Annotated in this window: 53 protein-coding genes (2 of these 53 cut by a window edge); 18 read left to right on the forward strand and 35 right to left on the reverse strand. The window is 53.6% G+C overall.

The annotated features are described in order from the left end of the window. Positions 1–1,249: the 5' portion of a 15-cis-phytoene desaturase gene (gene pds / locus L5470_RS03395; RefSeq protein WP_499498156.1), read on the reverse strand. It extends 161 nt beyond the left edge of the window; the window shows 1,249 of its 1,410 coding nt (coding positions 1–1,249); its start codon is at positions 1,247–1,249; the stop codon falls past the left edge of the window. A 191-nt stretch (positions 1,250–1,440) separates the two neighbouring features. On the opposite strand from pds, the gene L5470_RS03400 reads away from it, so the two are divergent. After that, on the forward strand, positions 1,441–2,685 hold the full coding sequence (locus tag L5470_RS03400) for an FAD-dependent hydroxylase (protein ID WP_499498336.1): 1,245 nt from the start codon (positions 1,441–1,443) through the stop codon (positions 2,683–2,685). Here L5470_RS03400 and L5470_RS03405 read toward each other — a convergent pair. The 3 genes from L5470_RS03405 to L5470_RS03415 all read right to left on the reverse strand — a co-directional run bounded on the left by L5470_RS03405 (position 2,682) and on the right by L5470_RS03415 (position 6,337). Next, a complete protein-coding gene (locus L5470_RS03405; RefSeq protein WP_499498158.1) occupies positions 2,682–3,791 on the reverse strand; it encodes a zinc metalloprotease in 1,110 nt (369 codons plus the stop codon). The genes L5470_RS03400 and L5470_RS03405 overlap by 4 nt on opposite strands. Before the next feature lie 3 nt (positions 3,792–3,794). Next, a complete protein-coding gene (locus L5470_RS03410; protein WP_499498160.1) occupies positions 3,795–5,099 on the reverse strand; it encodes a hypothetical protein in 1,305 nt (434 codons plus the stop codon). An 80-nt stretch (positions 5,100–5,179) separates the two neighbouring features. Further along, complete coding sequence (locus L5470_RS03415) at positions 5,180–6,337, reverse strand: RNA-guided endonuclease InsQ/TnpB family protein (protein ID WP_499498162.1); 1,158 nt, start codon at positions 6,335–6,337, stop codon at positions 5,180–5,182. Between the two features lie 134 nt (positions 6,338–6,471). Here L5470_RS03415 and L5470_RS03420 point away from each other — a divergent pair, with 134 nt between their 5' ends. Both L5470_RS03420 and dnaN read left to right on the forward strand, forming a co-directional pair. Next, the gene (locus L5470_RS03420) at positions 6,472–7,443 is read left to right on the forward strand and encodes a sodium:calcium antiporter (protein ID WP_099798752.1); all 972 of its coding nucleotides are present in this window, start codon (positions 6,472–6,474) and stop codon (positions 7,441–7,443) included. A 141-nt stretch (positions 7,444–7,584) separates the two neighbouring features. Further along, complete coding sequence (gene dnaN / locus L5470_RS03425; RefSeq protein ID WP_099798751.1) at positions 7,585–8,694, forward strand: DNA polymerase III subunit beta; 1,110 nt, start codon at positions 7,585–7,587, stop codon at positions 8,692–8,694. Here dnaN and L5470_RS03430 read toward each other — a convergent pair. After that, positions 8,691–9,302, reverse strand: a complete 612-nt coding sequence (locus L5470_RS03430; protein ID WP_499498165.1) for a CPP1-like family protein — start codon at positions 9,300–9,302, stop codon at positions 8,691–8,693. The two genes, dnaN and L5470_RS03430, sit on opposite strands and share 4 nt — an antisense overlap. Before the next feature lie 613 nt (positions 9,303–9,915). Here L5470_RS03430 and bchL point away from each other — a divergent pair. The 3 genes from bchL to L5470_RS03445 are packed head-to-tail and all read left to right on the forward strand — an operon-like array spanning position 9,916 to position 12,599. Then, a complete protein-coding gene (bchL, locus tag L5470_RS03435; protein ID WP_499498167.1) occupies positions 9,916–10,773 on the forward strand; it encodes a ferredoxin:protochlorophyllide reductase (ATP-dependent) iron-sulfur ATP-binding protein in 858 nt (285 codons plus the stop codon). A 45-nt stretch (positions 10,774–10,818) separates the two neighbouring features. Then, positions 10,819–11,199, forward strand: a complete 381-nt coding sequence (locus tag L5470_RS03440) for a DUF5331 domain-containing protein (protein WP_099798748.1) — start codon at positions 10,819–10,821, stop codon at positions 11,197–11,199. A gap of 23 nt (positions 11,200–11,222) precedes the next feature. Next, positions 11,223–12,599, forward strand: coding sequence for a ferredoxin:protochlorophyllide reductase (ATP-dependent) subunit N (locus L5470_RS03445; protein ID WP_499498169.1), 1,377 nt, complete (start codon positions 11,223–11,225; stop codon positions 12,597–12,599). Positions 12,600–12,711: 112 nt separating this feature from the next. On the opposite strand, the gene L5470_RS03450 is transcribed toward L5470_RS03445, so the two are convergent. Beyond that, a complete protein-coding gene (locus L5470_RS03450; protein ID WP_499498171.1) occupies positions 12,712–14,013 on the reverse strand; it encodes a PrsW family glutamic-type intramembrane protease in 1,302 nt (433 codons plus the stop codon). Positions 14,014–14,167: 154 nt separating this feature from the next. Here L5470_RS03450 and L5470_RS03455 point away from each other — a divergent pair, with 154 nt between their 5' ends. The 3 genes from L5470_RS03455 to L5470_RS03465 all read left to right on the forward strand — a co-directional run bounded on the left by L5470_RS03455 (position 14,168) and on the right by L5470_RS03465 (position 17,010). Beyond that, complete coding sequence (locus L5470_RS03455) at positions 14,168–14,950, forward strand: hypothetical protein (RefSeq protein ID WP_099798745.1); 783 nt, start codon at positions 14,168–14,170, stop codon at positions 14,948–14,950. A 338-nt stretch (positions 14,951–15,288) separates the two neighbouring features. Then, entirely contained in the window at positions 15,289–16,122 is an 834-nt protein-coding gene (locus L5470_RS03460; protein ID WP_198406232.1) for an acyl-CoA desaturase, read from the forward strand. Positions 16,123–16,128: 6 nt separating this feature from the next. Next, positions 16,129–17,010 carry an SDR family oxidoreductase gene (locus tag L5470_RS03465; RefSeq protein WP_499498174.1) on the forward strand — a complete coding sequence of 294 codons (882 nt, stop codon included), beginning with the start codon at positions 16,129–16,131 and terminating at the stop codon, positions 17,008–17,010. Here the strand turns inward: L5470_RS03465 and L5470_RS03470 are convergent. From L5470_RS03470 to L5470_RS03485, 4 genes are all read right to left on the reverse strand, one after another. Continuing rightward, positions 16,963–18,051, reverse strand: coding sequence for a hypothetical protein (locus L5470_RS03470; RefSeq protein WP_499498176.1), 1,089 nt, complete (start codon positions 18,049–18,051; stop codon positions 16,963–16,965). The two genes, L5470_RS03465 and L5470_RS03470, sit on opposite strands and share 48 nt — an antisense overlap. 66 nt (positions 18,052–18,117) lie before the next feature. After that, positions 18,118–21,282: an efflux RND transporter permease subunit gene (locus tag L5470_RS03475; RefSeq protein ID WP_499498178.1), complete on the reverse strand. Its 3,165-nt coding sequence runs from the start codon at positions 21,280–21,282 to the stop codon at positions 18,118–18,120. Between the two features lie 56 nt (positions 21,283–21,338). Then, complete coding sequence (locus tag L5470_RS03480) at positions 21,339–21,785, reverse strand: cysteine hydrolase family protein (protein ID WP_499498180.1); 447 nt, start codon at positions 21,783–21,785, stop codon at positions 21,339–21,341. Positions 21,786–21,922: 137 nt separating this feature from the next. Then, positions 21,923–23,227 carry an RNA-guided endonuclease InsQ/TnpB family protein gene (locus L5470_RS03485; protein WP_499498182.1) on the reverse strand — a complete coding sequence of 435 codons (1,305 nt, stop codon included), beginning with the start codon at positions 23,225–23,227 and terminating at the stop codon, positions 21,923–21,925. Between the two features lie 316 nt (positions 23,228–23,543). Between L5470_RS03485 and L5470_RS03490 the strand changes: the two genes are divergently transcribed. After that, positions 23,544–24,737, forward strand: coding sequence for a GNAT family N-acetyltransferase (locus tag L5470_RS03490; protein ID WP_099798149.1), 1,194 nt, complete (start codon positions 23,544–23,546; stop codon positions 24,735–24,737). Between the two features lie 225 nt (positions 24,738–24,962). On the opposite strand, the gene dnaJ is transcribed toward L5470_RS03490, so the two are convergent. The 6 genes from dnaJ to L5470_RS03520 all read right to left on the reverse strand — a co-directional run bounded on the left by dnaJ (position 24,963) and on the right by L5470_RS03520 (position 31,080). Beyond that, on the reverse strand, positions 24,963–26,090 hold the full coding sequence (gene dnaJ / locus L5470_RS03495; RefSeq protein ID WP_198406121.1) for a molecular chaperone DnaJ: 1,128 nt from the start codon (positions 26,088–26,090) through the stop codon (positions 24,963–24,965). Between the two features lie 17 nt (positions 26,091–26,107). After that, a complete protein-coding gene (gene dnaK, locus L5470_RS03500; RefSeq protein ID WP_499498185.1) occupies positions 26,108–28,066 on the reverse strand; it encodes a molecular chaperone DnaK in 1,959 nt (652 codons plus the stop codon). Positions 28,067–28,204: 138 nt separating this feature from the next. Further along, entirely contained in the window at positions 28,205–28,780 is a 576-nt protein-coding gene (locus tag L5470_RS03505) for a DUF2854 domain-containing protein (protein WP_499498187.1), read from the reverse strand. A 17-nt stretch (positions 28,781–28,797) separates the two neighbouring features. Further along, positions 28,798–29,289, reverse strand: a complete 492-nt coding sequence (locus L5470_RS03510; protein ID WP_448514812.1) for a YajQ family cyclic di-GMP-binding protein — start codon at positions 29,287–29,289, stop codon at positions 28,798–28,800. A 2-nt stretch (positions 29,290–29,291) separates the two neighbouring features. After that, the gene (locus L5470_RS03515; protein WP_499498190.1) at positions 29,292–30,569 is read right to left on the reverse strand and encodes an ABC transporter substrate-binding protein; all 1,278 of its coding nucleotides are present in this window, start codon (positions 30,567–30,569) and stop codon (positions 29,292–29,294) included. A 157-nt stretch (positions 30,570–30,726) separates the two neighbouring features. Further along, complete coding sequence (locus tag L5470_RS03520) at positions 30,727–31,080, reverse strand: hypothetical protein (protein ID WP_499498192.1); 354 nt, start codon at positions 31,078–31,080, stop codon at positions 30,727–30,729. 246 nt (positions 31,081–31,326) lie between these two features. On the opposite strand from L5470_RS03520, the gene petB reads away from it, so the two are divergent. Both petB and petD read left to right on the forward strand, forming a co-directional pair. Next, complete coding sequence (gene petB, locus L5470_RS03525) at positions 31,327–31,974, forward strand: cytochrome b6 (protein ID WP_099798143.1); 648 nt, start codon at positions 31,327–31,329, stop codon at positions 31,972–31,974. A gap of 120 nt (positions 31,975–32,094) precedes the next feature. Further along, a complete protein-coding gene (petD, locus tag L5470_RS03530) occupies positions 32,095–32,580 on the forward strand; it encodes a cytochrome b6-f complex subunit IV (protein WP_499498195.1) in 486 nt (161 codons plus the stop codon). Between the two features lie 500 nt (positions 32,581–33,080). On the opposite strand, the gene L5470_RS03535 is transcribed toward petD, so the two are convergent. Together L5470_RS03535 and L5470_RS03540 are read right to left on the reverse strand one after the other, a co-directional pair. Further along, a complete protein-coding gene (locus L5470_RS03535; RefSeq protein ID WP_499498197.1) occupies positions 33,081–33,278 on the reverse strand; it encodes a DUF3146 family protein in 198 nt (65 codons plus the stop codon). 3 nt (positions 33,279–33,281) lie between these two features. After that, the gene (locus L5470_RS03540) at positions 33,282–34,871 is read right to left on the reverse strand and encodes an Hsp70 family protein (protein ID WP_499498198.1); all 1,590 of its coding nucleotides are present in this window, start codon (positions 34,869–34,871) and stop codon (positions 33,282–33,284) included. 125 nt (positions 34,872–34,996) lie between these two features. Here L5470_RS03540 and hemH point away from each other — a divergent pair, with 125 nt between their 5' ends. Next, positions 34,997–36,160, forward strand: coding sequence for a ferrochelatase (gene hemH / locus L5470_RS03545; protein ID WP_099799419.1), 1,164 nt, complete (start codon positions 34,997–34,999; stop codon positions 36,158–36,160). Positions 36,161–36,175: 15 nt separating this feature from the next. Here the strand turns inward: hemH and L5470_RS03550 are convergent, their stop codons facing one another. Next, positions 36,176–36,784 (reverse strand): biotin transporter BioY, encoded by a 609-nt coding sequence (locus L5470_RS03550; protein ID WP_499498200.1) that lies wholly within the window; start codon positions 36,782–36,784, stop codon positions 36,176–36,178. Between the two features lie 9 nt (positions 36,785–36,793). Beyond that, positions 36,794–37,168, reverse strand: coding sequence for an FHA domain-containing protein (locus L5470_RS03555; protein ID WP_499498202.1), 375 nt, complete (start codon positions 37,166–37,168; stop codon positions 36,794–36,796). A 238-nt stretch (positions 37,169–37,406) separates the two neighbouring features. Here L5470_RS03555 and L5470_RS03560 point away from each other — a divergent pair, with 238 nt between their 5' ends. Next, positions 37,407–38,714 carry an HlyD family secretion protein gene (locus L5470_RS03560; protein WP_499498204.1) on the forward strand — a complete coding sequence of 436 codons (1,308 nt, stop codon included), beginning with the start codon at positions 37,407–37,409 and terminating at the stop codon, positions 38,712–38,714. Here L5470_RS03560 and atpC read toward each other — a convergent pair. The 3 genes from atpC to petP all read right to left on the reverse strand — a co-directional run bounded on the left by atpC (position 38,711) and on the right by petP (position 41,029). Next, positions 38,711–39,127 (reverse strand): ATP synthase F1 subunit epsilon, encoded by a 417-nt coding sequence (gene atpC / locus L5470_RS03565; RefSeq protein ID WP_499498206.1) that lies wholly within the window; start codon positions 39,125–39,127, stop codon positions 38,711–38,713. The genes L5470_RS03560 and atpC overlap by 4 nt on opposite strands. Positions 39,128–39,209: 82 nt before the next feature. Continuing rightward, the gene (atpD, locus tag L5470_RS03570; protein WP_499498207.1) at positions 39,210–40,658 is read right to left on the reverse strand and encodes a F0F1 ATP synthase subunit beta; all 1,449 of its coding nucleotides are present in this window, start codon (positions 40,656–40,658) and stop codon (positions 39,210–39,212) included. A 176-nt stretch (positions 40,659–40,834) separates the two neighbouring features. After that, entirely contained in the window at positions 40,835–41,029 is a 195-nt protein-coding gene (gene petP / locus L5470_RS03575; RefSeq protein ID WP_099799415.1) for a cytochrome b6f subunit PetP, read from the reverse strand. 72 nt (positions 41,030–41,101) lie between these two features. On the opposite strand from petP, the gene L5470_RS03580 reads away from it, so the two are divergent. Next, on the forward strand, positions 41,102–42,160 hold the full coding sequence (locus L5470_RS03580; protein WP_499498209.1) for a D-alanine--D-alanine ligase family protein: 1,059 nt from the start codon (positions 41,102–41,104) through the stop codon (positions 42,158–42,160). Here L5470_RS03580 and L5470_RS03585 read toward each other — a convergent pair. The 3 genes from L5470_RS03585 to L5470_RS03595 are packed head-to-tail and all read right to left on the reverse strand — an operon-like array spanning position 42,144 to position 46,464. After that, positions 42,144–44,351 carry a glycosyltransferase gene (locus tag L5470_RS03585; protein ID WP_499498211.1) on the reverse strand — a complete coding sequence of 736 codons (2,208 nt, stop codon included), beginning with the start codon at positions 44,349–44,351 and terminating at the stop codon, positions 42,144–42,146. The genes L5470_RS03580 and L5470_RS03585 overlap by 17 nt on opposite strands. Positions 44,352–44,366: 15 nt before the next feature. Next, positions 44,367–45,446 carry a PIN/TRAM domain-containing protein gene (locus tag L5470_RS03590; protein ID WP_099799412.1) on the reverse strand — a complete coding sequence of 360 codons (1,080 nt, stop codon included), beginning with the start codon at positions 45,444–45,446 and terminating at the stop codon, positions 44,367–44,369. 49 nt (positions 45,447–45,495) lie between these two features. Beyond that, positions 45,496–46,464, reverse strand: coding sequence for an HMA2 domain-containing protein (locus L5470_RS03595; protein ID WP_499498214.1), 969 nt, complete (start codon positions 46,462–46,464; stop codon positions 45,496–45,498). A 104-nt stretch (positions 46,465–46,568) separates the two neighbouring features. On the opposite strand from L5470_RS03595, the gene L5470_RS03600 reads away from it, so the two are divergent. Further along, positions 46,569–47,591 (forward strand): ABC transporter ATP-binding protein, encoded by a 1,023-nt coding sequence (locus L5470_RS03600; RefSeq protein WP_099799410.1) that lies wholly within the window; start codon positions 46,569–46,571, stop codon positions 47,589–47,591. A gap of 7 nt (positions 47,592–47,598) precedes the next feature. Here the strand turns inward: L5470_RS03600 and L5470_RS03605 are convergent, their stop codons facing one another. The 7 genes from L5470_RS03605 to sufR form a co-directional block, all read right to left on the reverse strand. Then, positions 47,599–47,913, reverse strand: a complete 315-nt coding sequence (locus L5470_RS03605) for a hypothetical protein (protein WP_448514057.1) — start codon at positions 47,911–47,913, stop codon at positions 47,599–47,601. Positions 47,914–48,000: 87 nt separating this feature from the next. Further along, positions 48,001–48,621 carry a Holliday junction branch migration protein RuvA gene (gene ruvA / locus L5470_RS03610; protein ID WP_099799408.1) on the reverse strand — a complete coding sequence of 207 codons (621 nt, stop codon included), beginning with the start codon at positions 48,619–48,621 and terminating at the stop codon, positions 48,001–48,003. Between the two features lie 319 nt (positions 48,622–48,940). Continuing rightward, positions 48,941–49,708: an imidazole glycerol phosphate synthase subunit HisF gene (gene hisF, locus L5470_RS03615; RefSeq protein WP_099799407.1), complete on the reverse strand. Its 768-nt coding sequence runs from the start codon at positions 49,706–49,708 to the stop codon at positions 48,941–48,943. Positions 49,709–49,791: 83 nt separating this feature from the next. Further along, complete coding sequence (locus L5470_RS03620) at positions 49,792–50,451, reverse strand: hypothetical protein (RefSeq protein ID WP_499498217.1); 660 nt, start codon at positions 50,449–50,451, stop codon at positions 49,792–49,794. Beyond that, positions 50,448–51,038, reverse strand: coding sequence for a DUF3177 family protein (locus L5470_RS03625; protein WP_499498219.1), 591 nt, complete (start codon positions 51,036–51,038; stop codon positions 50,448–50,450). The genes L5470_RS03620 and L5470_RS03625 overlap by 4 nt, the downstream gene beginning before the upstream one ends. 472 nt (positions 51,039–51,510) lie before the next feature. Further along, positions 51,511–52,302 carry a precorrin-4 C(11)-methyltransferase gene (gene cobM, locus L5470_RS03630; protein WP_099799858.1) on the reverse strand — a complete coding sequence of 264 codons (792 nt, stop codon included), beginning with the start codon at positions 52,300–52,302 and terminating at the stop codon, positions 51,511–51,513. A gap of 109 nt (positions 52,303–52,411) precedes the next feature. After that, on the reverse strand, positions 52,412–53,077 hold the full coding sequence (sufR, locus tag L5470_RS03635) for an iron-sulfur cluster biosynthesis transcriptional regulator SufR (RefSeq protein WP_448514351.1): 666 nt from the start codon (positions 53,075–53,077) through the stop codon (positions 52,412–52,414). Positions 53,078–53,260: 183 nt separating this feature from the next. On the opposite strand from sufR, the gene sufB reads away from it, so the two are divergent. Beyond that, positions 53,261–54,697 carry a Fe-S cluster assembly protein SufB gene (gene sufB / locus L5470_RS03640; protein ID WP_099798659.1) on the forward strand — a complete coding sequence of 479 codons (1,437 nt, stop codon included), beginning with the start codon at positions 53,261–53,263 and terminating at the stop codon, positions 54,695–54,697. On the opposite strand, the gene L5470_RS03645 is transcribed toward sufB, so the two are convergent. Continuing rightward, positions 54,694–55,725, reverse strand: coding sequence for a WD40 repeat domain-containing protein (locus L5470_RS03645; protein ID WP_499498222.1), 1,032 nt, complete (start codon positions 55,723–55,725; stop codon positions 54,694–54,696). The genes sufB and L5470_RS03645 overlap by 4 nt on opposite strands. Then, positions 55,703–56,641 carry an alpha/beta fold hydrolase gene (locus tag L5470_RS03650; protein ID WP_499498224.1) on the reverse strand — a complete coding sequence of 313 codons (939 nt, stop codon included), beginning with the start codon at positions 56,639–56,641 and terminating at the stop codon, positions 55,703–55,705. The genes L5470_RS03645 and L5470_RS03650 overlap by 23 nt, the downstream gene beginning before the upstream one ends. 67 nt (positions 56,642–56,708) lie before the next feature. On the opposite strand from L5470_RS03650, the gene sat reads away from it, so the two are divergent. Beyond that, positions 56,709–57,671, forward strand: partial view of a sulfate adenylyltransferase gene (gene sat, locus L5470_RS03655; RefSeq protein WP_099798662.1) — the 5' portion only. The gene runs 234 nt beyond the window's last position; the window shows 963 of its 1,197 coding nt (coding positions 1–963); the start codon lies at positions 56,709–56,711; its stop codon lies off the right edge, out of view.

The raw sequence follows: 57,671 nt of genomic DNA on the forward strand, positions 1-57,671 counted from the left end.
TGACCTGATCGGGACGGAAGGCTTGGCGACCGGGGGTTGCTTTGTAAACCGAGSGGGGGGTTTTCACAACCGCCGCTTTCAGCACTTTAGCAGGTTCCGGCAGGTGATTTGGAAATAATTTTGCCAGTTCAGCAAGTGTCGCTTCAATAATCTCTGCATCGGGGCGACCAATCCACTCGGCGGCGGGGGCTAGCACTAACTCCAGCATGGATTTATCGGGGTCGGCATAGCCTTTGCAGGTTTCACTCATGTCGGCATACACACTCAGCAGGGGCGATCGCGAAAAGAGGAGGTGATCGACCGTCGGCAGCTTGCGGTCAAACCAAATTTGTACGTTGATCACGGGTACCCCTTCCAAGCCGTTCAGTTTTTGGAAAAAGGGTAGCTCTTGCCAAGGTTTCGGCAGCAGTAGCTTGATGGCATCCACCGAGAGGGCTGAAACGTAGGCATCGGCAGTTACCTMAAAGCGGCGTTGACTTTCGGAATCCGCCATGACAAAGCACTGAACGGAGAGATCCTCTTTGAGCACAATCTCCCGCAGGGCAACATTGGTGTGCACTTCGCCACCCCGTGCCGTGATGTACTCCACAATAGGCTGACACAGCCGCTCAGGGGGTGCGCCATCCAAAAAGGCGATTTTCGAGCCATAGCGTTCCCGCAAAAAGCGGTTCATGGCCGTGAGGGGAATGGTGGCAGAGACCTCATCGGGGTTAATAAAGGTCAGGGCTTTTGAGGCGGCAATGAAAATATCCGAGTTCACCCGCTCATCAATGCCTTGGCGCTCTAGCCACTCGAGGAGGGTGTATTTATCCATAGCTTCAACATATTTTTGCCCCCGCACAATGGCTGGCCACAGACCCAAGGCAAAGCGCAGTTTTTGCTCCCACGTCAGCATATCGTTATTGCGCAGGATTGAAAGCAGCACGTTGATGGGGGAAGGCAGATCGGGAACATCAAACCACGAGAGCACTTCGGGATTTTCCGGCTGATTGAAAATCAAGGCGTGCCGCTTCCATTGCAGGCGATCACTAATGCCTAATTCTTCAAGCAGTTGCAACATGTTGGGATACGCCCCAAAGAAGGCGTGTAGCCCTGTTTCTACCCAGTCGCCATCGGCATCTTGCCATGCTGCCACCAACCCCCCCAGCACAGCGGCACGTTCAAAAATAATGGGGGTGTGCCCCGCATCAACTAAGTACTTGGCGCAGGCTAATCCTGCTAGACCCCCACCAGCAATTGCAACTCGCATGAATGACGCTATCCTTGTTTGACCCTACTGTTTGTTAACCCAGCTTTGGGGCGATCGTGAAAAGCTTTTTATTATTATATTTACAAAACGTTACGCAGGAATGGCCGACCCCGAAATTCCTGTGGCTCAGGAGAGCGCGTTAAAATCCAAATGGAACTGCTCAGTTGCCTTATTGCACCCAAACTCCTGTGATGACCTCTTCGTTTCTGCCGTTCGACCCCTGTGCTCCAGCCGTTCCCTGCCAATTACCGCCGGTGGATGTGGCGATTGTTGGGGGGGGAGTGGTTGGCCTTAGTTTAGCCTGTGCCCTGCGCCAGAGCGCTCTTAAGGTCGCCGTAATTGAAGCGGTGCCCACCGCCGGGGCGATCGCCAAGGGGCAAGCCTACGCGCTGCATCAGGTGTCGCGACAGTTTTTTCGTGAGATTGGGGTCTGGGAGGCTTTAGCCCCTCGGATTCAGCCCTTTGAGCAGGTACAACTTTCGGATGGTACCTTTTCCCAGACAGTGCGTTTTGACCCGCAGGATTTAGGCACGGAGGTCATTGGTTATGTGGCCGAGCATGCTGTGCTGGTGGACACGCTACAGGCGACGCTCAAGGCGGCCAGCAATGTGGTGGTCTATTGTCCATGGCGAGTGATAGAAACTCAAGGGGGGGGCGATCGCGCTCAGTTAACCCTAGTGAGTGCTGACTTGGCTCAGCCACAGGTGGCTCACCTCAGCGCCCGGTTGATTGTGGCGGCGGATGGAGGTAAATCTGCTGTGCGGGAGCAAATGGGTCTGAAACCGTGGGGCTGGCATTACCCTCAATCCTGCGTTGTGGCCACCCTCAACGTTGTCCATCCCCAACCCGTCCTGGCCTACGAGCGCTTTTGGCCCACCGGCCCGCTGGGGGTGTTGCCTTTGCCGGGCGATCGCTACCGTGTGGTCTGGACGCTGCCCCATGAGATGGCGGCGGCGGTTCTGGCGCTGGAGGATGCTGCCTTTTTAGAGCGGTTGCGGCCTTACCTTGACCTCGCTATGGCAGAGATCACTGGCGTGAGTGAGCGATTTATCTTTCCCACCCAACTGATGCAGGTGAATTCCTACGTGGGCGATCGCTGCGTGGTCATTGGCGATGCGGCGCACCGCTGTCATCCGGTGGGAGGGCAGGGCTTAAACTTAGGCTTGCGAGATGTCTGGGCATTGGCAGCACAACTACAGGCGATCGCCCCCCAAGACATTGGCAGCTACCCTCAACTGCGGCAGTTTCAGCGGCAGCGGTTTTGGCAAAACAGCCTGACCTTGGCCTTCACCGACCTTCTGAATCGTCTCTTTTCCAATGATTGGCTCCCCCTGGTCCTGCTCCGTCGCGGTGGTTTGCTGGCTCTGCGATCAATCCCAATCCTGAGGCAGGCCGTGTTGCGATTCATGGCAGGTCTCACCTTCTCGGTGTCTTAAGGAAAGCGCTGCGATCGATAGTGGTAGAGCACAAAGGGAACAACAGGGGTGAGAATGACCAAGAAGCCATACAGGCCAACCACAGTGGCTAAATCCGTATGGAAAAAATCCCGCGCTAGGCGCACCAAGTCGTGATCAATTCCCCCTTTGCCCATGAGGTAGAGTTCCCGAAACACATCGTTGAACTGCAACTGCCACGCAAAGCGCATATTAAATAGCACAATAAAAAAGCCCAGCATGGCATAAAGGGGGCGCTCAATGGCGTAGCGACACCCCCAGCCGCTCAGCGCACGGTAGAGAAAAATCATCGCAAATAGGAGTTCAAAGCCGTGCCCCATCGCTACAAAGAGCATCTCGTGAATGGGACTCAGGGCAAAAAGAGTGTAGATTGCGGTCAATACGCCAAGGGCGATCAATAGCGGCCGATGGTGGCGACAGTAGTAGGCCAAGCCTGCTAACCCAGCGTAAAGCAGCACCACTAAAAAACCGACGCGATCGCCATGCAGCGTCACGCCACCGCCGTAGCGAAAATCAAAGGCAGGAATAGCCGGATAGCCAAACAGCCATGCGGTGAATGCGTGCCCCAGTTCATGCACCAGCGTGATTAATGGACTCAACAAAAAGGTGACCCGCTCGGAACTGAGCACCAGTAGCGCCAGACCGAYCCCTGCCACAATCACCTGCCAGTCGTTGCTAGTGAGGTCTTGCCCAGGCAGACTCACCTTGCTCACGGCTAGGGGAGGGGCTGGAGACGGTTGTGGTGAGGCAGTGCGCAGGAGGTCGCCCTGAGCCACCTTCTGTAGGCGACTGCAGCTAGTGAGGTCAAGGGACGTTTCCCACAGCAGAGCGTCCTGATGGTAGGCGCTAACAATGGCACTAAAGGTTGGGTAGGTGGGCCACTGCACCAGTTCGCGGCTCAACAGCGTCAGGGCGATCGCCGCGGGCACCGGTGCTGGACACAGTAACCCCAAGTATAAACACTGGCTTTTGTGCTGCACCTCAACCTGAATCCCCTTCGGAGCCAACGCTTGGGTGAGTAGGGTCTGCACTGCCCCCAGATCCCCCATGGCGGCTGCTTGCCGCAGCGAGTGCTGTGCTGTGCCCATGGCTTACTCCGATTTGAGCCGCCGCTGCCAGTCGCGATCAATTCTCTCTGATTGTGCGAGTTCCTGCTCAAGAAGATCTTGATCAGAGCGGTAGGCAAGGTTGTCCTCATCAACCTGTCTCTCTTGGGCGTAGGCTTGAGCCGCTCTCAGTTTGGCTTGCACCTCGGTGCTGGGGTTCGCCAAAATTGCTGCATAGCGATAGCGGCGGGSATTGCGATCGCGAATGCGCTGATTTTGCCACAGTAACCAGTAATACCGTCCTAGGGGAATTCCCAGAAAGCCAAGGCCATACCCCAGTAACACCCAAAAAATAGAGGCAACAAAGGCCACTAGCCCCCCTAACTCTTGGGCAATCTCGCCATCCCCCAGCAGGTACCAGAGCATAAGGGCACCAATGAGGTTGACACAGCCAAGGCCAATCGCCACCATAATTTGCCACGCCGGTGCACGACTAAACCGCCAGAGGTGTTCCTCTAGGATGGGGGGTAAGGAGGGCTGAGGCCGCCGCCGTTGCCCTGCGGTGGTTTGCAGATCAGGAAACCGGTAGATAATTTGACCCGTTTCAGTTACCTCGGGGCGGCCATTGAAGTGGCTGAGCACCGGAATCATAAAAGACTCGTCATCGCTGGGGCGATCGCCGAGATCAAGGTAGGGGGCAATCTGCTCCGCTATGACGGCTCCTTGATGTTGGCGAATAACTTGACCAATCAGTTGCCAGCGGCGCTCCTCAAGATCGGCATTGGGGTTACCGTCCCCAAATAAAAACGAATAGACCCCTTCAAAGAAGTTCATCTCTTCGCTGTCATCTCTGCTGCGCCCTCTCGTTGCGCTGCTGGACACCGGCGATCGCCGTCGCGAGGAGGTATCCCCAAAGAAAAACCAAAAGTCCGGAAAAACCCACCAACGAATGCTGCCACCACCCCATGAACCACCCTCGCCATTGCTATCGTCACTATTGCGGCCTTGGGTTGCTAAGGCAATGAGAATAATGGCGATCGCCAAGAAAATCAGGACAATAGACACCACGAGGAAAATACCAAAGGAGATGCGAATAAGATAAAACAGCACCCCCCAGACCCGCTGCCACAGTGCATGGAGTTGCAGTTGCCAATACTTTGCCTGCAAAATACTGCGAAAGTTGGGGGGCAGCACGTAGGCAATATCGCCACTTTCAGCAACTTGCAGCGTACCGCCGACCTCCCCTGCCAAGGCAAGGAGACCCCTTTCTGCCTCCTGGAGTGGCAACCCCACCGCCGCTGCCACATCCCCGGCAGTGACACGGTAGCCAAGGGTTTCAACAGCCCGCATTAGTCGGCGATCCACATTCATCAAAACCTCCCGACCCCACTATGGGCTAAGGCTCTATCTCTACTGTAAACTTCCCCGCCCTAGAAGGGCGAGGCTTTCTGTAGCCCTCCGGCTATCTCGCAAGCCAGCCAGGAGCCTCCAGGCAGCGTTACGGACTGCCCCAAAAGCGCAATATTGATTGCTCCATTTAGGTCTGCATCACCAATCCATCCGCAATGCCCACACTTGAACTTTTTTTCAGTTCTCAGCCCAATATGCAAGCAACAATGGCAGGTTTGACTGGTATAGGCAGGKGGTACAGCAACCACCTCAACTCCTTCCTTGATACCCTTGTATTCCAAGAATTGTCGCAACTGATAGAACGCCCAACTGTTAGACCGTCTCCGCTCGGTCGTGTTTCTCGGTTGCTGGTTGATTCTATCTCGAATGCCTGTCAAATCCTCGATAGCAACAATGGCATGGAGTTGTTTTGCTTCACGAATGATGGATGCACTGATGGAATGATTGAGCCATCGCTGAAAACGTCTCTCCCTCCCCGACAGCCGTTGCAGGACTTGTCGGCATCTACGCCGACTCGACCGTGTGCCCTTCGAGGCTTTTTGCTGGAGCGATGCTCTCACTTTGGCGAAATGATCTCGGACTTGATTCAACTGCTTAGCATCCCAACCTTGATCGGTACTAGTTTTAGCGATTTCACGCCGACCGAAATCAACGCCAATCCCCTTGTCCGACCGAATGGGTTCAGGAGCTTCGTCGCTCAGTTGAATGTGGATGTAGTATCTTCCATCTCTGTGCTTGCACAGTTGAGCCGAAGTGGGTTTACACCCCTTCAGCTGGCCGCGCTGGTAGTGTCCTATTTCCAGTTTGATGTGTTCTCTACATCCCAGCAGGGTCAGGCTAACTGTCCAATCCTTCTCCCGAAAAGAGAAGATTCGGGCATCGTAGTCTGCCGAAGTTGGACGAAACGCTTTGACAGGTTTGCCCTTCACTTTGGCTGTTTTTCGATTCGCCCCAACCCTGGCACAAACCCTGACTGCCTGATTAGCACTCAACCCAAACTGTTCTCGCAGGTCGTTATAGACCAACGACTGAATCGTTGTTTTGCTGGTTGTTTTGGGTTTGACTCGCTCATTGGCATAGTTGCAAGCAGCAGCAAACGCCTGAAGCAATGCCTCAATCTTGGCATTTTGTTCGGGTGTGGTTGCAAGTTTGCAAACTAGTGTCAGAGTTTGTTTCATCCTCTTATATTCTCACCCGTGACTATGAAAAACAAGCGTACTAAACCTGGCAATTTCGGGGGTATTGAACCCCTCTCAATTGCCGCTCCTGTCCCTCCCCGACCTGAAGGTGCGGGGCTTCTCGGAGGTTTTCTGTGACTATCCTCTGGGGACTGCTGATCATCCTTGGTGTTGCTTTAATTGTTTGGGGAGCCGAAGCTTTCGCTGAACACTTGGGTGCTGCTGCTGTGCGATTGCGCGTGAGTTCCTTTGCCTTGGCGTTACTGTTAGCTGGTGCAGAACCTGAAGAGCTTGCTACGGCAGTTGCGGCCTCCCTCAAGGAGGTGCCGGCGATCGCATTTGGCGATGTAGTAGGGGCGAATATCGCTATCTGTTTAGTAGCGTTGGGAGTCGGGGCGTGGATTGCACCGCTACCATTTAGCAAGCGGGTGATGGCCTACGCCTTGGTAGGGGTACCCATTGCTGTCATTGCAACTGGGTTTATTTGGAACGGAGAGATTAGTCGTCTTGAGGGGCTGTTCTTAATTGGGCTGTACATTCTTTATGTTGCCATCATCTGGTGGGTTGAACGTAGGCCACCCGCGTTGGGCGAAACTGCAGAGCTAGAAGAAGCGTTAGAGGAATTTGCAACTGAGCAGGCAAACGGTATGCGGCAGCGAGTCAGCCAAGAGGTATGGGTTGTGGTGGCTGGGGTGCTTGCCATGGTTGCAGGCTCGATCCTCATTGTGGAGGCTGTACGCCAAATCAGCCAAATTGAAACGACCCAAATCAAATTAGCACTCTCTCTCGTTGGGTTTGCAACCGCCTTTGAATTGGTGATTCTAGCTTGGTCAACCGCACGGCGAGGTGTAACAGAAGCCGCTGTTGCCGGGGTTGTCGGGTCTTTTACTTACAACGTAACAATGACGCTAGGGGTAGCGGCGATCGCCCGACCCTTAAACATTGTGGATGCTAGCCTATTGCACGTGCCGCTCATCGTCATGCTGGGGGCGTTCGCATTAGTCATCGCCCTCGCATCCTACAAGGGCTATCTGCATAGGGGCGCAAGTGTCGTTTTACTGTCTGCCTACCCACTTGTTCTTATGCGTTTACTGGCAGAGAACTAACCCCAAATGGCCGTGGTGAACGTTGCCCAAACACCCTCGTTCCCAAGGATAGAATCCAGCGACTATGTTGAAATGTATTAGCGACTCATGCTACCGTACCAATCCTGTCCCGCCCTATCTTGGGGTACCTTGGAGATTTAGATGAAAGTTGTTTGTTCACAGACTGCCCTCAGTAGTAAACTGGCTCCCCTGAGTCGAGTTGCCCCCAGCAATCCTTCCCACCCCATACTGGCCAACATTCTGCTCCAAGCTGAAGGTGGTCGTCTTGGTCTTTCCGTCTTTGACCTTAGCCTTGGTATGCAGATTTGGCTAGATGCTGAGGTTAAAGTGAGCGGGGCTATCACCGTCTCCGCCAAACTGTTTAGTGAGATGGTGTCTCGGATGCCCAATCGGGATATTGAAATCACCGCCGAAGACACCCGCGTCATTCTCGACTATGGCACCGGTCACTTTGAAATTCAAGGTATGAGTGCCGAAGAATTTCCCGCTCTCCCTAATCTGGACGACATCCCCCCCATTACTCTCCCTGCTAACACCCTCCGGGAAGGGTTGCACAGCACCCTCTTTGCTGCCAGTGCGGATGAAAGCAAACAAATCCTCACTGGGTTGCACGTCACCTTTGAAATCGATCGCCTTGAATTTGCCGCCACCGATGGTCATCGTCTTGCGGTTACCCTCACCGAGCAGCCCATCCCCACCGCTCTTTCCCCCATCACTATCCCTGCCAAATCTCTCAAAGACCTAGAGAGACTCATGTCTAAGCAAGATAGCGAGATTATGCTCCGCTGTGACCCCACCCAAGTGGTCTTTGATATTGGTACCGATGCCCGCATTACCAGTCGCCTCCTTGAAGGCCAATATCCCAACTATCGCCAACTCATCCCCAAAACCTTTGAGCGACAAGTGACAGTGGATCGCCTCGCCCTGAGCAATGCCCTTGAGCGCATCGCCATTCTCGCGGCTCAAAAAAATAATGTCGTCAAAATCAGTATTAATGCCAGCGAGCAACAACTGAATCTGTCTGCCGAAGCCCCCCAGCTCGGAGAAGGCAAAGAGGATCTACCTGCGCAAATTTCTGGGGACTCCATTGATATTGCCTTCAACGTTAAGTACTTGCTTGATGGGCTAAAAGTGATGGACAGCACCGAGGTGCAACTGCAACTGAACAGCAGCACCCAACCTGCCATTCTGCGTCCCCTTGGCGAGACCCAGATGACTTACCTTGTCATGCCGATCCAAATTCGCAATTAGCGCAAAAAATTGCTGGTGAGCCAAAAGGTCATAAATACGCCTAACCCAACGGTTTGATCGACGCTCAAGAGTACTCCTAGGACGCCAAGGTGATAGATACCAACGGCTACCACAGCACCAACGATGAGGGCAATCAATGTGAGTAAAAAGGCGCGACCCAGCCGCTGTTCTTTGCGCTGTAACCACACAAGGTTAAAGCCAACGCCTAGGGAGAGCACCAGCGCGATTGTATCTGGATTCGCTTGAGAGATACCGATCGCCATCAGAGCAGCGTAGACTGCCGATGTAATTACGATGCCGCGCAAGGATGGCATATCCAACTGTTGCTGCCACCACTTCAGTGCAGGGTGAGTGCTAATACGATTGATTTTGGCCGGTGCTGACTCGGCCAGTCGCTCGGCATAGCGGATGCGCTCTGGTACTTTGATTTTGCCTTCCTGTCGCTGGCGCAAGCGATCCATCAAAATGGCATCGTAGGCAGCTTCAATTTCTGTGCGCTGCCGCTCGTCCCCCGGATGGGTGGCGATTAACGCATCCCGTGCTTCCTTGATTTGCTCAAAGGAAGCATCTTCTGAAACTTGGAGCTTTTCGTAAGGGTTGTCACTCATGGCGGAGTTGTCCATTGGCCATTTATTTGGAGCAGTGTCAACAGTAAGTCTAAGGCCACCTTAGCATCATGGCCTGCCCTCAAATTCTAGCAAGTTGTTATCGGGCAAGCGTTTCCATTGGTATTCTTCCCCCAATCAAACCACTGGAGCTACCCCTAATCGTAACAAAAATTTTACTTTCAGTAACTGTAATTATTTTTTACAATACGTCTGCCCTTTAGGGGTTCACGACCGTTTCTAGGCGATCCAGATCTTGGGGGCGATCGCCCCCCTATTTTTTGGGGTACGACATCCTTGGCGATCGACTCGTAGGGAGGGAATGAACACTGCTCCTGACATGGAAAGTGAGCAGTCCCACCTGCAAAAGAGCTTTTTATATTTTTATACTTTTTATATAAAAGATAAATAAAAAAATAGCTTTTTCGAACCTTATAAAATTTCTATGGCTTTTATCAGAATTTAAGAGCCAATAGTAATTCTTAGATTTTTTTAATTATTAACTAGAATTTATTACAGAAAAAATATTTTATGCTCCCTCTCCCCATGTCCAGCAATGCCCCTGAGAATAGCAATAGGTCATCGCGTTACTCCAATCATCACAGGGAGGCAAACCTTGAAGCTCGCAGTTTATGGTAAAGGTGGCATTGGCAAATCCACGACCAGTTGCAACATCTCGGTAGCATTAGCTCGGCGGGGCAAAAAAGTCCTGCAAATCGGCTGTGATCCTAAGCACGACAGTACCTTTACCCTTACGGGGTTTTTGATTCCCACGATCATTGACACCCTTCAAGCCAAGGACTATCACTACGAAGATGTCTGGCCCGAAGATGTGATCCACAAAGGCTACGGCGGTGTAGACTGCGTCGAAGCGGGTGGGCCGCCCGCTGGGGCAGGCTGTGGCGGTTATGTGGTGGGTGAAACGGTAAAGTTGCTCAAGGAACTGAATGCCTTTGACGAGTACGATGTCATTCTCTTTGATGTGCTAGGGGATGTTGTCTGTGGTGGGTTTGCTGCCCCCCTGAACTATGCGGACTACTGCCTGATTGTCACTGATAATGGCTTCGATGCTCTGTTTGCGGCCAATCGTATTGCTGCCTCAGTCCGGGAAAAAGCCCGGACTCATCCCTTGCGCCTAGCGGGGCTGATTGGCAACCGCACCAGCAAGCGGGATCTCATTGAAAAGTATGTGGAAGCGGTGCCGATGCCGATCCTCGAAGTGCTGCCCCTGATTGAGGATATCCGGGTATCGCGGGTCAAGGGCAAAACCCTGTTTGAGATGGCCGAACAAGATCCTAGCCTTAACCCAGTGTGCGATTACTACTTGAATATTGCGGATCAGGTATTGGCACAGCCAGAAGGGGTTGTACCTAAGGATGCCCCCGATCGCGATCTCTTTGCGCTGCTGTCAGATTTCTATTTGAATCCGACAACGGCCACACCGGCAGGCGATCGCCAACTCCTAACGGTTTAAAACTCCCCTAGAATACTCCACGGAACCCGATTCAATGGAGTGATCATGAATCCTGAGCAATTACGGCAAACGGTGCGCAGCAAGTGGCTGGCCTACTACCAAGAAAATCGACCTTGGATTGTCCGTCTCGCGATTTGGAGTAACTACCGTGGTCAGCGGCGGCCGTCCTCCAGCTTTATTTTGGGGGTCTTAAGTGCCCTAGAGCCACGCCTGTCGGATGCCTTGCCTGTGATTGTCGAACTGAGTAATGATCCCGACCGCATTATTTCTGCCCTTGGCCTGAACTTCAATCCCGATGAAGCACTAGCCAATGGCGACAACTCTGTGCCAGTGACGCCCGAACCGCGATTACTGCCCCCTAAGCCCTTTGTCAGTAATCGTGCTGAAGAACACGCTGAGGGTGCCCTGCAACATCGTCAACCCTAATTACCTCGCTGGAGACCCCTGCCATGACCACCACTGCTCCCAATGCTCTGAACGTTGAGTGCGAAACCGGAAACTACCACACGTTCTGCCCCATTAGTTGTGTGGCGTGGCTGTACCAAAAAATTGAAGATAGCTTCTTTTTGGTAATTGGTACTAAAACCTGTGGCTACTTCTTGCAAAATGCCATGGGGGTGATGATTTTTGCCGAGCCGCGTTATGCCATGGCGGAACTCGAAGAAGGCGATATTTCAGCACAGCTCAACGATTACGAAGAGCTAAAGCGACTGTGCCTGCAAATTAAGCGCGATCGCAACCCCAGCGTCATTGTCTGGATTGGCACCTGCACCACCGAAATTATCAAGATGGATCTAGAGGGACTGGCTCCCAAACTAGAGGCAGAAATTGGCATTCCCATTGTGGTTGCCCGAGCCAACGGTTTAGACTATGCCTTTACCCAAGGGGAAGACACCGTTTTAGCCGCCATGGCTGCCCGCTGCCCCACGCCCACCGCCGTCACCAATACCGAAGAGCACAACCCCATTCAACGCTTGCTGAACTTTGGCAAGAAAAAAGAAGAGGTGCAAGCGGAGGCAAGCCAGTATCACGATCATCCTCCCTTGGTTCTCTTCGGCTCGCTGCCGGATCCCGTTGTGACCCAACTGACCCTAGAGCTAAAAAAACAGGGGATTCAAGTGTCGGGCTGGCTCCCCAGCAAACGCTACACCGAGCTGCCTGTGGTGGGTGAGGGCTACTACGTGGCTGGGGTGAATCCCTTTTTAAGCCGTACAGCCACAACCTTGATGCGCCGCCGCAAGTGCAACCTTATTAATGCCCCCTTCCCCATTGGTCCCGATGGCACGCGGGCATGGGTGGAAGCCCTCTGTACCACCTTTGGCATCGAACCCCAAGGACTGGCGGAGCGCGAAGCCCAAACTTGGGAAAAACTGGCAGATTATCTCGAACTTGTGCGCGGCAAGTCAGTCTTTTTCATGGGGGATAATCTCTTAGAAATTTCCCTAGCACGGTTTTTGATTCGCTGTGGGATGCGGGTGCACGAAATTGGCATTCCCTACATGGATAAGCGCTACCAAGCGGCAGAGTTGAGCCTGCTCAGCCAAACCTGTGCTGCGATGGATCATCCCCTGCCCACCATCGTTGAAAAGCCCGATAACTATAACCAACTGCAACGCATTAAGGCTCTGCAACCGGATCTAGTGATTACGGGGATGGCGCACGCTAACCCCCTCGAAGCGCGGGGGATTAGTACCAAGTGGTCAGTGGAGTTTACCTTTGCCCAGATCCACGGCTTTGGCAATGCCCGCGATATTCTGGAGCTGGTGACCCGCCCCCTGCGGCGCAATCACGCTCTCGCAGGGTTGGGATGGCAGCAATTAGTGTAAACTATCCGACTCCGACTGCTAAGCGGTACGGAGCGGGCTTTTGGTAGCCCTGCAGTTGGCACGCCAACCACTGAATATGTCTAGAATATCTCAATCTAGGCTCAAGGCTGGGTCAGCGATGGCCGTAGAAGCGGGTAGCAAAGTTTTGCGATCGCGTTGGTGAGAGTTGTCGTGCCTTGAGAATGGCTGCGGTTAAAAATAGATAGGCCAAAATTCCAACCACGGCTAACCCCATGGGGCCAAAACTAGCCGCAGAGGCATTCCAGAGAGCGTGCAAAAACGCAGATAGCCCCAGCCCCACGATCACAATGAGCAGCGCATAGCGAGGGCGCAGTACACTCAAGCCAATGCAGTAGCCCAAGTAGCCGGTGTAGGCCATGTGGCCGGTCAGGGATCCCAACACCCGCGGAATAAGGACTTGTAAGCCTGCTAGATCCCCAAACTGCCCTGCAATCCCGGGCACATAGTGTCCGAGGGTTTCCATCCAGGTAAAGCCCAGCCCTGAGGCGGCTCCCAAAAGAATGCCATCCAATGGCTCCCAGACCCCAATCTTTTGTTGCCACGGACTGGGTAACCAGCGCCCCACGCCATAGGCCACAGCAATGGGCATCGCTTTGAGCAATTCTTCCATGAGTCCTGCGCCAATAAAATTATGCCCCAGCAACACCCAAAAGGAGGGATCAGGGGGGCGAAGTTGGCCAGGCAGCACGGTGCGAAACACATAGATCATGGCGGGCAAGATTGGACTTTGCAGGATCAAAATCTCAAGGGTCAGACTGGCTAAGAGTACCCACCACGGCTTGCGTTTGCCACATAGTTGATAGATGAAGTAATAGGCGGCACTACCTAGGTACAGCGCCAAAATCACCTTAAAGGCATTGGGGTTACCCGCAGCCGCAAAGAGCAGGATGACGGCAATGACCGTAACAATTCCGGGGACAAGGTAGGCTTTGCGCACCCAGTCGGGATGAATGGCGAAAATAGGCAGCAGTTGGGTGAGGGTCAGTTGCTGATCGGGAGTGGTGCTGACCACATCGGTGAGGGGCAAGTATTCCAACACAAATTCAGGGCCTTGGCGACCTAACTGAATGCGATCGCCCGCCTTCAGGAGCGTCTCCTGCTCGATCCGTTGTTGGTTGACGTAGGTGCCGTTCACGCTGCCTAGATCCACAATTGACCATTGGGGAATTCTGTTGGGGGCAGGCGTAGCACAGTTAAACTGAGCATGGTGGCGAGAGACCGATGTGTAGAGTTGGGAGTCAAGGACAATGTGACAGGTCTCCGGATCGCGCCCCATAATTGTTGGTTCCTGTTGTGAGAGCCAAAACTGCGCCATTTCCGGTGCCACCTGCCGCAGCACACCCGCATACTTGAGGGTTGGGTTGAGGGAAAAACGGGGGCGATCGCCAGTCATATCATGGGTTCCAATCCCTGGGTTTCACCACAGGCGGTCAATGACTAGAATACCTAGAATACTGAGGTCGGCACTCCCCCTACCAGCTAGCGAGAACCTGCATAGGACAGTTGCCAACGCCGTAGAGCGAACTATCTGGTTCAAGGGCAGTGAGATGATCAAGGTACTTTCCTTCCCGATGATGACGGAGCGGCAACACCCCCTCATTCAACCTCTTTTAGAGTGGTCAGATGAGGCATTGATTCATGGGTTTCAGGATGAGCGCGATCGCGGCTGCTACTTCATTGCGCTCTACTGTCGCTACGCTCCCTTGGTTTACAGTGTCTTGCAACACCATGGGAAATCGCCTGTACAGGTTGATTACCTCTTTGCCAAAATGTGGCATACCCTCTTTTTTAGTCTTGATCTCGTAGAATTCACGCCGACGGGAATTAGGGTTGGTGACGAAGAAGCTGCATCGCTGCGCAACTGGATTGTCAATCGTACTGCCACACTGATTCAAGAAGATCTGCCGGGTATCGAGTACATTACCTATACTCTGAAGGATGCCCCTCCCCCCCTCTGGTGCTATCTTGAGGCCAGCCTTGCGTATTTGCCTGCTCTCACCCGCTTGGTGTTGGTGACTACCCAAACCTTCCATTGGAGTTTAGAGCGAGTACGGGCGTATCTGGAAGTCCAAGGGGAAACGGTTAGCCTCGCAGAACTTCAGCAGCACCTAGAGCAGGGGTTAGATATGCTGGGCGATCGCCTCCCCAGCGATGTCCGTGAGATTTACTTGACCCCACCTTCATCTGTGCCAGCACAGGAGAGCGACGCCCTCTTTCCAGACACTACAGAGCAACTAGAGACCAACTCCACGCCGCCAGAGCCAGCCAGCCACTCCGATAGTAGTATTGATACGCTTCTTGAGGAATGGGAATTAATTTTGTCGAGTTAGCAAGTGCCCAAGGGTGTTGCTGAATGTGGCTATGAATTGCCCTCATCCCCAACCCTTCTCCCCAGGGAGAAGGGAGCTAAGAGTCTTGTTCCCTCTCCGTTGGGAGAGGGCTAGGGTGAGGGCGGCAAAAGACTCAAACCCGAAAGTTATACGTCTATTTAGCAACTATTTGGCAACTATTTAGCAACGCCTGCCCAAGCTGTCCGCATCGCCTCCTAAGCAAAGATACTTAGTGGGAACCGCCTATGTTAAAGTCTGATGGTAGTCGTGTCCTCTCTGGTGCCTAGGGCTGGATGGGGGTGACACGTGTAATGGCTACAGTGTTTACGGAAAAATTCATGACCCAAGCAACCGTTGCTAAACCGCCTTTTGCATGGCCTACAGCCTCTTTTATCATTTTTGTCCATCTGGGTGCGTTGCTGGCCTTTGTGCCCGGGATGTTTAGTTGGTCGGCGGTGCTGCTGGCCTTTGTTTTGCATTGGCTAACCGCTGGGATTGGTATTACCCTTGGTTGGCATCGGTTGGTAACCCACCGCAGCTTTCAAGTTCCCAAATGGCTCGAGTACGTCTTGGTATTTTGCGGAACGCTCTCAATGGAAGGGGGACCCATCTGGTGGGTGGGCTTACACCGCCATCATCACCTCTACTCCGATCAGCCTAACGATCACCACGATTCCCGTAAAGGCTTTTGGTGGAGCCACATTGAGTGGATGTTTCACCAAGTGCCAGCAGAGGCAGAAATTCCTCGCTTCACCAAGGATATTGCCGATGACCCAGTGTATCAGTTCTTAGATAAATATTTCCTGCCAATTCAATTGGTTCTGGCTGTGGTACTCTACCTATGGGGCGGCTGGCCGTTTGTGGTGTGGGGGATTTTTGTGCGTTTGGTTACGGTGTATCACACAACATGGTTGGTGAATAGTGCCACCCATACCTTTGGTTACCGCACGTTTGAGACCTCTGATTACTCCACAAACTGCTGGTGGGTTGCCTTGCTCACCTTTGGCGAAGGCTGGCACAATAATCACCACGCTTACCAGTACTCTGCTCGCCATGGCTTGCAGTGGTGGGAAATTGATCTGACGTGGTTAACTATTCGTCTATTGCAGGCGTTGGGCTTGGCAACCAAGGTTCGTTTGGTGGAGGCACCAGCGACTCCCTCGCAGGAGTAAGCAAGGATGCGGCTGCTGATTCTCGGCTGTGGCTATACGGGAGCGCGGCTGGGGCGATCGCTCCGCTCTAGGGGGGTTGAGGTGGTTGTGACCAATCGTACTGGGGTAAGGCCACCGGAACTGGCGGATGTGCCCTGCTACCCCTTCGATGGTGAGCGAACTCCCCTTGATCCGGCAGCGTTAGAGGGGGTGACCCATGTTCTGTCTAGTATTCCCCCGGATCGCCAAGGCGAGGATGCAGTTCTCAAGAGGCTGCTGCCACGCCTAGAACGTCAGGGATTGGTGTGGTTTGGTTATCTCTCAACAACGGGGGTCTATGGCGATCGCCAAGGCAATTGGGTCGATGAAACGACGCCGGTAAACCCCCAGAACCGGCGATCGCGCCAGCGGGTCGCCATTGAGCAGGCATTTCTCAACGCGGATCTGCCGACGCATATTTTCCGGCTCCCGGGAATTTATGGCCCAGGCGCCGGCCGTAATGCCATTAGTCGCATCCTTGAGGGGAAGGTGCAGCTTATTGATAAGCCCGGCCACTACTTTTGCCGTATTCATGTGGATGATATTGTCCAAACCCTAGAGCGATCGCTAGAGTCCCCCACTCCCCACGCAATCTATAACCTCAGCGATGATCAGCCGTCGGAATCCCTGCCGGTGCTGCTAGAAGCCTACCGTCTGTTGGGTCGTCCTGCGCCTGCGGCAATTCCCCTCGACCAAGCCGATCTTAGCCCGATGGCGCTCTCCTTTTGGCAGGAGTCGCGGCGGGTGCGCAATGACAAAATCAAGCAAGTGCTGGGAGTAACGTTGCGCTACCCCTCGTACCGCGAAGGGCTGGCGGCTATTTTACGGGATACTCCAGCCAGTGTACTCCAAGCTGGCCATGGCGCTTAACCCCTGCTGGAGGCACAGGCCAAAAACGCGACTGGCGGCAATCGCTGCGGTGCCTTGGAGGGTCACCCCCAGAAGTTTGCCGTTGCTCCCTAGGATCATCTCTCCCCAATTGGGGTCGTCAGCGGGGTAGTGAATGGTCTGTACCTGTACGGTTGGCCCCCATTGTCGCTGCGCTTGGCGGTGGTTCCATCCCACCCGTGCTAGGGGGGTCGGAATCGGCAGCCACCACGGCTGACAGCGGTACTGAAGGGGAGACGGGTGCCCCAACAGCAGGTTGGCGGCGATCGCCCCCGCTTCGGCGGCCGTCAACGACGGTAAGGTGTACCCCTTGTGCCACGCACCACAGGCGTAAATTTGTGGGTGACTGGTGCGCCCGTAACGATTTAGCAGCAACCAGCCATGGCGATCGGTGTTGAGGGGCTCAAGGTTGAGGGGAGCGAGGGCGGGGGGGAGCCGTGGTGTAGATCTGCCACACTGCAGCTGAACCGTGATCCCTAGGGCTTCTAAGGCCGCCTGCAGGCGATCGTTAAACCACGGGTCTTCGGTGGGAACGAGGCGATCGCCACCGACGTGCCACGCTTGATGGGAACAGTCCCCAGACCACGATTGCCAAGCCAGAGCCTCAGCAATCTCGACCCCCGTGCCCTGCATAACCGGCGTGGTGGGCAGCATAGCAGGTGGCGCATCCACCAAAAGATAGCCCCGTGCGTACAGCCTATCCTGTCCAATTTGGAAATGACACTGGGGCTGCCAGACAAACTTACCGGTGCCGCTGAGGACATCTATCCCTGATAGGTTCAAGACCGTTGGCGCATAGAGGCGCTGTCCCTGCTGAACCATGCCCTGAAACCGTTGCCAACTGGCCGCATCTAAACGCGAGGGTGGAGCCACAGATAACCACCAGCGCTGCCATTGCCACTGCCACTGGGGTTCTGGGGGCGGCAGTACTAGGCCAATGCGGCCAACAGGGGCATACCGATAGGCAACCTCGAGGGCGACGGGGCTGGCCGCAACCATGACAAGATCATAATCAAAGCGCATAGAGTCCTTGCGCTGCCTGGCGAGAGCTACTACCCACCTTAGCGTTTGTTGCTGCCCCCAGCACGATCATCGTTCCCGCAGCTCTTCGGGGGGAATCCCGTCAATCGGTACCGGAACCCTTGGCGATCGCTCAAAGCTATGCAAAATCACGTAAAAGCAGGGAATTAAAAAGAGCGTTAGCAGGGTGGCCACTGCCAATCCTGAAAATACAACAATGCCAAGGGGTTGTAGGAATTCTGAACCTTCCCCTAACCCCAAAGCCAAGGGAAACATCCCTACCACGGTGGTAATGGTGGTCATCATAATGGGTCGGAGGCGCGCAGGGGCTGCCTTGAGGATGGCTTGGGTGCGGCTGCCGCCCTCTTGCACATAAATCTCATTGGCTAATTCCACCATGATGATGGCGTTATTGACCACAATCCCCACCAACAAAATGGCACCCACAATCACCGTTGCACCAATGGCGGTCTGGGTCAGGTATAGCCCCCAGATCCCCCCGGCCAACGCTAAGGGAATCGTCAACATAATCACCAGCGGATCCAACAGGGAATTGTACTGGACGGCCATCACCACAAAGACAAGAAATGCCGCTAAGCTGCCCAGCACCACCAGCGCCTGTTGCAGTTGTTGATTAGCCGCTGCCGCCGTACTGGGCATGAGAGACACTCCCGCCGGAAACTCAAGGCTATTGAGAATCTCCTGTACTTGGGCTAGAGCCGCGCTTAAACGTGCCCCTTCCACCAAGTTACCGGCAATCATAAAGACCTGCTGCTGGTTAATGCGGCGGATTTCACCGGGGGCTTGGCTGGCCTCAATGCGGGCAACCTCCCCTAGGCGCACGGGACGGTTATTGTCCGTGAATAGGGGAATCTGCCTCAGGTCTTCGGGGTGCTCAATGCTATCGCTATCCAGTTGAACGCGAATATCCACGAGGCGATCGCCCCGCTGCAGCCGGGTAGGCACAAAGCCCTCAAGCGCCGTCTGAATCGTTTGCCCCAGATTGAGGGTATTTAAGTTGAGTTCGCTGGCGCGCTCCCAGTCCGGTAAAATTTGAATTTCTGGTTGGCGCGGGTCGGCATCGGGGCGAAAGCGCACCAAGGTGGCTTTTTCATCGAGGGCTTGCAACACTTGGCGGCCAAAGCGATTCAACGTGGCCTCATCGCTGCCCCGTAGCATAACATCCACATCGGCACCGCGCACTGGCGAGTTCGTGAGGATAATCCCCCGCACCTGCCCCGGACTCAGGCGCAGTCGTACCCCCACGAGATTCAGTTGCTCTAGGGCTTGGGTGGCTGTCGTGATATAGCGATCGACACTCACCCCGGGCTTGAGAATAATAGTGCTGGAGCTGCGCAGGGGATTGGCAATGGTGGTGGTGCCAAAGAGCGCCCCCCCTGTAGTGGTGAACACATCTTGGGTTCCGGGCTGCTCTAGGAGAAGTTGATCCACTGCCTGCATGATGCGGCGACTCGTGGGTAAGGGGGTTCCTGGGGGAAAGATGGCGGTGAGGTTCACTTGCCCTGTGTTGATGCGCGGCAGCAGTTCTTGGGGGATGTGTTGTGCCAATAGCCAACTGCCACCCCCCAACAGGGCGATCGCCCCGCCAACGACGAGCCAACGCCCCCGCAATACCCGCACCAATGCTCGCTCGTACTGGGCTGTCAACCAAAGGAACTTGGCGTTAAACACGCGGATAGGTGCCACTTGACGCAACTGATTTTGAACCCGCAGCCCCAGTAGCCGCGAGGCTAAGGCTGGCACAACCGTGAGTGCCACCACTAAAGACGCTGCCACCGCAAAGCTAATGGTGAGGATCAGCTCGTTAAAGAGCAGAGCCACAAGCCCACCCAACAATAGAAAGGGCAGGATGGCAACTAGGTTCGTCAATGTGGAGGCTAACAACGCCGATTCAATCCCCCGACTGCGCCGCTTCACCTCTTCAAGATATTGCTCTTGGCTCATCTGCTGCGGGTTAATATCCGCGAGCGTTTCCAGCATCACAATGGCGTTATCGACTACAATCCCCACCCCTAGTGCCAGACCCCCCAAGCTAAAGACATTGAGGGAAAAGCCAAACACTCCCATCAGGAGCATGGCCGCCATGGTCGAAAGGGGAATGGCCAAGACAATGATTAAGGTTTGCCGTACCGAGCCAAGGAACAGCAGGACGGCGATCGCCGCCAACAGGGTTCCGGTCATCCCCGCTGTGGCCACATTGTTGAGGGAGTTGCGGATATACACCGATTCATCCAAGACAGGGACGATGTGGGTACCCGCAGGCACCAAATTTGCAGCTTGTAACGCTGCTAAACGGCGTTTAATGCCATCGGCTACTTCCACCGTATTGGCATCTGGTTGCTTGAGGATACTCACCTTGACGGCGGGTTGACCGTTGAGGGTGACAAACACCCGCTGCTCGGCACTCCCATCGATTACCTGCGCTACATCCCGCAGATAGACTCGCTGCCCCTGATGACCAGTGAGGATGACCTCTTCAATGTCACTGGCCGTGCGAAATCGTCCCACCGTGCGGGTTAAGGGTTCCGACTCACTGCCGCGAATCCGACCCCCCGACACATCCTGATTGCGATCGCCCAAGGCAGTCAAAAGTTGGTTTAAGCCCACCCCTGTGGCCTGCAATCGCTCTAAATCCACCAAAATCCGTACTTCCTCGGTGGTTCCCCCAGAGATATCCMCCCCCGCCACCCCAGGAACGATACTTAACTCGCGATCTAGGTCTTCATCGGCAAAGACCCGTAGCTCACGGCCACTGAGTTCCGCGGAGGTGAGGGCAAACTCATAGACCGGCAGTTGGGAGGGGTCAAACTTAAACAGTCGCGGCGACTCAATGACATCAGGCAACGTACTGCGGGCGCGGTTAAAGGCAGCAGTTGCCTCGTTAAGAGCCTGATCGACATCGCCCCCCGGCTCAAAAAAAAGGTCAATACTGACTTGGCCTTCGCGGGTCTGGGAATAGACTTGCACTACCCCCTCAGTGCGGCTCAGGGCTTCTTCAAGGGGTTTGGTGATCTCCTCAACCGCAACATTGGGCACCACCCCCGGACTATCCAAACGCACGCCAATCCGCGGATAGGTAATGCTGGGTAGCAAGTCCACTTGTAACCGCATTACTATAAAGACCGCCAAGACAATGACGGTCAACGTGAGCATTAGGGTGCCAATATGACGGGTAACGGCCAGACCGCTAAAACTAAACCGTGGGGAGTTCATACCTGATTCAGGTAACAAGTTACTGCTTAGACATGGCTACTGTAACAGATGGTTTCTTAGGCTATCATAGGCAGGCTAGGCTGCTCCGTGGTCACTCGGTGCATCCCAGCAGCAGCAAACTGGCTAAAGGCGGTGTTGGCGGTCTCGGTAAAATCCACTACTCCGGGCACAACCACTGGCGAGGTGGCATCTTCCAATAAGTAAATCTTTTGCGCTAGGTGGGGGTCGCGCTGACGAATCGCCGCCAGCAGATCTGCGACAGTCCAAGCCACACAGTGACTTTTGGCTTGCCCAGCAATAAAGAGCCGATCAAACCCCAACAGGTGGTCAATCAGCGCCGTATTCGCGCTGGCGATCGCCTCACCTTGGGGATCGGTCATCACTTCTGGGCGAAAAACAGAGTAGTGCTCCGTCAGCGGATGAGTGCCCTTGAGTTCGATGCGCGTTTGCTGCTGCCGCGCAATGGTATGGAAAAAGCAGGCTTCTTCAATGGCCGATACCAAGGCGTGGCCAATTCCCCCCAACATCGAGTGGTATGGCCAAATAGTTAAGGGAAACTTACCACCAGCACTTAGCTGGGAAACGTAGTACTGGGCTTGACTTCTCCCCTCCTTGAAAGAGAGGGGATTCCCAAAGGATGCTACGCAACGGGCTGAAGCCGCGTTGCTTCGCTTTTCCCTTGAGCTGTCACCCACAACTTAATACGGGTGGGGGCAGTCAAAGACCCCCTACCAACTCCGCTCAGACTCAATCCAAGCATCGTCGCTACTTTACGCAGGATGTTGGCAGCGCCATTACAATCCGCGTTGATGTACCAATTCTGAGCAGTCCTGAACAAACCTCGCTTCGTCCGCTTCCCCGATGACTTCCAGCTATCAGGTTTTTCACCGAATGTCGGCAAAAAGTCACCATCCACAAACGATGCTTGAGAGGTATACGACTCCTCAGTTTCAACAAACTCTATCCCGTACTGCTCCGCTAACTGAGCAATCCGCTCTTTCAGTCTCGCAGTTGGGATCTGCACAAACTTCTGATTGGTCTTCTTGCCCAAGTTGGAACCGTCCTTTTGCCGCGGGTTCCAGCCAAATACAATCCGACCAATCCGGTTACGGGTGCAATGGTCAATCACAATCCTAGCCGCTTTGTTTACTGCATCACGTATCTGCCGATTGCGCTTCTCAGTGAGTTGTGCCAGCCGCTTTGACCAAAAGCCTTGAGGCTTACCTTCTTTCAGCTTGGCAATTTGCTTGTTGTACCAGCGGTTCAACGATTTAAGATGCCTCCCATCCACTATGAAGCTGGTTTCTACATTGCTGACGCAGGTGAGCCAGTTGTTTAATCCCGAATCGATGCCCAGCACCCGCATCGGGTCTACATCAATCTGAACAGGTTTCAGCCGATAGACAAACTCAGTGTAGAAACACCCATTGCGCGGCAGAATCCGCAGTTCCTTGATGTCCTCAAATTTGAGATTGGAGGGCATGGGGACAGTGAACGAATCAATCTGAAACCACACTTTCACTAACTGCCCCAGCGGAACCCGGATCATCCCATCAACCAACTTCAGCGCTTGTTTGGGATAGCTGACTACTGCCAACCCTCCCTTCTTGCGGTAATTTGGCATCCTGGGTTTCTCTGCCAGTTCTCCACCTCGCCACAGTTTCAACAATGCTCGGTAGGACTTAAACGACTCGTAGACCGAAATCAAGGTTTGCTGTGCAGCCTGGGAGTAAAGAGCTTGGAAGTGCTTACTGGTCTTGTATTCGTAACTCAGGCTATGCTTGCCAATCCACTGCCCGGTCTTAAAGTGCAGTTGACGAGCATAGTAGATGCCCTGATTGGTTAGCTTGTTTGCCTCAGAGCAGACAAATTCCATCACCCCCCTAAGTTCGTTATTGGGGTTGAGCAAAACTTGCTGACATCCAAACATGGTGAGTTTATGCAACAATTGTCTGCAGCGTAGCACAGATAGACAAACAGGTGAACTATGGACTACCAGAAAAGCCGCAATGCATCGAATTAAGGGGCGAACTGCACGGTTCCTCAGACAGGAATTCCCTAATCCATTAATGACCTTACTAGGGGCTAAAGCCCCCTGAGTTGGCTGTATCCCCTCGCTAAAGCGGAGGGGTTTTAGCCCGCCCACATCACTCCTATAAGGGGTTGCCGCCTCGACGACGCACCGGAGGCAATGAGCGCCACACGTATGGTCTGAAGATGCAAGTTGCTATAGTACAACAGATGCTTTTGCACTCAAGGGTATGGCTAAGGCGGAACTGGCTGCTAACTTAACGATTCAGTGGGTCAATGCTATTGCAAAGGTGCCCCAAGAGCAATGGGATGCCCTTGCGTTGCCTCTCAAGACCCCTTTTTTTGAGTGGGAGTGGCTCCATCAAATTGAGGCATCCGGCAGCGCAACACCCCAAACGGGGTGGTTACCGCACCATTTACTGGTGTGGCAAGAGACACCCCAAAAGAATCGTGAATTAGTAGCGGCAGCGCCCCTCTACATCAAAGGCCATAGTCAAGGGGAGTTTGTTTTTGATCATCAGTGGGCCGACCTAGCGGAACGGCTGGGGGTGCGTTACTATCCGAAGCTGTTGGGTATGGCACCCTTCACCCCCGCAGAAGGCTATCGTTTTTTGATGGCTGCCGAGGCGGATGTGGCCTTCCTTACGAAGGTGATGCTCCACGAAATCGATCGCCTTTGTGCCCATCATCGTCTGTCTGGTTGCCATTTTCTCTACGTGGATCCGCAGTGGATGCCCTACGCCACAGCCTATGGCTATCAGCCATGGCTACACCACAGTTACATCTGGCACAATCACAACTACCAGACGTTTGCGGACTACTTAGCGGCTTTTAATGCCAACCAACGCCGTAATATCAAGCGGGAGCGCAAGGCCGTTGCCCAAGCGGAACTGACCTTTCGGGTCCACCATGGCAATGACGTTACTGGGCGGCTGTTGCGGCAAATGTACGATTTCTATGCCGATACCTGCGACAAATTTGGCTGGTGGGGCAGCAAGTATCTCACCCGAGATTTTTTTGAAGCCCTCAGCGATCGCTATCAGCACCGCCTAGTGTTGTTTGCCGCCTACCCAAGCCAAGGAGGCCACCAGCCTACGGCCATGTCCTTTTGTGTCACCAAGGGAGATCAGCTTTACGGTCGCTACTGGGGCACACGGCAAGATATTGACTGCTTGCACTTTAGTACCTGCTACTACGAACCGATTGAGTGGGCGATCGCCAACGGTATCCAGCGGTTTGATCCCGGCGCTGGCGGCAGCCACAAGAAACGCCGCGGCTTTCCGGCAACGCCCAACTACAGCCTCCATCGATTTTATGAGCCGCGCCTTGCCCAGATCTTTGATCACTACCTTGACCACATGAATGCCGCAGAGCAAGACCGCATTGAAGCCATCAATAGCGAATTACCAATGAAACAACGTTGACATCCTCTCCACCCAAATCAAAGATTATGCATGGAGACAGAAATATTGAAAGTCGATACATAAACAGCGATGCAGTATTGAACAAGTTAGTTGAGCAGAGCTATTAAGTTTTGAGCGAATTCGAGGGATCAAGAGCAGTTTACAATCAAGCAATCACAACAGTTGTTGACATAGTCCCCATGCCTGCTGGCTTGCTTCCGCGTAGCGGTAGGCAGGGGCGTTACCCTAGCCGCCAAAGAGACCCCCTAAAAAGTTTTCAAGGCCGCCTTTCCCAAGGCGCTCACCACGAATCTTCGCTAATTTTTCTAGAAGTTCTCGTTCCTCATGGCTAATACGGGTAGGAATTTCCACCTCAATTGTAATTAAGTGATCGCCCCGCGCCACCGGATTACCCACCCGTGGTACCCCATGACCTTCCAAGGTAAGCACTGTTCCTGGTTGGGTTCCGGCTGGAATGGTTAGCTCTGCCTCACCATCCACAGTGCTAACCATCACCCGACACCCTAGAATCGCTTGCAAGTAGCTAATTTTAAGCCGTGAAAGAATGTTGTTGCCATCTCGTTGAAACTCGGGATCAGGCTCTACAAACAAGTAAACGTACAGATCCCCTGCAGGCCCACCGCGTTGACCAGCATCCCCTTCCCCCGACACCCGCAACCGCGTACCGGTATCAACCCCTGCTGGAATTGTAATCTTTAACTTTTTACTGACTTGAATATGTCCTTGGCCACCACAGGCCTCGCACCGATCTTCCACCATCGAGCCAGACCCCCCACAGGTGGGACAGGTGCTCAACTGGGTGAAACTCCCAAAGGGGGTGCGGGTTGAGCGTCGAACTTGACCCACACCGTTACAGGTACTACAGGTAACAGGGCGAGTGCCAGGCTTGGCACCACTGCCTTTGCAGGCTTGACAGGTTTCTAGATGATTGACGCGAATTTCTTTTTCGCCACCAAAAATAGCTTCTCGAAAGTCCAACCTCAAGTCGTAGCGCAGGTCATCGCCACGGGTTGGCCCCGGACGGCGACGACCCGTTGTACCGACCCCTGTGCCAAAGCCGCCAAAGAAGGTTTCAAAAATATCGGCAAAGCCTCCCATATCGCCAACGCCAAAGTCACTGAAGCCAGCTGCTCCAGTCACTCCGGCCTCCCCAAAGCGATCGTAGTTGGCGCGGGCTTGGGGATCCGACAATACCTCGTAGGCGCGGTTGATTTCCTTAAAGGTTTCCTCAGCGCCTGCCTCTTTATTGACGTCGGGGTGATATTTACGGGCTAGACGCCGATAAGCTCGCTTTAATTCCTCGGCATCGGCAGAACGCGAGACACCCAATATCTCATAGAAATCACGAGCCATAGCCACAGTTACCTAAATTAATCAACAGCTTCATAATCTGAAACAACCGTATCTTCATTATCGCTGATTACTGTGGCATCACTATCTAAAACTTGGGTTGCTTGGGAGCTAATGGTTGATCCGCCTGCCATTGTAGGGGTAGGTGCCATGACGGATCCCCCGGCAGTTTGTTGATAAACCACGGTGCCAAGGGTTACCAACGCCTGCTGGAGTACCTCCATGCGTTTGCGAATTTCATCGGGGGTGATGCTGTCATCCACCATGGCTGCCTTCATACTTTGCACTGCTGGCTCAATGCGCGATCGCAGATCCGCAGGCAAGCTAATGCCGTGATTTTTCAGGGTTGACTCGTAGCTGTAAAGCAGGGTGTCTGCTTGGTTGCGCAGTTCTGCCACTTGTTTTTTTATTTCGTCAGCCTGAGCATAAATTGCGGCTTCTTGGCGCATCCGCTCAATTTCCATGCTGCTGAGGCTGCCACGGTTGGTAATGCGAACACTCTGTTGGCGACCTGTGGCTTTATCAACCGCTGAAACACTGAGAATGCCATTGGCATCAATATCAAAGGTGACATCGATTTGGGGCACACCTCGGGGAGCAGGGGGGATGCCCGTTAATTCAAAACAGGCCAGTTGCTTATTGTCCCGGGCAATGGGGCGCTCTCCTTGGAAAACAGCAATTTCAACCACGGTTTGACCATCCGCTGCCGTTGAAAAGCTTTGGGTTTTGCTGGTGGGCAGAGTCGTATTGCGATCAATGATTTTTGTGAATACGCCGCCCAAGGTTTCTAAACCTAGGGAAAGGGGGGTCACATCCAGCAGCAGTAAGTCTTTAACGGTGGTTTCTTTGCCAAGAATTCCCCCTTGGATGGCGGCACCAATGGCTACGGCTTCGTCAGGGTTGACGGAGCGATCGGCGGGCTTGCCACAAAACTGTTTCACTAACTCTTGGATGGCTGGGATGCGGGTTGAGCCACCTACCAAGAGAACGCGATCGATATCCTCAACGGTGAGACCGGCATCAGCAAGTGCCTGCTGCATTGGCTCAAGGGTTGCTTGAATCAGGTGTGCCGAAAGCTCTTCAAATTTACTGCGGGTAAGTTCAATTTCAAGGTGCTTCGGTCCGGTTTCATCCGCTGTAATAAAGGGGAGGTTAATGGAGGTGCAAAGGGTACCAGAGAGCTCGACTTTGGCTTTTTCAGCGGCTTCGCGCAATCGCTGTAGTGCCATCTTATCGTTGGACAGATCAATGCCTTCTTGTTCTTTGAAGGTTGCCAGCAGCCAGTCTAGAATACACTCGTCAAAGTTATCGCCCCCGAGGTGGTTGTTACCAGCAGTGGCGCAGACTTCAAAAACGCCGTCCCCTAGCTGGAGAATAGACACATCAAAGGTGCCACCCCCAAGGTCAAAGACAAGGATTTTTTGATCCTGATCCTGTTTGTCAACACCATAGGCTAGGGCGGCAGCAGTGGGTTCGTTGATGATCCGCATGACTTCAAGGCCGGCGATCGCCCCAGCGTCTTTGGTGGCTTGGCGCTGGGCATCACTAAAGTAGGCAGGCACGGTAATGACTGCTTGAGTCACAGTCTCCCCCAAGTACGCTTCTGCATCTTGCTTGAGTTTCTGCAGCACCATGGCCGAAATTTCTTGGGGTGTGTAGGTGCGATCGCGAATTTGTACATCCACCGTACCGTCACGCCCCGGAACACAGGTATAGGGCACTCGTGCCCGTTCCGGAGCAGTTTCGTCCCAGCGACGACCGATAAAGCGCTTAATACTAAACACGGTGTTTTCAGCATTGGTCACCGCTTGGCGCTTTGCAAGCTGACCAACAAGACGATCGCCCGATTTACCAAAAGCAACGATACTTGGCGTTGTTCGACCACCTTCAGCGCTGGGAATGACAACTGGGTTACCCCCTTCTAAAACAGCCACACAACTGTTTGTGGTTCCGAGGTCAATGCCAATGACTTTACCCATAGCCGCAAATGAGTTATTTCCGAAATCTGTTTTCCAAGACCAAGTAATGACTTCGACCCAGCGAAATTCATATTTACCTGTTATATTGCCCCAATAATGATGCTATGGTAGCACCCTAATCCTGAAAAATGATATTTACTAGGAATCTTGCTGAACTGTAACACCTGTTACCACCGAGTGCCGGATCAGCGCCACTTGCACTCGGTTGTCTCCTAACGCTTCAATGGCTACAGCAACCCCAGGACCAAAGAATGTTTCCATTTTCAGTTGCTTAGACTGCCAGACCTCAAGGGGAACCGCCGGCGAATCAAACTCTAAAATTAAGGTGTAGGCTCCATTTCTCAAGACTTCGGCGATCGCCACCAAAACTGGACGCTCATCCTCCGACGGACTCAGTCCCAAACTAGCCAACGTACTGTCTAGATGTGCCTCTTGGCCATAGCGATAGCGAGTCACATCCTTGCGAATTTGTGTTTGTGTTGGCGTTGCCTGCGATCGCGCAGCAATTACCTCAGCCGTCGGTAGCTCACGGTAGGGGACAGGTTTAAGTTCTGCAGCCTTCAGTGCCAGCCCCCCCAATAGCAACGGCACACCATAAAAGAACCCAGCGAGATTGAGAGTGGCATTCCCAGTTGCATAGGCAACGACCCCCACCACTGTCAGCAGCGAACCAACAAGTAAGCCAACGGTGCCCAAGGAAAATGAACCTAGCATAGTCTTCAGTTGTGACCCTAACGGTAGTTCGTAAATTGTAATGGCACCGGATAGTCTGCCCCCTTTAAGCGTTGAATTACCGCTTGCAAGTCATCCTTAGATTTAGCTGTAACCCTTAGGGTATCTCCTTGAATTGAGGCTTGCACCTTCTTAAACTCAGTCCGAATGAGCTTACTAATTTCCTTCGCCAGCTCAGGATTAATACCCCTACGCAATTGAATGACTTGCTTGACACGGCTACCGCTAGCCGTCTCCACCGCACCATAGTCAAATATTTTTAGAGAAAGTTGCCGTTTGGCAGCCTTCTGCTGCAAGATTGTATGCACTGCTGTGAGCGTAAACTCACTATCAGTTTGAATAGTCAGCCCCTCCTTGGTCAGTTCCACCGTCGTTTTGGTGTCTTTAAGATCGTAGCGAGCCTTAATTTCTCGTTCCGTTTGATCAACGGCATTGACCAACTCTTGCCAGTCAAAATCACTCACAATATCAAAGGAAAACGTACTTGCCATGCCTAGGGTTGGGGGTTAACTTTACCAATCACTTCTAATTTACCGTCCTTCGTCACCTGCCAAATGTCATAGACCCCAACCACATCGCCGTTTTCATCAATATCCACATTACCGCTCGCCCCTTGGTAGTTGATTTCCTTGCCCTCCCGCAGCAGCGCCAAGGCGGCACAAACATCATCCACCTCTTCACCGGGGCCGTTAGCGACCTCCCGCAACTTAGAGCGAATCCCTTCGCCGGTATTGGCTTTAGCGGCCTGAGCCGCCAGAACAAGTAAGGCGGCAGCATCCCACGCTTGAGCGGCAAAGGCAGGTAACTCTCCCCCTTTTTTGGTACGCCAGAGTTCTTGCAAGGCAGCTAAGGCTTGGCCATCAGCACCGGGCACAGTGCCCTTGGCTCCAGCAATAATATACGTGCCATCGGGAGTGCGCCCCACCTGTTCTGGAAAACTGTCAGATTTCACCCCATCCGTGAGCAAAATAGCCACATTTTGGGTGAGTCCTTGCTCAAAGGCTGACTTGAGAAGTAGGCTACCCGTCTCCGGATATAAAATGGCGACAACAGCATCAGGGTTGCCAGCAAAGGCAGCGGCTGCTTCTGTAGTGAAGGTGGTTGAGCGCTCATCATAGCGGGTAGGACGGGCTTCATTGACCACAGTGCCCCCCAGCGCCTTGAACGCGCGGGTAAATTCCTGCTCAAAGCTGCGGCCATAGTCATTGTTGATAACGACCGTAGAAACCCGCTTGAACCCCTGATCTTTCGCTAGCTGCGCCAAGGCTTGAGCTTGATAGTTATCAGGCGGCGCAGTGCGTGCCCAGTAACCATTAAAGTCTCCTTTTTTGGCGCGCTCGGTCAGTAAGGTGCTGGTACTACCTGGCGACACTAGCATTACTTGCCCACGGGTGGCAATGTCCGCAGCAGCATTAGAGACACTACTACCAAAGGAGCCAACCACACCAGCAACACGATCAATTTCTACCAGTTTTGTCATAGCCTCTGCGCCCGACGCTGGGCTCGACTGATCGTCAGCCGCAATCAACGTTACCGGTTGGCCATTGACACCGCCACAGGCATTAACGGTTTCCACCAGCAGCGGAACTGTCTCGGCAATAGGGGTACCTACGGAGGCCAAGTCTCCGGTTGAGGGCAGTAGCGAACCAATGCGCAGGCCATCACTTGCAGAACCAGTCGTTGTGTTCGTATTTTCACAGGCACCGACCCCAAGAAGAAGGAGCACACCGGCAACAATTTTGATCCATGCCCACGATTGCGGCTGAGCCATAGTCGTTCACTCTTCACAGTTTGCAAGCATCGTACTCCAAGCAGGGGTTCATTTCAACCTGACCCTTGCAACAGTAAAACGAGGCGCGTTACCTATGGGATAACCGCCCCGATCTTATCTCTTCGTTAACGTGTTTTAGGCGTTGCCCTGAGGTGCCTTACGTCGAAGGACGCACTTGCCGCGCCATCGCCAAAAAGCTCGCCATGTTAGCCCCCGGACGACGGCGGACAAATTGGGTATAGGGTCGCGATGACACCTCGCTCGCTGTAGCCTGTGCAGGAGCCGGAGCAGCGGGCGGTGGCTCTACAGCAGCCGCGGCAGCCACGGGTGCAGGGTCTGGTTTGGGGGTGGCCACCGCAGGGCTTGGCTCGGGTGCCGCCACTGGCGTTGGTGACGGAGCAGCTGGTTCTAGCTCAACGTAGAATTCCCCCTTCTTTCCGAGTCCTAAGAGTTTGCCAAGGGCGGCAAAAAGACCAAAAATGGCACCAAAGAGTTTTTTCAACAGACCCATGCGATAACCCTCCTAAGCGGTTGTGTACTATTGAGGTCAAGCTAAAATTCAAGTATTTTAGGTCACACAGCTGGTCATTGTCCCTTGCTGTTGACGGTTACTTGCTATTATCCGATGGGCGGTAGCCGCAAGCAACCAACATCTGGCGGCAAGACAAGGAGATTGTTGCGAAATGTGGAAACTCTGAGAAGCGTTGTGTTACATTTTTCAAAGTAAAGCAGCGGTTTCTCAGGACTGATCTCTGTTATGAATAAAGTTTACGACTGGTTTGAGGAACGCCTCGAAATTCAGGCGATCGCCGATGACATCAGCAGTAAATACGTTCCACCTCATGTCAACATTTTTTACTGTCTTGGTGGCATTACGCTGACCTGTTTCTTGGTGCAGTTTGCGACGGGCTTTGCGATGACCTTTTATTACAAGCCCACCGTCGCTGAAGCATTTACCTCAGTGCAGTACATCATGAATGAGGTGAACTTTGGCTGGTTGATTCGCTCGATCCACAAGTGGTCCGCCAGCATGATGGTGTTGATGATGATTCTGCACGTCTTCCGAGTGTATTTGACCGGTGGCTTTAAGAAGCCCCGTGAACTGACCTGGGTAACAGGCGTAGTTTTAGCGGTGATCACCGTCAGTTTTGGGGTGACTGGCTATTCGTTACCTTGGGATCAAGTGGGCTATTGGGCGGTAAAAATTGTTTCCGGTATTCCAGCAGCCATCCCCGTGGTCGGCGACCAATTGGTAGAGCTGATGCGTGGCGGTGAAAGCGTTGGCCAAGCCACCTTAACTCGCTTCTACAGCCTACACACCTTTGTGTTACCTTGGTCGATCGCTGTTTTTATGCTCATGCACTTCCTGATGATTCGGAAGCAGGGCATTTCTGGCCCCCTCTAAAACGCAATTGACGATGGTTGAGCATAACGAAATGTAACGTCGCCAGCCCTACGTGGCGTCGGAACTTGTTATGCTCCAAGTACACTCCCCCTTGCTAACCCTTAGGAGAACAACGGTTCTATGGCAAAAGTTTTGAAAAAGCCTGATTTAGCAAATCCGGCATTACGGGCAAAGCTCAAAAAAGGGATGGGCCATAACTACTATGGCGAGCCCGCGTGGCCCAATGATCTGTTGTACATTTTCCCTGTTGTGATCATGGGCACGATCGCCTTGATAATTGKTTTGGCAGTGATGGAYCCCGCCATGATCGGTGAACCTGCGGATCCCTTTGCAACACCGCTGGAGATTTTGCCAGAGTGGTATCTCTATCCAACGTTCCAAATTTTCCGTGTCGTTCCCAACAAGCTGTTGGGGGTGCTCATGAATGCGACGATTCCGCTGGGGCTAATGCTGATTCCTTTCATAGAGAGCATTAACAAGTTCCAGAACCCCTTTCGTCGGCCAGTGGCGATGACAGTGTTTCTGTTTGGCACGGTCGTGACCCTTTGGCTGGGCATTGGTGCTGCTTTCCCCCTAGATAAGTCTCTAACCTTGGGTCTGTTTTAGATCAACATAGATCGATTCAAAGCTATAGAGTCGCATCTAGTGTGAACTAGGTGCGATTTATTTTGTCGTCTAGACGGGAAAACCGGCACCGTAACCACTAGGATCAGAAATCGAATAAACCTAAAGGTTCTTCCGCAACAGTAGTGAAAGTTGTTTGACTTCTCCCCTCCTTGAAAGAGAGGGGATTCCCAACGGATGCTGCGCAACGGGCTGAAGCCGCGTTACTTCGCTTTTCCCTTGAGCTGTCACCCACAACTTAATGCGGGTGGGGGCAGTCAAAGACCCCCTACTCACCTCAAGCATTTCTGCTATTGGGACTACGTTTATGTTTCGGTTCGTGGTTTCGCGCTTTTCAACACTAGCCAATTCGATACGCTCAACATCCTGCCATTGCTTGCAGTGGTTTAGGCTTGCCGCCAAAGCGGTAGTGACTTACTTGCCGGGATTTCTCCGTACTAGGATGTTTCTTCGCGTAGTTGATACGCCTACTTTCCACGTCTCTAGTTTAACACATAGAGAGGGCTAAAGCCCCCTGAGTTGGCTGTATCCCCTCCTCCTATAATCAGCGTTTTGGCTTTGAACAGCCAGCAAAAGTCCCACTCGTAGTGACTGGCGCATACTTGACCGCGCAGGTGCCCTTCCTGCCAATTTTGGGCAGTAATCCGAACATGGGCGATTGTTTGGGGTAAGGCAGCCATGGTTCAGCGTAGTTCAGCAACAACTTGGTTGGTGACCAGTTGCTCTTGGGTGAGCAAATCTTCCACGGTTATCCGCAGTTGGCGATCGCCATCCACGTAGAAGAGAACTTTTAGACGATCGCTACCGGGGTAGCCGGGGGGGTCAAGGGTGGCAAGGGTTTTGCCTTGGGGGGTGTCATTCAGAGGCTGAACGGTCAGTTGCCCGCAGGTACGGGTAATGAGGCGATCGCCATCAAAAAAAATTTCCACGCCCCCTTGCTCATCCCCTAGCTCGCCAATCACCAGTTCAATCTTGGGTTGTCCTTCTGTAGAAGCGCCTAGAATCAGTTCCACCGGTTCGCGCATCGGGTAGGGCTGTCCCCGCTGAATGATGGGATGCCAACCATGGCGATTCAGCTTGCGATCCCAAAAACGGATGCCGTAGCTATGGTACAGAAAATCCTTGAGGTCTAGGCCTTGGCTCAGAGCCAACGCACCCATGGCAACGGCGGTAAACGGCTGATGGCTGCTGATTTTGCTGCGCTCAAAATACTCGCCAACCCAAGCCTGCACGGCGGGGATTTGGGTGGTGCCCCCCACCAATAGCACCGCCTCAATGTCCTCTGGGGCAATCCCTTGGCGGCGACCCTGCTGAAGTACCTGCAAAAGCGCCTTCTCCAACCGTTCAAAGAACTGCTGTTGGTGCAGAATTGTCTCTAGCTCAGCGCGCTCTAGGCTTAGCTCCAGAGTAGAAAAGGTGTCTGGGTCAAAATATACCTCTTGGGCGCGCGGATGCTGGGAGAGTTGAATTTTTAAGCGCTCCGCTAAGCGCAGCAGCAAACGGTTGGCGGCAATCCCCTGCTGCCCCCAATAATCCACAATCCAGTGATCAATATCGGTTCCGCCAAGGTTCACTCCAGCTTTGCCGAGAACTCGGGCTGTACGCGGGCGTTGATGATCACTATCGGCCCACTGGCGATCGCCCCACTTCAGGATAAAACCCAAGGGTGAGCGCTGCTGGTCGTTTGTTTTCAGTTCCACTAAGGACAGATCAAGGGTACCACCGCCAAAATCAATCACAAGGATCACGGGACGCTCGGCCACACCATAGCCCAGCGCCGCCGCTGTAGGTTCATCCACAAGGCGAATCTGGTCAATGGCAAAGCCATCGCACACCTGCAATAACCACCGGCGATAGGTTTCAAAACTATCCACGGGCACGGTAAAAATCAGGGAGTCGCCAAAATCCCCGGCACTGTGCTTTAACGCCGTCAGCAGCGTGCGCAAAAACCACGTTCCTATCGCTTCAAAAGTGATCGGGCACCCGTCCAATTCCGGCAGGTAGCCCTGCACCGTTGCGCCAATCCCCCGCTTAAACCGCGAGAAAAAGCGGCGATCGCCGGCCACATCAAACCCTCGATCCCGCACCTGCTGCCCCACCACCACCAAGGGCAACTTGGCATCCTCAACGTAGGCCAAACTGGGAATCAGCGCTGGCACCTCCCCAAACCCCAGCGACAGCCCGGCCACTGTCACACATTCTGCCACCTGAGCCGCATAGTTCCAGCGGGTTACTAGGGTGTTACTGGTGCCAAAATCAATCGCGTAGGTCACAGCGCCCTCAACCTATTCTCGCTAAACCCCTTATCCTAAGATAGTGAGTTCTGCTCCTCTGAACCCCTAGGAGTATGTCAAAATAAGGGAGCGATCGCAAAGATATGTAGGTGATTTCTAGGATTATGGGGCAAACTGGTGTATTACTACTGAACCTTGGCGGGCCAGATCGGCCAGAAGATGTCCGCCCCTTCCTGTATAACCTCTTCTCAGATCCGGAAATTATTCGCCTACCCTTTCGCTGGTTGCAAAAGCCGCTAGCGTGGTTCATTTCCACCAGCCGCGCCCGCAAGTCTCAGGCAAACTATGCCCAAATTGGTGGCGGCTCACCCCTACGGCGCATTACCGAGCAGCAAGCCAAAGCCCTCAAAGCGGCTCTCGCTGACCTTGGCATCGAAGCGAACCTCTACATTGGCATGCGCTACTGGCACCCCTTTACCGAAGAGGCGATCGCCCAAATTAAACTTGATAACATTCGCCAACTCGTCATCCTGCCCCTCTATCCCCAGTATTCCATCAGCACGAGTGGCTCTAGTTTCCGATTGCTCGAAGCCCTCTGGGAAAATGATCCCGCCCTCCGTCAAATTCACTACACCCTCATTCCATCGTGGTATAACCATCCGGGCTACGTCGCTGCCATGGCGGAACTGATCCGTCGGGAACTCGATCAATGCCCCAACCCCGACACTGCCATGGTGTTCTTCAGCGCCCACGGTGTCCCCAAAAGCTACGTTACTGAGGCGGGGGATCCCTACCAGGAGCAAATTGAAGCCTGTGTCAGATTGATCATGAACGCGCTGGGGCGACCCAACCCCCACGTTTTAGCCTATCAAAGCCGGGTCGGGCCGGTGGAATGGCTGCAACCCTACACCGAAGACATTATCCCTGAGCTAGCGGCTCAAGGTGTCAAAACCCTTGTTGTGGTGCCCATCAGCTTTATTTCAGAGCACATCGAGACATTGCAAGAAATTGATATCGAATACCGAGAACTGGCAGAAGAAGCTGGTATTGAAATCTTTCGGCGGGTTCCGGCGCTCAATGATCACCCCGGATTTATTGTCGCCTTAGCCCAGTTGGTGAAAGAGTCCCTTGCTGCGCCGCCCCGTACCTTTGCCGATGTCAATACCTTGCGCAAGCGGGTGAAACTCTACCCCCAAGAACGTTGGGAGTGGGGGATGACCTCCGCAGCGGAGCGCTGGAATGGGCGCTTAGCCATGCTGGGGTTTCTTGCCCTCATTATTGAACTGATTAGTGGTCAAGGCCCGCTGCATATGTTGGGTTTACTCTAAGCTACCCCCCACGCTCTAGTACAGTAACACCAGTCGCAGAATCCGCGCCACCAGCGCCACTAAACAGACAATCACCAATTGTCCGGGCAGTGCCCACAGGGAGTATTGCTGTATGAGTTCTACTAAAGGCTGACTTAACTGGCCAACGAGTGCCAAGGCGCAAAGGTACAGCAACCCACAGCTATGAATGATCGTTAACCCCGCTAACCCACTGAGGGCGAGCCATTCAATGCGAGCAGCCGCTCCTGAGCGAAACGCTAACCAGCCACAGACCCACGCCCCAGGAACAAACCCCAACAGATAGCCAAAGGTTGGCTCCCGCCAATAGTCTAGCCCTCCGCCTTGGGAAAATACCTGAAAACCACTGAGGCCAAGGATCAGGTAGGCGACCTGCGAGAGTGCTGCCGCTTGTCGTCCTCCCATGCACCCCACCAGTAGCACTGCCGCCACTTGGTAGGAAACCGGTAAGGAATAGACGGGGATCGCACTCCATGAACTGGGTAGCACCAATTGCCCGTCATCACTTAACAGATTAGGAATGGCGATCGCTGCCTCCATAAAGGTGCCAGCAACCGTGAGCAGTAACCCCAAAACCGCCCAGAGAAATTCATCTAGCGGTGACACACCCCCCCCTCACGCCCCTTTCAGTAAGTCAGAGTTGAGTGACGGTGTTCTGCCGCTGTAGCGGAAGGTCAAGTCCGTATCGCCCATCATAATAATGTCCCCGTGGTGCAACACCCGCTCCTCTGCAATGGGACTACCATTGACCAAGGTACCATTGCGACTCCCTGTATCGCGGATCAAATAAATTAAATCACTGCCCCGGGGGCGTAGTTCAATTGTGGCTTGATGGCGGGAAATAAAGGGGKCATTAATAATAACATCGCACTCCTTAGAGCGGCCAATGCTCCAGAATGCTTTGCCGGCCAAGTGATACTTACCAACAATGATTCCTTGGGAGCGCACCACTAGCCATGCTTGCTTTGCGAGATCGAAAGAACCGGTCATAGACGCGTGCCGTTCATACTTCCATGATATGCATTCCTGAGAGCAAGGGCGGAGGAAATTAGTACATTTACGGATGCCACACCCGTGAATTATCAACTTCAATAGAGGTAGTAAAGCCTGCGGTAAACTCTCTCTAGACCAAGGCTAGCCCTCTCCTAAGACATCGAGGCGTAGGTTTCTGGAGTGCTTAAGGAAGTAGGGGAAGTACACCATGCGTCAACGATCTTTGTTTAGGCCTATGCCACAAGACTTGCAATCTCAAGACATCCCTGCTGCCTCAAGGGCTCAAGTTGTTTCTACTCAGCGGCTGAAGGTGCGGCGATCGCTCCTTGCCAATGGGGTGGTGATCGCAACAGGAGTGGGTGTTCTAGCATTTACAGGGATCTTTCTATTTCGCCACCTAACAAGCGTTACCAGCCGCGACGCCGTAATCAACGGGGTTATTGTCAATGTCCGTGCCCCAGAAGAGGGAACGCTAGTGGATCTTCACGCCCAAGTGGGCGAGATAGTTGAGCCGTCAGAGGGGGCGGTGGCTATCTTAAAGAACGACCGTACCACTGCCATGACCCCTAAGGATGTAAAAACATGGCTGCAACGGCGCCGGGGAGAGTTAGGAGCCGCCAAGGCTAAATTAGCTGAACTCGAAAGCTTATTGGCCTCTGCCCAAGCAGATGACACCCATCAGCACCGTCTAGAAGTGACTGAGAGCGATCGCCGACTTGCGGCTGCGCAAGCGGAACTGGCTGCCGCACGGGCACAGCTTGCCAATGCCAAAGCACGGCAGGAACTCGCGCAAATTAACTATGAGCGCTTCGTCTCCCTTGCCCAACAGGGAGCAGTACCTCAGTCTCAAGCAGATGCCGCGCGCACAGAACTCAAACAAAGCCAAGCTCAGGTGGTCAACCATCAACGCACTGTTGATGCAGCGGCGCGCACCGTAGAAGCATTAGCTGCGGAAGCACAGGCGGCACAGTTGGGTTTAACCCTGCGCAACACCCGCAGTAATTACGATCCTCGCTTGCGCCTACAGGAACTTAAGTTGCAAATTGCTGAGCAAAAGGCCGCCATCCGCGGTATTGAAGCGGAAATTGCTGCCCAGCAGGAGCAGTTAGCCCAAGCAGAGCGGGAAGTTGCCCAGCGTCAAGTTGTTCCCATTAACACACCGGTGGCAGGCTACGTCTGGCGAGTGGAGGCGCGGCAGGGGGCATTCCTCGGCAAAGGCGATCTCATTTTGCAAGTCCTAGACTGCCAACGCCGCTGGGTCGATGTCTTCTTGGATGAGAAAATGCTGCGTCTTGTGCATCCAGGTACACGAGCTAGGATTGAATTGTACGGTGATAAATGGGTGACCTTGCGCGGCAGAGTCTCCAGCATCCGCTCAGGGCTGGGTCGCCTCAACCCTGGGGATGACATGGTCATCCCTATCCCTGAAAACTACCCACGGCAAAGCCAAGTGCGAGTGGAATTGGATGTGAGTGATGCTTGGAGGGAGGGCAACTTCTGCTATGTGGGTTACACTGGCAAAGTGACCTTTGAAATCAATTAAATTTCAACGACACCCCCTGCTGCCTGTAGCCGTGCTCGGGCACGCCGAAAGGCTTGAGCTGCTTGAATCTGAGCTTGCTTGGAGTCGCTTTGAGCTGCTTTTGCCACCGCCGCCTGAGCTTCGCTAAATTCCCGTTTGGCTGTCTCTAGGTCAATGGTGTCGCCCCGCTCAGCCGCATTCACCAAAACCGTGACTTCGTTATTTTCCACCTCGGCAAAGCCCCCCATCAGGGCGATCGCCACCCACTCTCGCTCTTGGCGAACCCGCATCACCCCAGTTTCCAGCGCCGTCAGCAGGGGCGCATGATTTGAGAGAATGCCCAGTTGGCCCGTTGTACTGGGTAGAATCACTTCTTCTGCTGGGGCATCCCAAACGGTTTTATCGGGTGCAATCACCCGCACGGTCATCACCATAGCCTTTCCCTTCTTAAGTCATAATTCTTAATTCTTAGGGTGGGAAGCCCCACCCCACTGTTGCCGACCAATCGTTACTTGCCTAAGCTTTGAGTTTTTCAGCTTTGGCTTTGGCTTCTTCGATGTTGCCCACCATATAGAAGGCTTGCTCTGGCAGATCATCTAGCTCCCCGCTGAGGATCATCTGGAAGCCTTTGATGGTCTCTTCGAGGGTGACATACTTGCCGGGGGCACCGGTGAACACTTCTGCCACAAAGAACGGCTGCGATAGGAACCGCTCTACTTTCCGTGCCCGTGCCACCGTCAGGCGGTCTTCTTCGGAGAGTTCATCTAACCCCAAAATGGCAATGATGTCTTGGAGTTCCTTGTAGCGTTGCAGCGTGGCTTGCACCGCTCGGGCAGTTTGGTAGTGCTCAGATCCGACAATATCGGGCTGCAACATGTTCGAGGTGGAGCCGAGTGGATCCACGGCGGGGKAAATCCCTTTAGCGGCTAACCCCCGCGAGAGCACGGTGGTACCGTCAAGGTGGGCAAAGGTCGTAGCCGGAGCAGGGTCAGTCAAGTCGTCCGCGGGCACATACACTGCTTGGATGGAGGTAATAGAGCCTTCCATGGTCGAGGTAATCCGCTCCTGGAGCGCCCCCACATCGGTGCCTAGGGTAGGCTGATACCCCACTGCCGAGGGCATCCGACCCAAGAGGGCTGACACTTCCGAGCCAGCTTGGACAAAGCGGAAAATATTATCAACAAAGAGCAGCACATCCTGCTTGTTCACATCGCGGAAGTATTCCGCCATGGTCAACCCAGATAAGCCCACCCGCATCCGTGCCCCGGGCGGCTCGTTCATCTGGCCATAGACCAAGGCAATTTTCGATTTGCTGGGATCGTCTTTATCAATGACTCCCGATTCAATCATTTCGTTGTAGAGGTCGTTGCCTTCGCGGGTGCGCTCGCCCACCCCGGCAAACACTGAAACGCCGCCGTGTTGGGTGGCAATGTTGTTGATCAGTTCCATCATGATGACAGTTTTGCCCACACCCGCACCGCCAAACAGGCCAATTTTACCGCCACGGCGATAGGGAGTCAGCAGATCGATCACCTTGATGCCGGTTTCAAAGACCGAGGGCTTCGTTTCCAGTTCTGTAAAGCTAGGGGCAGGACGGTGAATCGGCAAGGTTTCACTGATGCTGACCTCCCCTTTTTCATCGACGGGTTCCCCCAACACATTAAAGATGCGGCCAAGGGTGGCGGTGCCAACGGGAACGCTAATGGGGGCACCGGTATCGACTGCTTCCATGCCTCGTACAAGGCCATCGGTGCTGCTCATGGCAACGGCACGGACACGATTATCGCCAAGGAGTTGCTGCACTTCGCAGGTGACGGCAACGTCCAATCCCGCTGCGTTTTTCCCTTGAATGCGGAGGGCATTATAAATGGCGGGCATTTTGCCACTGGGAAATTCAATGTCAATGACTGGCCCGATAACTTGGGTAATAAAGCCTACATTGGTTCGTTCTGCTGTTGTGACCATGGACTCTGCCTACTGTCTTGGTAAGTTCATTTTTTGTAACTGGCGATCGCTTCAGGCCATCATCTGTGAGCGAAAGGGTTCACACATGAGAGCGGACGATCAAACCTAAATGGAGAATGACGCTGTGCCCGCAAAAGCACCACAATACAACGTACCACTAATGGGGCAACAGGGGGCTAGCCAACGGCTTCGATTTCGTCTTCAAAAAACCATGTACTGGAGCGATCATCAAAGGTGACCACCACCCCGACTCCACTGCCGTCAGTCATCTTAAAGCCCGTGACTTGACCGACTTGACCCAGTTTTTTGAGCACTTCTTGGGCGACGCGATCGCGAATCCGGCAGACGCGCACTTTTTGCCCCACGTCCATAGCAACTCCCAAAGTTTGTATAATCCTTGAAAATCGTACCAAGAAACGGTCGCGTTAACACAGGTTTACATTATGGGTCGTCTGCGGGTTGGGTTACTATTTGGCGGTCGCTCGCGGGAGCACGAGGTCTCGGTTGTATCGGCGGCGGCAATTGCCCAAGCCTTTGCCGATCCTCTCAATGGCGATCGCTATGAGGTGGTGCCCATTTATATTCAAAAAGATGGTCGTTGGCGGTGTACCGAAACCGTCAGTGCGCCAGCATCTTCTCTAGATAATCAATCCCTGTGGTCATTTCCGGCAGTGGCAGAAACCATTGATGTTTGGTTCCCCATTCTCCACGGCCCCAACGGTGAAGATGGCACAATTCAAGGACTGTTGGAAATGATGCAACGTCCCTACGTGGGGTCTGGGGTGGCGGCCTCCGCCATTGGCATGGATAAAATTTTAATGAAAACGTTTTTTGGAGCGGTGGGGCTACCGCAAGTGCAGTATGTGGCGATCAGCCGCTCAGAACTTTGGTCGGATCCGTGCCGCTATCGTCAGGTGTGCGATCGCATCGAAACCGAATTGGGCTACCCCTGCTTTGTCAAGCCGGCCAACCTTGGCTCATCAGTGGGCATTTCTAAAGCCAAGAATCGCCAACAGTTGACCACTGCCCTAGAAACCGCCGCCGAACTAGATCGGCGCATCATTGTGGAAGCGGGGGTAGTAGCGCGAGAACTCGAGTGTGCCGTCCTCGGCAATGATACCCCCCAAGCCTCAGTCGTGGGTGAAATCACCTACAGTAGCGAATTCTACGACTACGAAACCAAATATACGGATGGCCGAGCTGATCTGAAGATTCCGGCAGATATTCCAGCGACGGTGAGTAACACCATTCAGGACATGGCGCTGAAAGCCTTTACAGCCTTGGATGGGGCTGGTCTAGCACGGTTTGACTTTTTTTACCTCCCAGACAATGGCCAAATTTTAATTAACGAAGTCAATACCTTACCAGGGTTTACGGCACTGAGTATGTACCCGCAGTTATGGGCTGCCAGTGGCCTATCGTTTCCAGAACTGGTGCATCGGCTCGTGCAATTAGCGCTTGAGCGACACAGCCAAACCTACGTGGTTAACTGTACAGCGTAAAGAGGGAGCGAAAGTCAAACAGTCGCCGCAGCATCGCCCCAAAGGCATCAATTGCATGGGGCGCCTTGGGTTTGTGCCACCACGTCAAGCCGCCGTACAGAAGTTGGACAAGGCCACGGCTAGCGGCCTCATCAACCTCTAAAAACCGCAGATAAAGACAACTGCGCTCATCCTCCTGCCGCATCCGCACAACTGCTGCCTGAACCTTAAAGTCTTGCTCTAAAAAGGTCAGGGTTCCAGTGAGGATCGGCTGCGGGGGAACCTGCCGCCCGGCGGTTAGCAGTAGCGCTGCCCCAGTTTCCGAAAGATCGCGGGTATAGCCCCAGAACGTTTGTGACCCCAGATCAAACCGACACACGGTACAGATAGGAAAGCGATCGCTTTGACGGCGCGTCGGCTGATCAATTGCTGCTAGCACCGCAATCAAAGCAATTACGGCATTATAAACCGTCCAGGCCAGCATGACCTCTAGGCCAGCGCGCTCGTACTCCAGCGGCGGCCACACCCCAAACCAATAGCCCCCATAACGGACAAAAATCCCAAAAACCGAAGCTAGCACCAACAGGAGCAGCGGCCAGGTAAACGCCAAATTCAGATGTTTGCGATTTGAGAGGGTTCCTTTGTTCGTCACAACGCTGCCAATTTTGCCAAAGGGATTGCGTAGAATTTTTATTAACTGCACTATCCCAGGAAAGGCAAACATCACCTCATACACTTCACCCCACAGCGAAAAGTAACGCCCCTCCGTCGCCCAGCTAAAGGTTGCCAGCGTTAACAGTGTATAGGGGATAGCAAAGTAAAGATATTCCCAAAAGGTAGCTACCGTGAGAGACACCCCTGTCATCAGGCTCACAAAGGGACCCACCAGAAAACAAGCGCGAGTAAAGGGGTTAAAGTTGTACAACAGGAGCGATAGGTGACAACTGCGCTGAAACCACGACAGCGTTGACCAAATAGGTAAATCATCACCACAGAAATAGATCTGCATATTGCCTTGCAGCCAACGCAAGCGCTGCTCTAGGTGATCGCGGAAGTTACGGGGAGACTCCCCTAAGCTCAGAATTTCGTTGAGATAGACTAAGCGGTAACCGGCAATCTGCATCTTGGTGCCGGTTTGGAAGTCCTCGACAACACAGCGGGTGTAGTAGCCCCCCACCGCCTCAAGATCGCGACGGCGCACGACGTAGGAGGTACCGCAGCAGATAATAGCGTTGCCAAAATCGCGCCCGGGCTGAATAAAGCCAAAAAAGTACTCCATATCCCCCGGCATCATGAATTCAATCCCTAGGTTTTGGGCGTGGTAATCGGGGTTAAAAAAGTGTTGGGGGGTTTGCACCATGGAAATTTGGTCATTTTGAAAAAAGCCAACGGTACGGCTTAGAAAGTTTTGGAAAGGGATAAAGTCAGCATCAAAGACAGCAATAAGTTCACCGTTGGTTTGCTGGAGGGCATGGTTGAGGTTGCCTGCCTTGCGGTGTTCGTTGGTAGGGCGGGTAATGTAGTGCACCCCCAGTTGAGCGCATAGATCTGCGACTTCCGAACGGCGGCCATCATCTAGGATGTAAATGGTTTTATTGCGGTAGTTAATCCCCTGACAGGCAACAATAGTGCGGCGCAAAATGTAGGGAGGTTCGTTATAGGTGGGAATAAAGATATCAACACTGGGGCAATATTCCCCTGCAAGGACAGCCGCTTGATAGTAATTTGCCTCGCGGGAGCGCTGGCGATCGGTGAGCCATGCCGTTTGGTAAACGTAGAGCACATAGGTAATGAAATACAGAACCTCTAGCCCATAGAAGCTAATACTGGCAACGGCGCTAAACCAATGGGCAGTGTTGAGAGTCGCCAAACCGCGCCATAGCAGATAGCGAAAGCCAAACAGGATCACAATCAAGCGAATGACAAGGCGGGTAACATTATTACTGGGAATGATGTTGAGAGAGAGCGCCACCAACGCTGCAATGACTAAAGGCCACCACTGACTGAGATCATCCCGTGGCAGTTGCAGCAGTTCGGGCAGGGGTCGTAACTGATCAGGATTAACCAGCCCAATGGGAAATAGGGTTGGCTGCCAGACCGTGGCCAACAGCACCGCCACGAGGGTCAGCACACTCAAAACCAGAAAGCCCCATACCCACGGTGACACCAGTTGCGGGGGGGACGCTGGTCTTGAGTGCGGTTCTTGAGTCATGGGTTAGCTACAAAGCTAGGCAATGGTTGGCATTTGCAGGCGGGCAAAAATCATCCGACCGGCAGAGGTTTGCAGGGCACTGGTGACCACCACTGACAACTGATCGCCAATGTGATCAACGCCCTCTTCGACCACCACCATGGTGCCGTCTTCTAGGTAGCCAATCCCTTGAGCGGGTTCCTTGCCCTCTTTGAGAATTTTCAGTTCCAGCGTATCTCCGGGTAAGTAGATGGGGCGTAGGGCTTGAGCCAGTTCGTTGACGTTAAAGACATCAACTTTTTGGAAGCGAGCTACTTTGTTAAGGTTAAAGTCGTTGGTGACAAGGGTGCCGTTAATTTCTTGGCATAGGCGCACCAGTTTGGCATCCACCGTGGTCAAGTCTGGGTAGTCTGCGGAGTGAATGACAATGCGATCGCCTAGGTTAGCTTGGATGCGGTTCAGTACATCTAGGCCGCGGCGACCCCGACTGCGCTTTTGATCATTGGCGGCATCGGCAATCAGTTGCAGTTCTTGCAGCACGAACTGAGGCACAATAATTTGCCCCTCTAGCACCCCTAAGTTCAACAGAGCTTCAATGCGACCATCGATGATGCAACTGGTATCCAAGACCTTAGCACGGGCAGGTTTGATCATTCCTTCTGCCAAGAGGCTGCTTTCAACGGAGTTAGGGTTGACCAGCCGCAGTAGGGCGCGACCATGACTATCGGCCAAGGTTGTCCCGGAATAGGCAAAGACAATACTGGTGAGAACAGCCACCAAGGGTTTAATAAAGGAAAAATCCCTAGGAATCGGCAACAGAAAAATAGGAGCCAGCATCAGGTTGGCCAATAGCAACCCCACCACTAGCCCTACAGCTCGCGATAGTAAGGTATCAGCAGGGAGCTGACGAATATTGCGCTCAAGGCGATGGTAGAGGGTTTGCAATAACAGGCCAAGGGCAATGCCCACTAGCCCACCAAACCCTGCGGTGACCCACTGTAAGCCCCTAACGTTCGCAACTTGATCAAGCACCGTCGTTGGCAATAGGTCAATGCTATTGAAGCCAACGGCAATCCCCATCACCACAATAATGAGGAGTAAAAGTGTATCGAGCATCGGTTTGCTCCTGCCGTGCTGGACGATCCATAAGCCGTTACTTTATGGATTATACTTCCTTCTTCTGGGGGGCGGTTGTCAGGGCTGGCTCGCTCATGTCTAACTGCCGACTGATGCGGGTGCCAGCGCGGATGCCAACGGCCTCTGCTTGGGGACCCAAGGTGAGCCGCGCCAGTACCCCCCCCAAGGTTGCCCACAGGGTTTCTCCCACAAAGGAGCGGCTGGCCTTCAACCACCACTCCAGTACCACGTCAACGGAGGGGGGAGTGGGGTCAACAGGGGTGGGTTCGGCTATCTGGCGGCCAAGGTCTTCGCCCACCTGAGAGCCAATCATGCTGCCGAGAACTCGCCCTACGGTTTCTCCCACAGGCCCCATCACTACTTGCCCAGCGAGACCCCCGGCAATTTCCCCAGCGGTTTCGCCAATTTTATCGCCAGTGCGAACCTCTAGGGCTTTAGCAACTTGCTGGGGGGTCTGCTCAAAGGAGGTAAACTGCAATTGGCTAATTTGTTCGGTGGTGCTCATCCCCAGACGGGCACCAATCACTCCACCCACAAAGGTGCCCACTTGTACCCCCATGACGGCTCCGGCAGGCCCCATAAACACCCCCCCCSCTGTGGCACCCACCATCCCTCCCACCATATCCCCAAGGTACCCCCCCACCACAAAGCCCCCCATGGCTGTGGCTTTGTGCCCTACCTCTTCGGGTTCTAGGGCAAAGGCGCGGGTCAGGTTTTGCAGTCCTTGGTTGCCTTGGCCAACAATTTGCACATCCCCCCACAATTGAATGGCTGCCAGCAGTTGCAGGGGGGTAATCTGCTCTAGTTGATACTCAAGGGTAAGGGAAGCGGCAAGGGGATTACAGTGAACGGCTCTGATGCCTTCTAGGGTGTGGAGGTAAGCAACTAGGGAGTCTCGAAAGGCCGGCTCACGTTTTAGCTCTTGAATCCGCAGGCGGAGGCGATCGCCCGTGAGGTGCATCACTTCAGCAATCGGGGCAGTGTCAGCAGCAGCCATGGCGATTCCTCTCAGAAGGCTCTACCGTTGTTCTAGCATGTACCCAAAAGCCGTGGGGAATTCTGTCAGAATGTGAAGATGACGGCGTTGAGGTTACAAGTGCCATGTCGGTCACGGTCAAGGTTGAACATCTCAAAAAGTCCTACGGCGCGGTGACGGCGGTTGAGGATGTGTCTTTCACCGTTGAGGCAGCTGAAATTTTTGGCCTGCTTGGCCCCAATGGTTCCGGTAAAACGACGACTCTACGCTGTTTATGTACGCTCTCGCAGGCAGATGCGGGACACTTGGAAGTCTGTGGCCTCTCGGTGACCACTCAGCCTCACTTGGTGCGCCAAAAGCTGGGCTATGTGGCTCAGGAGGTGGCACTCGATAAGATTCTCACGGGTCAGGAGTTTTTAGAACTGCAAGCGGCGCTCTACCATATTCCCCGCGCCCTGATTCCCCAACGCATTGAAGCAGTGCTGGAGCGTCTGGATCTGCGGCAATGGCGCGATCGCAAGTGTGGCACCTATTCCGGGGGGATTCGCAAGCGCTTTGATCTGGCGGCGGGGTTGCTGCATCAACCCCAAGTTCTGATTTTAGATGAACCGACGGTCGGACTAGACATTGAAAGTCGGCAGGTGATCTGGGACATCTTGCGGGAACTTAAAGCCGAAGGGTTAACGATTATCCTCACCAGTCATTACCTTGAAGAGGTGGATCTCCTCAGCGATCGCCTTGCCATTCTTGATAGGGGGCGGGTGATTGCCAGTGGCTCCCCTGCTGACCTCAAGGCTAACCTTGGGGGCGATCGCATCACGGTGCGGATACGGGAGTTTACCCCCTACAGCGAAGCCCAGACAACCCAAGCGTTACTGATGCAATTGCCCTGCGTAAAATCCGTCGTCATTAACCGTAACCAAGGCAATTCCCTAAACTTGGTTGTGACGGAGGCTGCGGTTGCCCTAGCGGAGATTCAAGCCGCCCTAGAAACAGCAATGCTTCCCATCTTTAGCTTGGCGCAATCCCGCCCGAGCTTGGATGATGTTTACCTAGCTGCCACTGGCCAAACCCTACTGGATGCTGATCTGGCGGCCAGTGCTCAGCGAGATAGCAAACAGCTTAAAAAGGAGGCCATGCAGCGCTGAGGATTCCTTAATGATGGCTATCGCACCCCCCGTTGGTGAGTTCGTCGCCGTAGTTGTCGTAGTCGTCGTCCCCCTCAACCAACTCTGGTTCCTCAAGGACTGGGCTGAGCAGGACGGCCATTTCTGCCTCGTGGTGGGTCAACCACTGCCCCTGGGTACGCAGCCAGCGGGGGGCATTGAGGTAGCGGGCAAAATACCATGGCGGGGCAGTCGGCTGGGTGATCTCCGCTTGAACCCGCACGGTCTCTCCGGGGTAGTAGGCATCCTCGGAGTCAACGTCTAGCCATACTTTTTGGCCAATAATATCTTGGGGAAGCATCATAATTTGTGATTCCTCGAGGAACCTCACTCTACCTTAATTGTATAAGTTGTAGCGGATTTCAGAAATTTTTGCAGCGCCTTCTGATGTTTATGCATAGCGACTCAGCCAAGCGATCGCCTCCCGTAACCATGCTTCAGGATCACTCGTTTGGGCAAGGCTCGTGGTTTGGCCTACGGCAATGAGTGCCTCTTGAATCTCGCGATCGCTATAGCCCAAGGCCAGTAAGGTTAGTTCTAGCTCCTCCTGTAGAGAGGCTGTGGGCACCCCAGCGGGGGCAGTGTGCTGTCGCCATGCTGCCAAGGAGGCTTTTAGCTCAAGGGCAATCCGCTCAGCGGTTTTTTGGCCAACCCCCGGAGTGCGGCTCAGCCGCTGGGTATTGCCACTCACAATGGCCTGCACTAAATCCGGCAGGGGAAGCGTATCCAACAGGGCAAGCGCAAGTTGGGGCCCCACCCCATTCACCCGAATTAACCGTGAAAACATCTCCCGCTCTGCGGCACTGCCAAAGCCGTACAAACTTAGCTGATCGTCACGGACAATCAGATGGGTAAAAATTTGCACCACTTTACTGCTGGGAGGGTAGGCTCTGAGGAGATGGGAGGTCACACTCAGGCGGTAGCCAATTCCCTGAACCTCCAGCACCAAAAAAGAGCGGTTTGAGCCATCTTGCTGCTGGTCAACGACACAACCTTTGAGGTAAGCAAACACGGTTACTATGCCCAGTCCAGTGCTAGTTTAGTAATAGTTTTTAACCGTTTCAGCGAGCAACGTCGTTGCCATCGTCAGCTCGTTCAGCTATAGTATAGACAGTTCGGGCTATCAATCCCCCGCATAGCCCTACTGAAATCCCCGAAAAGGTAAGTTACACCGAAAGGGTAATGCTCAAATCAAAGATCCTGCAGCCGTCGCTTCAGAAAATGGTATGGATGTCTTTGATGCCGAAGGGATTTTTTCCAAATTTTCGCAAACGTCTGCGTCAAGCTCTCTGCTTGGCTGCGAGCTATAGACTGAATAGGTCAGAGCCGAGTCATTGCCGCACGGGCACTTGATGGCGAGCCAAATGGGCTTTGATTTCGGCGATGGTTAGTTGGCCATAGTGAAGGAGGGAAGCCAGCAGCGCTGCTTCAGCTTTGCCCTCGGTCAGGGCTGCCCGAATGTGATCACAGGTGCCCGCTCCACCGGACGCAATGACGGGGATTTCCACTTGCTCGGCAATGGCACGGGTGAGCGCCAGATCATAGCCCGCTTGAGTGCCATCGGCATCCATACTTGTGATCAGCAGTTCGCCTGCTCCTCGCTGTGCCATTTCCACTGCCCATGCCACTGCATCTAACCCTGTGGCTTCCCGTCCACCCCGTACATAGACCTGCCAGCGGGGCTGATCTGTGCCGGGCACGCGGCGAGCATCAATGGCGACCACAATACATTGGGCACCAAAGCGATCGCTGGCCTGATTCACTAAATCTGGCTGCCGCACCGCTGCGGAGTTGAGGCTGACTTTGTCGGCTCCAGCACGCAGAAGATCCTTAATCATGCTGAGGGACTGAATACCACCGCCCACAGTGAGAGGAATAAACACTTGATCCGCTGTACGGTACACCACATCAATGAGAATATTTCGTTCTTCGTGGGTTGCCGTAATATCCAGAAACACCAGTTCATCAGCTCCCGCTGCATTATAGGCTTGGGCTAGCTCCACTGGATCGCCTGCATCCCGCAGATTGACAAAATTCACTCCCTTGACGACCCGTCCAGCCTTGACATCAAGACAGGGGAGTATTCGTTTGGCAAGCATGAGTCCTCCTTAGGGTATATGCTGGGTGCAACACGACTGGCGCCTGCTCGGGTGAGTGTTGAGACTCAGCAATTGACTAGACTTTACTGTACAGTGACGCGGCGACCGCCACCGCTGACAAAAATAATGGCGCGATCCTCAGTCATTGGCTCCCAACCCACGTCAAAGCCATTGCGCCAAGCGATCGCCCGTGCGGCGCGAAAACAATCAAAACTATCGGGGCGGACAAAAAAGATCAGGGAATGGCGACTAGGGGAAAGACGACTGAGGGTTTGGCGGAAGGTGGAGGTTGAGGTATCAAGGCTGGCAACGGACTCGCCACCAAAGCGATCGCGGGGCTGAAATAGAGTTTGAATAATGGGTTGCCCCCCAAAATTGACTAAACTAAGCCGCACAGTGTAGTAGCGAGTGTTATGGGAAAAGTCCCTAAACTGCCGCTGGAGGTGCTGTGGATCTACAAATGGATTGTCATTCACCCGCCGAAAGAACTGCTGAATTGCCGCGCTGGCATTGTCTTCATCGAGGGGGATGGCTCGATTCCCGCGGCACTCAAAGAAGTAGCCCTGTTTACGGGTTTGGCGGGCAATGGGGGTGCGCACAAGGGCAGGAGACACTGCCGCCGTTAAACTGGCGAACAGACAGACGAAGATCATGACCCCCACCGTATTGGTGAGCACATCCAGAAACGAGTCAAGGTTTTGGCTGGGCTGCTGTGGCTGAGGCCGCCGTCGCGATCGTTTCATAGGCCAGTGGCTGATCGCCCCTGCTTAGGTAACCGCACAAAGACAAAATAGCTCAGGTACAGCACATAAATCACTAAGGCCACTGCGGCAAAGAAACCAAGGGTGCCCGGCCGCGCTTGGGCATGGAACATATCCTTGAACAGGAGGGGTGCTTCTAGCCACACGTGACAACTGGGGGTTGCCACCGCTCCGGGTATGAAGGCGCAGGGCAGATAAAAGGCTTGACCGACTGCTGCTAAGACACAGTAGAGCGTGACTGCCCACCGCCAACTACTAAAGACTTGACCGATTAAGTCTTGGCGATCGTTAATTTCTTCGTTGAGATCGACCCAAAACCAAAGGCTAATGGGAATGAGCACCAAGGCCATGAAACCAGTAACGTAGGCCACCGGCCACTGCGGCATCATCAGATACACCGTAATTGCTAGCAAACTCGCCACACGCCAATAAATCACTAGCAGATGGCTAATCGCCGGCACATTCTGGATGGTGGCCCACAACAGCAACAGCAGGGGCAGCACCACGGTAAAGAGCACGGCAAGGCGATAATCCATCCATACTAGCGATCGCAAAAGTTCAAGGGGCATGGCAGCCAATTTACACCACTAGGACGGTATCTATTATCTGTGATGTCCTTTGGCTGACACAAGTCGTGACCTCTTCTCGACGCTGACCTTACCCTTCGGGAAGCAAGCGGCAGCTACAACGCGGGACTTGTCACATCGGGTAGGGCTGGAAGCCCCGTACTTCAGTGCGGGGAGGAAAGCTCCTTTAGCAACTTCAGTTGTTTTAGGTTATAATTATACTGCGGACACCAGAAACGGTTGTTCAAGGCACTGGTAACGGTCGATTGGGGGTGTTGTAAACCACCCCAGAGGCTCGCGGTTGGCTTGCTAACTGCAGGGCTACTAAAAGCTCCCTGCTTTAGCTGGGAGTAGTTTACCCAACGTTGGAACCAGTGCTCAGAAGCATCAATGGCACGAGGTTGGGACGCCCTGTTTGCTGGCAACGGGGAAGATGTTACTGACGGTGTTGATGCCTAATGCTTTACTAAAGCATTTAGTCAGGTCGAAAGAGGTGATGATGTTCAGGGCTGTAAAGGCAGGATCGCCCTTGAAACGGTGTGACATGCTGGGCGGCTAACGCAGGACTAATCAAATATAGGGTAGTGCGTGTCAGCCGTTGCTGTTGGCTAACGCTGGCCATCTCTGACAACGGCACCAGCCACAACTGCTCATCGGGCCAGCCTAAGCGATAACCAATAGCCACCAAGGTGTCTGGAGGGTAGTGGGCAAGCAACTGTTGTTGTGCTCGTTGGACACAATTGGCACTCAGATAAAGGCACAGGCTAGCTTGATGAGCCGCTAAACTCGCTAATTCCTCGGCAGCAGGCACGCGAGTGCGACCGCTAGCACGGGTAAGAATAATGGTTTGCACCAGCTCTGGCAGTGTTAATTCTGCCTTCAGGCGAGCGGCAGCTAACTGATAAGCACTAATTCCGGGAACCACCTCCACCTCAATACCGGCAGCGGCTAAGCGTTGAATTTGCTCGTGAATCGCACTGTACAGACTGGGATCCCCCGATTGTAAGCGCACGACCACCTTGCCCGCTTCGACGGCACTAATCATCAGTGGCAGGATCTCTTCGAGAGTCAGTGCTGCTGTGGGGATACAAGTTGCTGTTGCTGCTGCAAATTGCAAAATACCACTCGGCACTAAGGAGTCGGCATAGACAATGACATCTGCCTGCTGGATCAGGCGCTGTCCCTTCAGGGTTAATAATTCTGGATCTCCAGGCCCAGCCCCCACAAAATAGACACCAGCCTTGGGTTGAGTACCGTTTTCAACAATCAACGTAAATACTCTCTTGAATGACGTTCTGTAACTTAAGGAATTTTATGGCCTGAGGTATGTGTTTTGTGCAGGCTATCTCATCCTTGGGTTCGAGCAACTCCAGTAACTAGCTGCGGGGACGAATCAAGTAACCACAGCGATGCTCGCCATCCACAATCCAGTGGGTGCGCTCAACGGCACAGTCTTCCAAGGCGATCGCAAACATCTGCAACTCGTGATCGCACACTGCCGGAAAGGATTGTGCCACTGCTGAAATAGCGCAATTATATTCGGTAAAGAGATAGGCGGGGGGCTGACCGACCTCATGCACCGGGTAAAATTCTGCCATGTACCCCTCCTGTTGGCGCAGTGCCACCAATCGGGCGAGGCGTTCGCAAAGGGAGCCATTCCCCATTTGTTGGCGGTAGTCTATGGCCTTGCGTCGCCATGCCACCTGCAAAACATCATGAACCTGATCAGGCCCCAGCGTGGCTGCCACCGATTCTAACAGCTCTAGGGCAAAGCCTTTAGAGCCACTGGTGTGCTGCCGCCGCTGCAATTGCCGCAGTTCCTCGCGCCCTGCTTCACTAATGGTATAGCGATACTGAGGACGACCCACTGTCCCCGACAAAACGTCGTAGGTCACCAGTTGCGCCGCTTCCATCTCCTTGAGATGACGGCGCACCGCTTGGGGGCTAATGGCCAACTGCGCCGCTAACTCTTGGGCGCTCAGGTGCCCATCCCGGAGCAGACAGTGTAAGATGTCGTGTTTTGTGTCCGATGTGAGAGTCACTGCTGTTTCAATCCTCAGATCGACCCGTTGACCAAGTCTGCGCAAGGAGAATTACCCCTAACCCTAACTAACCCTTGACTTAAACAACCATTTTATTGCTAAATTAGTCCTAGAGATAAAGCAATCCTTTTGTTGCTTAATATACTCGAAACTCTGCCCTTCTTCACCCATAGAGAACACTCGATGTCGGCAACGGTACAATCCCTCGTCAACCAGCCTTACAAATACGGCTTTGTGACTCAGATTGAGACAGATAGTATCCCTCGTGGTCTCAACGAGGATGTCATTCGTCTCATTTCCGCCAAGAAGAACGAGCCGGAGTTTATGCTTGAGTTCCGGTTGCGAGCCTATCGGCAGTGGCTCAAGATGACTGAGCCAACGTGGCCGCGGGTTAGCTATCCCCCCATTGATTATCAAGATATTGTCTATTACTCAGCACCAAAGCAAAAGGAGAAGCTCAAGAGCCTTGAGGACGTTGACCCGGTGCTGCTAGAGACGTTTGAAAAACTGGGTATTCCCCTCTCAGAGCAAAAGCGGCTGACCAATGTGGCCGTGGATGCCATTTTTGATAGCGTCTCAGTGGCCACCACCTTTCGCGAAGAGTTGGCCAAGCAGGGGGTTATTTTCTGTTCGATGTCCGAAGCGCTACAGGAGTACCCCGACCTTGTGCAGAAGTACTTGGGGAGTGTGGTACCCATTGGCGATAACTTCTATGCCGCCCTTAATTCGGCGGTATTTTCCGATGGGTCGTTTGTTTATATTCCCAAACACACCCGCTGTCCGATGGAACTGTCCACCTATTTTCGGATTAACAACGGTGAGTCAGGGCAGTTTGAGCGCACCCTCATTATTGCGGAGGAGGGAAGTTACGTCAGTTACTTGGAAGGCTGCACAGCACCAATGTTTGACACAAATCAACTCCATGCGGCGGTGGTGGAGTTGGTCGCTCTCGATAACGCTGAGATTAAATACTCAACGGTTCAGAACTGGTACGCTGGGGATGAAAATGGCAAAGGCGGCATCTACAACTTTGTGACGAAGCGCGGCCTATGCCTAGGGCGCAACGCCAAGATCTCTTGGACTCAGGTGGAAACAGGGTCTGCCATTACGTGGAAGTATCCCAGTTGTGTTCTGGTAGGGGACAATTCTGTGGGTGAGTTTTACTCGGTTGCTCTTACCAACCACTGTCAGCAGGCGGATACTGGTACGAAAATGATTCACATTGGCAAGAATACCCGCAGTACCATTGTGTCTAAGGGCATTTCGGCGGGGCGTTCTACAAACAGTTACCGTGGCTTGGTGAAAATTGGCCCAAAAGCAGCGGGAGCGCGCAACTATTCCCAGTGTGACTCGATGCTGATCGGTGATCACTCTGGTGCCAATACGTTTCCCTATATCCAAGTACAAAACTCTACCGCCCAGGTGGAGCACGAGGCCTCGACATCCAAGATCGGTGAGGATCAGCTATTCTACTTTGCCCAGCGGGGCATTTCGGCGGAGGATGCTGTCTCGATGATGATTAGTGGGTTTTGCCGCGATGTCTTTAACCAATTGCCGATGGAGTTTGCGGTGGAAGCCGATCGCCTCCTCAGCTTGAAGCTCGAAGGCAGTGTGGGCTAGGTTTCGGGTAAAATTCGCCACACTTTAATGGTGGTATCCTCACTGGCGGAGATCAGTTGGTCTTGGCCAAACACAACGCTATAAACCGAACCAGAGTGACCTTTGAGGGTGCGTAGCAGGTCGCCGGAGAGTGACCAAAGCTTGACGGTTTGATCGCCATGGCCACTGGCAATGGTGCTGCCGTCGGGGCTGACCGCAACGCTAAAGACTTGACCACTCTCAGCGGAAAACTGATGTTCGAGTTCGCCTGTGGTCAAGTTCCACACCTTAATGCCATCTTTATCGCTGCCGCTTACGAGTTGGGCGTTGTTGGGGGTAAAGGCAAGGCTATTAATGTCACTGGTGTGCCCTTCAAGGGTGCGCAGCAGCCGTTGAGCCTGTAAATCCCAAAGGCGAATCTGGGTATCGACCCCACCGGTAGCTAAAAATCGGCCATCGTTACTAATGGCAACGGTGAGCATAATGCCGCCGTGGCCGCCTAGGGTGGCAATTTCTTGGAGGGTACTCAGATTCCAGAGCTTGACGGTATGATCGTAGCTGGCACTGGCTAGGGTACGCCCATCGGGAGTGAGGGCTAGGCCATTGACAAAGTCGCGGTGACCGCTGAGGGTGTGGCGCAGTTGGCGATCGCCGGTGTTCCAAAGCTTAATGGAGTTGTCTTTACTGCCACTGATCACCGTTTGACCATCGGGTGTGATGACAAGGGCATAAATCCAGTCAGTATGACCACTGGCTTGCCCAAGTTCTGTGCCAGTTGCTAGGTTCCAAAAGTGGAGGACGCGATCGTCGCCGCCACTGACGAGTAAATCACCGCTGAGGGCAACGGCATTGACTTCATCGTTGTGCCCCCGCAGTGTCATCGCCAGTGCTACTTTTTGCCATCGTGAGGGCTGCGCTGTGGAGGGGCTGACGGGGTTATCCCCTGTCCAGCGGGTACTTAACTGCCAGTAGGCCACCCCAGCCACCGCAGCACTTAACACAAGGGTGCCCAAGAGAAGACCAATCTCAGAACTTCGTTTGTTGGTCATGGGGGGAAACCTCCAAAACGCAGGTGCTGAGCCACTCCAAAATGATCTGGTTCACTTCGGTGGGCTGCTCATCGTGGGGACAATGCCCTGCCGCAGCTAGTCTCACTAATTGTAGGTTGGCATGTACCTGCTGGAATAGGGCGGCAAGCTGGGGGGGAATGAAGCGATCCTGCTGTCCCCAAATTAATAGTAAAGGCTGTGGTATGGCTTGCAGCATGACTTTAGCACTGGTGCCGAAGCTTGGGCGGGTCATAGCCTGAATAATTTGGCTAAAGGCGCGATCGGCATGGCGATCGTAGGCAGGGGTGAGTAAAATCTCGAGCAATTCGGCATCCACACAGGTGGGGTTGGCATAGGCCAGTTGTGCCCACCGTTTGACAATAGCGGGGCGACGGACGGCATAAAACAGCCCCCGCAGCAGCCACTGGGCCGTAAAGAGCCGCTCAATGCTGTTCACAAGAGGGGCGATCGCCCGCGGGATTAGCTCATCCCGGATGGCAGGATCCGGCAAGCTGAGCATCACGACCCCTGCCGCCATTTGAGGGTAGCGGTAGGCACAGGTCAAGGCAATGAGAGCACCAATGGAATTGCCAATAAGAATGGTGGGTTTACCGATGAGGTGCTGCCAGAAGGCATGAACCTGCGCTGCCCAAAAGTCAGCACTATAGGCGGCGATCGGTTTTTCGGCGGCTCCTAGCCCCATTAAATCTAAGGCGTAGGTGGGGTGATGCGTGCCTAAGGTTCGTAAATTATGTCGCCAATGTCGTAGCGAAGCGCCAAAGCCGTGCAGCAACAACAATGGATAGTCAGATGGAACCGGCGGTTGCCAAAAGCTATAACGGCTCTGCCCCCCCCGCCAGCACCAGTCGCGCTCAATGCCGTAGCGGTAGGACGCGATCGCAGCTAGTTGTCTCATGCCCCTATCCCATCGATAATGACTTCTATGTTATGAAGTTTTGCAACGATCGACCGCAAGGAGTTTAATGTTGAGCGACGTCAGTGAAATAAACGATGCGATCGCCCCCCATGGGGGTATCTTGGTGAATCGAATTCTGTCCCCTGAACAAAAGCAGTACTGGCGCGATCGCGCCGATCAGCTACCGCGCGTGCGCCTTGACGAGCGGGCAGTGTCCGACTTAGAACTCATTGCCATTGGCGGCTTTAGCCCCTTGACAGGGTTTATGGGACAGGCGGACTACGAGCGGGTGGTTACGGAGATGTACCTAGAGAACGGCCTACCGTGGTCAATTCCCATTACCCTCTCTGTTACTGCTGAGGTCGCCGCGCCCCTAGAGCTGGGTCAGACCATCCGCCTTGACAACGCCGCCGGTGAGTTTCTTGGTATTCTCGAGCTGACCGAAAAATATACCTACGACAAACGCCACGAAGCCCGCTGTGTCTATCGTACAGAAGACGACAAACATCCGGGTGTCAACGTTGTCTATCAACAGGGAGAGGTGAATTTAGCCGGCCCCATTTGGCTCTTGGAGCGGCACCCTCACCCGCAATTTCCGAGTTACTGTATCGATCCGGTGGAGTCCCGCGCCCTGTTCCGCAGCAAAGGCTGGCGCACCATTGTGGGATTCCAAACCCGTAACCCCATTCACCGCGCCCACGAATACATCCAAAAATGCGCCCTAGAAATCGTCGATGGCCTATTTCTGCATCCCCTTGTCGGCGCAACGAAGGAAGATGACATCCCAGCGGACGTACGGATGCGCTGTTATGAAATTATGCTAGAGCACTACTATCCTCGGGATCGGGTCATTTTAGCCATTAACCCGGCTGCCATGCGTTATGCTGGCCCGCGGGAAGCGATTTTCCATGCCCTTGTTCGTAAAAATTACGGCTGTACTCACTTTATTGTGGGGCGCGACCATGCGGGGGTAGGGGACTACTATGGCACCTACGATGCCCAGCACATCTTTGATGAATTTGATCCGGCA

Source organism: Synechococcus sp. PCC 6717, assembly GCF_022698185.1.
Taxonomy (GTDB): domain Bacteria; phylum Cyanobacteriota; class Cyanobacteriia; order Thermosynechococcales; family Thermosynechococcaceae; genus Thermosynechococcus; species Thermosynechococcus lividus.

Coding starts and splice junctions, on each gene's coding strand:
- L5470_RS03510 (WP_448514812.1), bottom strand. CDS start 29,289: ATGGCAAGTACGTTTTCCTTTGATATTGTGAGTGATTTTGACTGGCAA.
- dnaN (WP_099798751.1), top strand. CDS start 7,585: ATGAAAGTTGTTTGTTCACAGACTGCCCTCAGTAGTAAACTGGCTCCC.
- L5470_RS03505 (WP_499498187.1), bottom strand. CDS start 28,780: ATGCTAGGTTCATTTTCCTTGGGCACCGTTGGCTTACTTGTTGGTTCG.
- atpC (WP_499498206.1), bottom strand. CDS start 39,127: ATGGTGATGACCGTGCGGGTGATTGCACCCGATAAAACCGTTTGGGAT.
- L5470_RS03600 (WP_099799410.1), top strand. CDS start 46,569: ATGTCGGTCACGGTCAAGGTTGAACATCTCAAAAAGTCCTACGGCGCG.
- L5470_RS03445 (WP_499498169.1), top strand. CDS start 11,223: ATGACCACCACTGCTCCCAATGCTCTGAACGTTGAGTGCGAAACCGGA.
- L5470_RS03460 (WP_198406232.1), top strand. CDS start 15,289: ATGACCCAAGCAACCGTTGCTAAACCGCCTTTTGCATGGCCTACAGCC.
- L5470_RS03400 (WP_499498336.1), top strand. CDS start 1,441: ATGACCTCTTCGTTTCTGCCGTTCGACCCCTGTGCTCCAGCCGTTCCC.
- petP (WP_099799415.1), bottom strand. CDS start 41,029: ATGGACGTGGGGCAAAAAGTGCGCGTCTGCCGGATTCGCGATCGCGTC.
- L5470_RS03650 (WP_499498224.1), bottom strand. CDS start 56,641: ATGAGACAACTAGCTGCGATCGCGTCCTACCGCTACGGCATTGAGCGC.
- L5470_RS03515 (WP_499498190.1), bottom strand. CDS start 30,569: ATGGCTCAGCCGCAATCGTGGGCATGGATCAAAATTGTTGCCGGTGTG.
- L5470_RS03645 (WP_499498222.1), bottom strand. CDS start 55,725: ATGACCAACAAACGAAGTTCTGAGATTGGTCTTCTCTTGGGCACCCTT.
- L5470_RS03625 (WP_499498219.1), bottom strand. CDS start 51,038: ATGCCCCTTGAACTTTTGCGATCGCTAGTATGGATGGATTATCGCCTT.
- L5470_RS03430 (WP_499498165.1), bottom strand. CDS start 9,302: ATGAGTGACAACCCTTACGAAAAGCTCCAAGTTTCAGAAGATGCTTCC.
- L5470_RS03450 (WP_499498171.1), bottom strand. CDS start 14,013: ATGACTGGCGATCGCCCCCGTTTTTCCCTCAACCCAACCCTCAAGTAT.
- L5470_RS03535 (WP_499498197.1), bottom strand. CDS start 33,278: ATGGCTGCCTTACCCCAAACAATCGCCCATGTTCGGATTACTGCCCAA.
- hisF (WP_099799407.1), bottom strand. CDS start 49,708: ATGCTTGCCAAACGAATACTCCCCTGTCTTGATGTCAAGGCTGGACGG.
- dnaK (WP_499498185.1), bottom strand. CDS start 28,066: ATGGGTAAAGTCATTGGCATTGACCTCGGAACCACAAACAGTTGTGTG.
- L5470_RS03585 (WP_499498211.1), bottom strand. CDS start 44,351: ATGACTCAAGAACCGCACTCAAGACCAGCGTCCCCCCCGCAACTGGTG.
- L5470_RS03470 (WP_499498176.1), bottom strand. CDS start 18,051: ATGCGCTTTGATTATGATCTTGTCATGGTTGCGGCCAGCCCCGTCGCC.
- petB (WP_099798143.1), top strand. CDS start 31,327: ATGAATAAAGTTTACGACTGGTTTGAGGAACGCCTCGAAATTCAGGCG.
- sufB (WP_099798659.1), top strand. CDS start 53,261: ATGTCGGCAACGGTACAATCCCTCGTCAACCAGCCTTACAAATACGGC.
- L5470_RS03520 (WP_499498192.1), bottom strand. CDS start 31,080: ATGGGTCTGTTGAAAAAACTCTTTGGTGCCATTTTTGGTCTTTTTGCC.
- L5470_RS03560 (WP_499498204.1), top strand. CDS start 37,407: ATGCCACAAGACTTGCAATCTCAAGACATCCCTGCTGCCTCAAGGGCT.
- L5470_RS03580 (WP_499498209.1), top strand. CDS start 41,102: ATGGGTCGTCTGCGGGTTGGGTTACTATTTGGCGGTCGCTCGCGGGAG.
- hemH (WP_099799419.1), top strand. CDS start 34,997: ATGGGGCAAACTGGTGTATTACTACTGAACCTTGGCGGGCCAGATCGG.
- dnaJ (WP_198406121.1), bottom strand. CDS start 26,090: ATGGCTCGTGATTTCTATGAGATATTGGGTGTCTCGCGTTCTGCCGAT.
- L5470_RS03620 (WP_499498217.1), bottom strand. CDS start 50,451: ATGAAACGATCGCGACGGCGGCCTCAGCCACAGCAGCCCAGCCAAAAC.
- L5470_RS03465 (WP_499498174.1), top strand. CDS start 16,129: ATGCGGCTGCTGATTCTCGGCTGTGGCTATACGGGAGCGCGGCTGGGG.
- L5470_RS03590 (WP_099799412.1), bottom strand. CDS start 45,446: ATGCTCGATACACTTTTACTCCTCATTATTGTGGTGATGGGGATTGCC.
- L5470_RS03490 (WP_099798149.1), top strand. CDS start 23,544: ATGGCTAAGGCGGAACTGGCTGCTAACTTAACGATTCAGTGGGTCAAT.
- L5470_RS03440 (WP_099798748.1), top strand. CDS start 10,819: ATGAATCCTGAGCAATTACGGCAAACGGTGCGCAGCAAGTGGCTGGCC.
- L5470_RS03455 (WP_099798745.1), top strand. CDS start 14,168: ATGATCAAGGTACTTTCCTTCCCGATGATGACGGAGCGGCAACACCCC.
- L5470_RS03605 (WP_448514057.1), bottom strand. CDS start 47,913: ATGATGCTTCCCCAAGATATTATTGGCCAAAAAGTATGGCTAGACGTT.